The organism is Micromonospora sp. NPDC004551 (genome assembly GCF_040609975.1).
GTDB lineage: Bacteria > Actinomycetota > Actinomycetes > Mycobacteriales > Micromonosporaceae > Micromonospora.
Window position 1 is genome coordinate 113,802 of record NZ_JBEXLM010000016.1, and the last position, 54,852, is coordinate 168,653.

Sequence of the window (54,852 nt, forward strand, 5' to 3'; positions counted from 1 at the left end):
GGCCGGCCATGTCTGACCACCGGCTCGACACCACCTTCCGGGCGGCCTGTGCCCGCTTCGCCGATCGGCCGGCGCTGCGCCAGGGCGCCGCGGTGCTCCGCTACCGGGAGGTGGCCGACGAGGCGTCCCGGCTGGCCGGGGTCCTCGACGCCGCCCTCGCCCGGCGCACCGGCCCGAACCCCGACCGCGTCGCCGTGTACGCCCACAACAGCATCGACTACCTGCTGTCCTACCTCGCCGTGGTCTTCAGCGGCCGGGTGCCGGTGCTGATCGACCGGGCGTTCGGCGAGCGTGAACTGACCGCGATCCGGTCCGGCTGCGGGGTGACCGCCTACCTGGTGGACGCCGAGTCGGCGGCGCAGTTCCCGCTGGTGCCCGGGTCGGTGGTGCCGCTCGCCGGCAGCACGCACGCCCTGGTCACCGTCCCCGCCGACGGCGACGTGCCGGACCTGCTCGGCGACACCGCCGTGTGCCGGTTCACCTCGGGCACCACCGGCGTGCCCAAGTGCCTGGAGTTCTCCGGGTTCGCGGTGCACAGCGCCGCCCGAAACTGGGTCGCCGGCACCGGACTCGGCGCGGCGGACCGGACCCTGTGCCTCGCCGCGTTCACCAACGGGCTGGCGTTCAACACGTCGCTGCTGTCCACGTTCCTGGTCGGCGCCGAGCTGTCCGTCCACCCGGGACTGCCCACCTCGGCGAAGATCGTCCGGGCGCTGGCCGACTCCCGCGCCACCCGGCTGGTCGCCTTCCCGTTCGTCTACCGGATGCTGGCGGACGCCGACCTCGCCGCGGCCCGGTTCGCCGGCCTCGACCTGGCCGTCTCGGCCGGCGCGGAACTCCCGGCCGACGTCCGCGCCCGCTTCGAGAAGCGGTACGGGGTGCGGATCGCCGACTACTACGGCGTCGCGGAGGCGGGTCCCTGCACCTTCGAGCGGGATCCCGCGTACCGGCGGGGTCTGGGCACCCCGCTGCCCGGGGTGGTGCTGCGCACCCGGTCCCGCTCCGCGGGTCGGCCGGAGGTGCAGCTGCGCACCAGCTCGATGGCCAGCCGCTACCTCAACGCTCCCGGGCTGCTGGAGAGCCGCCTCGACGCGGACGGCTTCTACGCCACCGGCGATCTCGGCCACGTCGAGGACGGGCGGCTCTTCATCACCGGGCGGTTGTCCGGACCGATCAACCTGGCCGGCCGCAAGGTGGACCCCCGCGAGATCGAAGCGGTGGTCAAGGAGCTCGACGGGGTGCGGGACGCGGTGGTCTTCGCCGACACCGGCGCGGACGACCAGGTGCTGCTGCACCTGGCGGTGGTGGGCCGCCCGCCGCTGGGCCGCGCCGGGCTGGTCACCGGGTGCCGGGACCGGCTGGCTGCGTACAAGGTGCCGCAGCGGATCAGTTTCGTGACCGAGATCCCGCGCTCGTCGACGGGGAAGGTGCGCCTCACCGACCTGCGTGCCGTCGTCGCCGAGTCGGCGGACCGGCCGGAGGGCGGGATCCGGTCGTGAGCGTGGAGGAGGACAGGATGACCGGGGTGGACGTGCGGACCGGCGAGACCGGCCTGCGGGAACGGGTGGAGTCGCTGATCGTCCTGGCCACGGGTCGGGCGGTGTCGGTGGACGACCTGCGCGACTGTGCCGGATCGCTGGACGCGGCCGGGGTCAACTCGATCGCGTACATCAACCTCATCGAGGCCCTGGACCGGCAGTTCCACGTGGTGGTCGACCCGGAGCGCGACGCCGAGGCGCTGTCCAGCGTGGACGGCATCGTCGCGCTGATCCGGTCGGCCGGCTCCGGGGAGGACCGGGCATGAGCGCGCCCACCCTCACCGGCACGCCCCGGGGCGCCACCGTCCGCCGCCTGCTCGCCGAGCTGGCCCCGGCCGGTGCACCCGCCACGGCGGTGTCCGAGGCGTTGCTCGCCGCCGGCCCGGACATCGGCCTGCCGGACGCCGCCGCCGTGCTCGAACACGCCTGCGGGGTACGTCCGCTGCTGGACCTGCTCAGCGAGGCCACACACCCGACCGTGACCGCGGTCCGCGCCGGCGACCTGCCCTGCGCGCTCGCCCTGTTCACCCCGGACGCCACGCTGGCCCTGCCCGCGCCGGGGGTCCGGGCCCGGCACGACGCGGACGGCATCGTCCTGGACGGCCGGTACCGCTACGGCAACCCGGCCGCGGCCGCCGCGCTGGTCCTGGTCGAGGCGGCCGACGGTCCACGGCTGTGCCTGGTCCGGCACGACGAGCCGGGCGTGCGGACGGCCGGCCCCGACGGGTGGGGCTGGGCCGATGTGGCCGGGGTGAGCGTCGATCCGGCGCTGCTGTCCCGGCCGGTCTCCTGGGACCCCGGCGGGCCCCTGCTGACCGCCGTCGACGCCTACGCCTGGGCGTACGTCCCGGTCGCCGCGGCGCACGCCGCGGAGGCGGTGGCGCAGCTGCGGCGGGAACTGGCCGACCCGGCCGTCGGGGTGCTCGCCGCCTCGCAGTACCTCGCCCACGAGCTGACCCGGCTGGACATCGAGCTGGCGCTGCTGACCTCCGCCGCCCGCTTCGGCCCCCGGCTGCGCGGCGAGGAGCCCGGCGGCACCGCCGCCGCGGCCGTGCTCACCGCCTGCGCCACCCTGACCCACCGCACCGCGCAGGTCGCCGCCGACTTCGCCACCGAGCTGGGCGTGCCCGGCAGCCCCGCCGCCGACCCGGGCTGGCGGACGGCGGTGCAGGCCCCGTTCGGCGGGCGGCGGATGGCCGAGGGCGAGCTGGCCCGCCGGATGGGCCTGCTGGCGGAGCGGAGCTGAGATGGCCCTGCCCACCGTCGTGTGCGGACGGACCGGCCGGATGGCCACGCTGCTCGCCCAGGCCGTCCGGGACACCACCGACCTGGCCCTGGCCGGCCGGCTCAGCCTCCGGGAACCGGCGGCGCCGCCGGCCACCGGCGTGTTCACCGCGCTCACCGATCTGCCCGCCGCGCCGGCCGTGGTGGTCGACTTCACCCACCGGGCCGCCACCGTCCGGCTGCTGCGGGCCGCCGAGGACACCCCGTGCGCGCTCGTCGTGGGCACGAGCGGCCTCACCGAGACCGACCAGGCGCTGCTGCGCCGGGTGGCGCGACGGCGTCCCGTCGTGCACGCGGCGAACTTCAGCCCGGTCATGGCCCTGCTACGCCGCTTCGTCGGCGAACTCGCCGAGGTGCTGGACGACAGTTGGGACGCCGCCGTCGTGGACGTGCACCACGCCCGCAAGGTCGACGCCCCCAGCGCGACCGCGTCGGCCCTGTCCCGGGCCTGGGGCGCCACCCGGACCGCCCCGCCGATCTCCTCGCTGCGCTTCGGCGACGCCGTCAGCGAGCACCGGCTGCTCGCCGGGGGCGCGGGCGAACAGGTGGAACTCGCCCACCGGGTCAACGAGCGGTCCGCCTTCGTCCCCGGCGTGCTCGCGGCAGTCCGATTCGCCGGCCGGGCCACCCCCGGCCTCTACAGTCTGGAGGACGCGCTGTGCGGCTGACCCCATCGCAGCACCTGCGGGAACTGGTCGTGACCCTGGCGCGGGAGCAGCCGGACGGGGTGGCCCTGTGCGCCCCCGGCCAGCCCGACCTGTCCTTCGCCGCCCTCGCCGACCAGGTGCTGGCCACCGGCGAACGGCTGCGCGAGCTGGGCGTCGGCCCGTCGGACGCGGTCGCGCTGGCCCTGCCCTCGGGGCCCGCCCTGGCCACCACCTTCCTCGCCGTGGCCGGGCACGCCCGCTGCGTGCCGCTCAACCCGGCGCACGCGGCGGAGGAGTTCACCGACTACCTCCGCCGGTCCGCGGCCCGCGCGCTGGTGGTGCCGGCCGGCGCCGCCGGGACCGCCGCCACCGCCGCGGCGCGCGAGCTCGGGGTCCGGACGCTGGAGCTGGTGACCCGCCCCGCCGACCCGGCGGGTGTCGGCGTGCTCGTCGGTCAGGCCGTCGACCGGCCGGCGGCCGACCGGCCCGGCCACCCGGGCGACATCGCCCTGCTGCTGTTCACCTCCGGCACGATCGCCCGGCCCCGGATGGTGCCGCTCACCCACACCAACCTGCTCACGGCGGCCCGCAACACCGGCGCGGCGCTGCGGCTCGCACCGGACGACCGCTGCCTGAACGTGATGCCGCTGTTCCACGCGCACGGCCTGACCAGCACCCTGCTCGCCAGCCTGGTCCGGGGCGCGTCCGTGATCTGTCCACCCGGCTTCGACGCCGGCGCCTTTCTCGACCAGCTCGACGAGTTCTCACCCACCTGGTACACGGCCGTCCCCGCCATGCACCGGGCGGTGCTGGACGCCGCCGCGAGCACCGGCCGCCGGCCGGAACCCCGGCTGCGCTTCATCCGCTCGGCCTCGGCGCCGCTGCCGGACACCGTGCTGGACCGGCTGGAACAGCTGTTCGCCGCGCCGGTCGTCGAGGGGTACGGGATGACCGAGGCCGCCTCCCTGGTGACCTGCAACCCGCTGCCCCCGGGTGAGCGCCGGCGCGGGTCGGTCGGCCTGCCGGTGGGCGATCCGGTCCGGGTGCTCGACCCGGCGGGCCGCCCGGTGCCGGCCGGCATCGCCGGGGAGATCGCGATCCACGGCGCCAACGTCACCGCCGGGTACGCCGACGACCCGGAGGCCAACGCCGCGGCCTTCGTGGACGGCTGGCTGCGCACCGGTGACCACGGCTACCTCGACGAGGACGGCTACCTGTTCGTGGTCGGCCGGGTCAAGGAGATCATCAACCGGGGCGGCTCGAAGGTGTCGCCCGCCGAGGTGGACCAGGCCCTCGCCGGCCATCCCGACCTCGCCGAGGCTGCCGCCTTCGCCCTGCCCCATCCGACCCTGGGTGAGGACGTGGCGGTGGCGGTGGTGCCCCGCGCCGGGGTGACCGTGCGCGAGCAGGAGGTGCGGGAGTTCGCCGCCCGGCGGCTCATCGCGCACAAGGTGCCCGGCCGCGTCTTCGTGGTCACCTCCCTGCCCCGCAACGCCACCGGCAAGGTGCAGCGGCTGCGGCTCACCGAGCGGCACACCCCGGCCGGGCGCGGGCCGGCGGTGGCCACCGGCACCGACCTGGAACGCCGGATCGCCGCGGTCTGGGCCGCGGTGCTGGGCACCGACCGGCCCGGCGCCACCGAGAACTTCTTCGACCTCGGCGGCGACTCGCTGCGGCTCGCCCAGGTCGCCGAGCGGCTCCGGGCCGAGCTGGGCCGGGAGGTGCCGGTGCCGGTGCTGCTCATGCACCCGACCGTGCGCGGGCTGGCCGAGCACCTGAGCCGGGACGGCGCGGCCGACCCGCCGCCGGCCGCCGAGCAGCGCCGGCGCCACGACGGCCGTGACCGGCTGCTGCGGCAGCGGCGGGCCCGGGACGCGGCCGCACCGGCGGGGGAGGCCGGCTGATGGCGACCGGCCTGGAGATCGCGATCGTCGGGATGGCGTGCCGCTTCCCGGGCGCCGGCGACCCGGAGCAGTTCTGGCGCAACCTCCGCGACGGCGTCGAGTCGATCAGCCACTTCGACGCGGCGGAGCTGGCCGCCGCCGGGGTGCCCGAGCAGGCGCTCGCCGACCCCGGGTACGTCCGGGCGCAGGCGGTGCTGCCGGACAGCGACCGGTTCGACGCCCAGTTCTTCGGCATCAACCCGAAGGAGGCCGACCTCATGGACCCGCAGCAGCGGGTCCTGCTGGAGTGCGCCTGGACGGCGCTGGAGGACGCCGGCTACGACCCGGACCGGGTCGACGGGCCGGTGGGCGTCTACGCCGGCACCTACTACAACTCCTACCTGCCGCTGCTGCCGCCGACGGACGACGTGGCCGAGCAGTTCGCCCGCAACATCGCCAACGAGAAGGACTACGTGGCGACCCGGCTGGCGTACAAGCTGAACCTGACCGGGCCGGCCGTGACCGTCCAGACGGCGTGTTCGACCTCGCTGGTGGCGGTGCACCAGGCCGCCCAGGCGCTGCTCGCCGGCGCCTGCGACCTGGCCCTCGCCGGCGGGGCGACGGTCCGCGCCGAGCAGGTGGTGGGCTACCCGTACCAGCCGGGCGGGATCTTCTCCTCCGACGGGCACTGCCGGGCCTTCGACGACGACGCCGAGGGCACCGTGCCCGGCAACGGTGTGGGCGTCGTGGTGCTCAAGCGGTTGGAGGACGCGCTCGCCGACGGTGACACCGTGTACGCGGTGATCCGCGGCTCGGCCGTCGGCAACGACGGCGGTGAACGGGCCGGCTTCACGGCTCCCGGCGTGGCCGGGCAGGCGCGGGTGATCGCTGCGGCGTACGCGGTGGCCGAGGTGGACCCGGCGACGGTCGGCTACGTCGAGGCGCACGGCAGCGCCACCCGCCTGGGCGACCCCATCGAGGTCGAGGCGCTGACCCGGGTGTTCGGTCCGGCGGGGGCGGAGGGCTGCGCGATCGGCTCGGTCAAGACCAACATCGGGCACACCCATGCGGCGGCCGGCGTCGCCGGGCTGATCAAGGCGGTGCAGGCGCTCCGGCACGGGCAGATCCCGCCCAGCCTGCACCACGACCGGCCGAACCGGGCCATCGACTTCGGGTCCACCCCGTTCGTGGTGAGCACCGGGCTGACTCCCTTCCCCCGGCGTGACCATCCCCGCCGGGCCGGTGTCAGCTCGTTCGGCATGGGCGGCACCGGCGCCCACGTGGTGCTGGAGGAGGCCCCGCCGCCGGCCGCGGCGCCGTCGCCGGCCGCGGCGGGTCCCTGGCTGCTGGCGCTCTCCGCCCGCAGCGAACCGGCGCTGGAGGAGCGGACCGACGCGCTCGCCGCGCACCTGGCCGCCGGCCCCGAGGCGGACCTCGCGGCGGTCACGCACACCCTCTGGCAGGGGCGGCGTCCCTTCGAGCACCGGCGCGTGGTGGTCGCCGCCGACCCGGCCGAGGCCGCCGCCGCACTGACCGCCCGCGACCCGCGCCGGGTGCTCACCGGCGCGCCGGGGGACGCCCGGCCGGACGTCGCGTTCCTGGTGCCCGGGGTGGGCGACCAGCGGCGGGGCCTCGGGTACGAGCTGTACCGCACCCAGCCGGCCTACCGGTCCGCCGTCGACGAGTGCGCCGAACTGCTCGCGCCGCTGCTCGACCGGGACATCCGGACCCTGCTGCACCCCGGCCCGGACGCCCCGGCGGCCGGCCCGGCCGACCTGCGGCGGCTGCTCGGGCGCGGCCGTGCCGACGCGGCGGAGGAGCCGGACCTGCTGCACCGCACCCGCTACGCCCAGCCGGCCGCTTTCGTCACCGGCTACGCGCTGGCCCGCCTGTGGGCCGCCCATGGGGTCCGGCCCGCCGCGCTGATCGGCTACAGCCTCGGCGAGTACGTGGCCGCCTGCCTGGCGGGCGTGTTCACCCTGCCCGACGCGCTGGGCCTGGTGGTGCGCCGGGCGCAGCTCATCGACCGGCTGCCGGCCGGCGGGATGCTGGCCGTACCGGCCGCCGAGACCGAACTCGCCGCCGACCTGGTGCCGGGGGTGCACGTGGCCGCGGTCAACGGTCCGACCCTGTGCGTGCTGGCCGGCACGCCGGAGTCGGTCGCCGAGGTCGAGCGACGCCTGCTCGCCGGTGGCCGGGCCGTGCGGCGGCTGCCCACCAGCCACGCCTTCCACACCCCGCTCATGGATCCGGTCGCCGAGGAGTTCGCCGACCTGGTCGCCTCGGTGGCGCGACGCCCACCGGCCGTGCCGTACGTGTCCAACGTGACCGGCACCTGGGTCACCGGCGACGAGGCCACCGACCCGGCGTTCTGGGTGGCGCACCTGCGCCGGCCGGTCCGGTTCGCCGACGGGATCGCCGAGCTGTGCGGGGATCCCGACCGGGTGCTCGTCGAGCTGGGTCCGGGGCAGGCCCTGGGCAGCCTCGCCACGCAGGCGCGCACCCCGGCCGCTCCGGCGCCCGCGGCACCGGTGTCGAGCCTGCCCGGCGTCTTCGACCGGGACCCCGAGCCGGTGCACTTCCTGCGGGCCGCCGGCCGGCTCTGGCTGTCCGGGGTGGCGGTGACCCCGCCCGTCCCCGCGGGCCGGCCGCCGCGCCGGGTGCCGCTGCCCACGTACCCCTTCCAGCGCCGGCGGCACTGGGCGGTGGCCCCGGCCGGGTCGCGGCCGCACCGGGCGGCGCCCGCGCTGACCCGCCGGCACGACGTGGCGGACTTCTTCCAGGTCCCCGCCTGGGAGACGCTGCCGCCGCGCCCGCGGCGCGACGCGGCGGCGAGCACCGGGCACTGGCTGGTCCTCGCCGACGACCGGGGTCTCGGCGCCGCCCTCGCCGCCGAGGTGGCGCCCGGTGCCGACTCGGTGACCGTGGTGCAGCGCGCCGACCCCGACGCCCCCGGCCTGCGCCGGCTGGCCGACGGCCGGTACGCGATGCCGGCGGCGGACGGGGACTACCCGGAACTCTTCGCCGAGCTGGCGCGGACCGGCCGGCGGCCGGACCGGATCGTGCACCTGTGGACGGTCGGCATCGGCCCGGGCACCGGCGAACGGGAGGCCACCGAGCGGGGCTTCGGCAGCCTGCTCCCGCTCGCCCGGGCGCTCGCCGGCCGCCCCGGCGACGAGCCGGTCGACCTCGCCGTGGTCACCGCCGACCTGCGCCGGGTGACCGGCGTGGAGGCCGGGTCGCCGCTGGCCGCGACGGCGCTCGGGGTGTGCCTCGTGCTCCCCCTGGAACACCCGCACGTGCGCTGCCGCGCGCTCGACGTCACCCTGTCCGGCGGCGGGCCCGCGGAGGTCGCGGCCGCGCTGCGCGAGGAGCTGTGCGATCCGGCCGGGCCGGCCACCGTCGTCCTGCGCGGGCGGCACCGCTTCGGGCCGACCTACCAGAGCGTGCCGCTGCCCCCGGCCGACGGCCCCGCCTCTGGTGGCACCTACCTGCTGACCGGCGGGCTGGGCGGGGTCGGCCTGTCCCTCGCCCGCGAACTCGCCCGGACCGAGAACGCCGGCCTGGCCCTGCTGTCCCGCACCGCGCTGCCGCCGCGGCAGCGGTGGGACGACTGGCTGGCGAGCAGCCCCACCGACGCGACGGCGGACCGGATCCGGGCCGTTCGCGAGCTGGAACGGCTCGGCGCCCGGGTGGCGGTGCTGACCGCCGACGTCACCGATCCCGGCCAGCTCCACGAGGCAGCGCGGCACGCGGTCGCCGCGCTCGGCCCGGTGCACACGGTGGTGCACGCCGCCGGTGTCGCCGGTGGCGGCCTGATCCAGCTCAAGGATCCGGCGGCCGCGGCCCGGGTGCTGGCCCCCAAGGTGCGCGGCGGGCTCGCCGTCGTGGACCTGGCCCGGCGCATCGGCGCCCGGACGGTGGTGCTGTGCTCGTCCACCCTGTCGCTGAGCGGCGGGATCGGTCAGGTCGACTACGTGGCCGCGAACGCCTTCCTCGACGCGCTCGCCCAGCACGCCGCCGGCGCGCCCGGACCCGAGGTCGTGTCGGTCAACTGGGACGCCTGGCAGGAGGTCGGGATGGCCCAGCGGCACCTCGCCGGCGCCGATCCGGCCGCCGCGCCCGCGCACCCGGTGGACCACCCGCTGCTGCGTAGCCGCCCCGAGGTCACCGACGGGCACGCCGTGTACGAGGCGACCGTGGACGCCACCGACTCCTGGCTGGTGGACGAGCACCGGATGCTCGGCGACGCCGTGGTGCCCGGGACCGGCCACCTGGAGCTGGCCCGGGCGGCGTACGCGGACCTCACCGGCGCGGGCCCGGCCGTCCTCTCGGACGTGCGGTTCCACACCCCCGCCGTGCTGGGCCGGGCGGGCCGGCGGGAGCTGCGGGTGGTCCTCGACCGGGCGGCCGAACCGGTCCGGTTCACCGTGGTCAGCCCGCACCCGAAGGCAGGGGGCGCGGACGGGCCGGCCTGGCAGGTACACGCCACCGGCCAGGTGGCGGCGCTGGCCGGCGACCCGCCACCGGACCGGCCCGTCGAGCGGATCGTCGTCGACGGCCGGATGCGGGATCTCGGCCGCCCCGAACCGGTGGCGCTGATGGGCTTCGGCGGGCGCTCGCGCTGCCTGCGCCGGGTGTGGCAGGGCGAGCGGGAGGCACTGGCCGAGCTGGCCCTGCCCGACCGGTACGCCACCGACCTCGACCGGCTGCACCTGCACCCGTCCCTGATGGACCTGGCCGCCGGCTTCGTGGGCACCCACCTGGCCGAGACGTTCCGCATCCCGATCTCCTACGGGCGGCTGCGATGCTGGCGACCCCTGCCCGGCCGGGTGTTCAGCCACCACGTGTACCGGGAGGACGACCGGCCGGACCGGGAGACGATCACCGCCCAGATCACCCTCTACGACGCCGACGGGCGGGTGCTCGTCCAGATCGAGGACTTCGTCCTGAAGCGCGTCGCCGACCTGCGGCGGACGCTGGACGCGGCGCGCACCGGCAGCGGCCCGGAGATCGGCGGCTTCCGGCTCCCGGGTGGGCCGGCGGCCGGCAGCGGTGCCGGGCTGCTCGGCACGCACCTGGCCACCGGCCTGCGACCGGCCGAGGGCGCCGACGCCTTCCGCCGGCTGCTCGCCGCCGGCATCGGCCCGCAGGTGGCCGTGGTGGCCAAGGACCTAGACGCGGTGCTCGCCGACATCGCCGGTCGCCGGGTGTCCGACGCGGCGGCCGAGCGGCCACCGGCGCACCCCCGGCCGACGCTGGGCACGCCGTACCGGGCGCCGGGCGACGCCGTGGAGGCGCGGCTCGTCGACATCTGGCAGGACCTGCTCGGCGTGGACGGGGTCGGGGTCGACGACGGCTTCTTCGAGCTGGGCGGGCACTCCCTGCTCGGGCTGGAGATGGTCAACCGGATCGGCCGCGAGCTGGGGCTGAGCGTGCCGCTGAGCCTGCTGTTCGAGGCGCGCACCGTCGCCGAGCTGGCCGACGTGCTTCGCCGGGAGCCGGCGCCGGCCGGCCCGGCCGTACTGACCGAGAGCCGAGGAGGATGACCGATGGGGGACATCGAGACGGTCGGCGTGGTGGGCGCCGGCGTGATGGGAACCGGGGTGTCGCAGGCGCTGGCGGAGGCCGGGCTGCGGGTGGTCCTGGTCGACCGGAGCACCGAGATCCTGGACCGGGCCCGGCGCGCGGTCGGTGACGGCGTACGCCTGCGGCGGCTGCTCGCGGGCAGCGGCGGGGACCGGGCGGCGGTGCTGGGCCGGATCGCCTGGCACACCGACCTGGACGCCCTCGCCGAGGTCGACTTCGTCATCGAGAACGTCACCGAGGACTGGGCGGTCAAGCAGCCGGTGTACGAGCGGCTCGACGAGGTGTGCCGGCCGGACACCGTGCTGGCCGCGAACACCTCGGTCATCCCGATCACCGCTCTCGGCGGGCTGACCCGCCGGCCGCAGGCCGTGCTGGGCATGCACTTCATGAACCCGGTGCCGCTGCGGCCGATGGTCGAGGTGATCCGGGGCCACCACACCAGCGACGAGACCGTGGAGCGCAGCCGGTCCCTGCTGGCGCGGCTGGGCAAGGAGGCCGTGGTGGTGGCCGACTCGCCGGGCTTCGTCAGCAACCGGGTGCTCATGCTGACCATCAACGAGGCGGCCTTCCTGCTCCAGGAGCGGGTCGCCGACGCCGCCGAGATCGACCGGCTCTTCCGCGGCTGCTTCGGGCACCGGATGGGCCCGCTGGAGACCGCCGACCTGATCGGCCTGGACACCATCGTCCAGTCCATCGAGGGGCTGCACGAGGCGTTCGCCGACAGCAAGTACCGCCCCTGCCCGCTGCTGCGCCGGATGGTGCAGGCGGGCCTGCACGGCCGCAAGAGCGGCGAGGGCTTCTACTCCTACGCCGGCGCCGGCGACCGGCCGGCGCCCGCGGAGAGGCGAGGATGATGGAGAACATTCGACACCAGGTCCGCGCGTTCCTCGCCCGGTACATCCGGGACCGGGAGATCGCCGACGACGAGGACATCTTCGCCGCCGGGCACGTCAACTCGCTGTTCGTCATGCAGCTCGTGCTGTTCGTCGAGGGCGAGCTGGACTGCCCGGTGGCCGACGAGGATCTGGAACTGGAGAACTTCAGCAGCGTCGACGCCATCGTGGCGATGGTCGAGCGCCGGACCGCGACGGTACACGGATGAGGGTCCAGCTCACCCCCGACCAGCAGCGGGTGGGGGAGCGGTTCGCGGCGTTCGCCGACGACCACCTCGTCCCGTACGCCGACGGCTGGGACCGCGCCCAGGAGCTGCCCCGCGCCGTCGTGCACGGCCTCGCGGAGGCGGGGCACCTCGGCGCGGTGATCCCCGCCGACCACGGCGGCGCCGGTCTCGACGCGATCAGCTTCGGGCTGCTGCACGAGGAGGTGGGCCGGGCCTGTTCCTCGGTGCGCAGCCTGCTCACCGTGCACAGCATGGTGTCGTACGCGCTGGTCCGGTGGGGCCGCCCCGAGCAGCGCGCCCGCTGGCTTCCGGAGCTGGCGCGTGGGGCGTGCCTGGGCGCGTTCGCGGTGACCGAGCCGGGCGCGGGCAGCGACCTGGCGGGGATGTGCGCCGAGGCCCGCCCGGTGGCCGGGGGCTACGCGCTGGACGGGCACAAGCACTGGATCACCTTCGGCCAGTACGCCGACCTGTTCCTGGTCTTCGCCCGGCTGGCCGGCCGGCCGGCGGCGTTCCTGGTGGAGCGGCAGCGTGCTGGGCTGACCGTGGTGCCGCAGACCGGCGCCCTGGGCACCCGCGCCTCCATGCTCGCCGAGCTGCGGCTGGCGGACTGCCGGATCCCGGCGGAGAACCTGGTGGGGCGGCCGGGGTTCGGGCTGTCCGCGGTGGCCGCGAGCGCCCTGGAGCTGGGGCGCTACAGCGTGGCGTGGGGCTGCGTCGGGCTGGCGGAGGCGTGCGTGCGGGCGTCCCTGGCGTACGCCGACACGCGGGAGCAGTTCGGCCGGCCGCTGCGCCGTCACCAGCTGGTGCAGCGGATGCTGGCCGACATGGTGACCGGGACCAGCGCCGCCCGGCTGCTCTGCCAGCAGGCCGGCTGGCTGCGTGAGAGCGGTGACCCGGCCTCGGTGCACGCCACCTGGCTGGCCAAGTACTTCGCCTCCACCGCCGCGGTCCGCGCTGCCGACGACGCCGTGCAGATCCACGGCTCGCGCGGCATCGGCGACGCGTACCCGGTGCAGCGGTACCTGCGCGACGCGAAGGTCATGGAGATCATCGAGGGCAGCACGCAGCTTCAGCAGATCACCATCGCGGAGTCGGCGTACGAGCTGCGGCCCCGACCGGCGGGTGGTGTGGAGCCCCGCCGCCAGGACGCGGAAGGACTGATCCGATGAGCTCCGAGGTCGAACGGCCGCGCAGCGGGGCGCCGGCCGGCAAGATGATCAAGTGTGTGGTCTGGGACCTCGACCACACGGTCTGGGACGGGGTGCTGCTGGAGGACGGCGAGGTGCGGTTGCGGCCGGGTATCGCCGACGTGCTGCGCGTGCTCGACGAACGCGGCATCCTGCACTCGGTGGCCAGCCGCAACGACCCGGACGCCGCGCTGGCCGCGCTGCGCCGGCTGGGCGTGGCCGAGTACTTCCTGCACCCGCAGATCGGCTGGGGCGCCAAGTCGACCTCCGTGCGGGCCGTCGCCGACGCCCTCAACATCGGGCTGGACTCGCTCGCCTTCGTCGACGACGACGACTTCGAGCGGGCCGAGGTCGGCCACGCCCTGCCGGAGGTGCGCTGCATCGACGCGGCGGAGGCGGCCACGCTCGCCGAGCGCCCCGAGCTGACGCCCGCGGTGGTCACCGCCGACGCCCGGCAGCGCCGCGACCTGTACCGGGCCGACCTGGTCCGCCAGCAGGTGGAGAGCCGCTTCGACGGGCCGACCGAGGAGTTCCTGGCCACCCTGCGGATGCACCTGACGATCGCCGAGGCCGGGCCGGATGACCTGCTCCGGGCCGAGGAGCTGACCGTGCGCACGCACCAGCTCAACACCACCGGCTACACCTACTCGATGGCGCAGCTCGACGCGTTCCGCACCTCACCCCGGCACCGGCTCTACGTGGCGCGGCTGTCCGACCGGTACGGCCCGTACGGCACCATCGGGCTCACCCTGATCGAGCAGGACAGCCGGGTGTGGACGATCAAGCTGCTGCTGATGTCCTGCCGGGTGATGTCCCGGGGCGTGGGCGGCGTGGTCATCACGTTCCTGCGCCGGCTGGCCCGCGACGCGGGCGTGCGGCTGGTCGCCGAGTTCGTGCCGAACGGGCGCAACCGGATGATGCACGTGACCTACCGGATGAACCGGTTCCGGGAGATCGGCCGCGACGGCGACCGGGTGCGCCTGGAGTGCGACCTCACCGACGTGCCGCCGCTCCCCGGCCACCTGCGCGTGGAGACGCCATGACGGCCGACGCCGTCGCGGGCCCCGTGGGGGAGGTCGGGCTGGTCCGCCCCCGGCCGCTCCCCGGGGCCGCGCTGCGGCTCATCTGCTTCCCGTACGCCGGCGGCGGCGCCTCGGTCTTCGCCTCCTGGCCGGCGGGAACCGGCCCGGACATCGAGGTCTGCGCGGTCCAGTTGCCCGGCCGGGAGGCGCGGCTCGGGCAGCGGCCCTTCCAGGACGTGCGGACCCTCGTCTCCGCCGTCGAGGCGGGCATCGGCGGCCTGCTGGACGAGCCGTTCGCGCTCTTCGGGCACAGCATGGGCGCCCTCGTGGCCTACGAGTTCGCCCGCCGGCTGGCCGCGCGGGGCCGGCCGGCGCCGGTGCACCTGTTCGTCTCCGCCCGGCCGGCACCGCACCTGCCCCGGCCGTGGCCCGGCCCGCACCTGCTCCCCGACGACCAGTTCATCGACCGGATCCGGGAGATGGGCGGCACGCCGGCGCAGGTGCTCGCCGACGCGCGGCTGATGCGGCTGGTCCTGCCGGTCCTGCGGGCCGACTTCGCCGTCAACGACGGGTACGTGCACCGCCCCGGCCCGCTGCTGCACTGCCCGGTCACCGCGCTGGGCGGCCGGGACGACCCCCAGGCGCCGCCGCGGGCGCTGACCGCCTGGCGGCGGCACACCAGCGGCCCGTTCCGGCTGCGCCTCTTCGGCGGCGGCCACTTCTACCTGCGGGAGCACCGGGACGACCTGCTGCGGGCGGTCCGGGAGTCGCTGACCGGCCGCTGAGCCCGCCGCGCCGGCTCACCCGTTGAGGAGCTCCGCCACCAGGTACGCCAGGTCGAGCGCCCGGTCCCGCCCGAGCCCCCGGCCGCCGCCGGCCGGCATGCCCGGCCGGTCACCGTCGAGCGCCACGCGGAGCCCACCGGGGTGCGTGCCCAGCGCGCGGTGCACCGCGAAGTACCTGCGTACGCCGTCGAGGATCCGGGCGAACGGCGTTGCGGGGTCGGCCGCCATCGGGTCGCACTGCCACAGCACCCGGTGCCCGGCCGCGGTCACCTTCTCCACGATCGGGGGGAGCGTCTCCTCGACCCGTCCGGGGCCGAGCCGGCAGGTGAGGGTGAGCCGGCCGGCGACGTTGTCCGGGTTGAGCCGTTCGCAGAGTTCCACGGTGGACTCGGGCGGGGTGTCCGGCGCCACGGTCACGGTCACCGGGTTCGCGATCCGGGCGAGGAGGTCCACGTGGGCGCCGTCGAGCCGGCCGACCTGCTCGCTGAGGCCGAGCAGGTGCCCGGAGAGGCCGTACCGCCCGCCCCGGGCGGCCCGGACCAGCGGCCGTTCGTACTCCAGCACGAGGGCGTCATGGGAGCTGTAGAGGCGGGCGTGCGGGCGCGCCGCGGCGTCCGGGACCCCGCAGGCCCGCAGGAAGGCCATGCCGCGCCCGATCTCCCGGGCCGCGTCGAGGTGCGGTGTGTCCGGGTCGGCGCCGTCCAGCAGGCCCTGCTGCCAGCGGTGCACCGACTGGATGTCGGCCAGGTCCCCGGCGAGGTGGGCACGCAGCACGTTCATGGCGCCCGCCGCGTTGGCGTACGCCAGGATCAGCCGCTGCGGGTCGGGGACGCGGGCCGCCGCCGCGGGCGCGCGGTCGTTGACCAGGTCGCCCCACCAGCTCGGCAGTCCGGTGTGGTCGGTCGGCGTGGTCGCCGGGCGGGCGTAGGCGCCGGCGGCCCGGGCGACGCTGACCACCGGCATCGAGCCGCCGTACGCCAGGACCAGCGCCATCTGGGCGAGGGTCGCGGCGTTGGCGACGAGGCGCGCCTCGGTGTTGCCGGCGAAGGACTCCACGGGATCGCCGGCCTGGAGCAGGAACGCGCGGCCCTCGGCCGCGGCGGCCAGCCGGTCGCGCAGCTCGTCGACCTCGGCGGGCGTGACGAGCGGCGGCAGGGTTCCGAGCAGCCGCATCACGTCGGCCAGCTTCGCCTCGTCGGGCCAGGGTGGTCGCTGCGCCCGGGGCAGGCCCCGCCACCCGTCGAGTCCGGTGGCGTCGCGATCGACGCTCCGGCTGACCTCCGGCATCGGCCAGGCGGTCGGCGGCCAGCGTCGCAGCAGGCCCGGCGGTCTCATACCGTCTCCCTCCGACGACCCTGCCACTCGTCCGCCCGTCCAGGATGGCCGCCCGCCGGACACCCGCGGATCTCCGAGAATGCGCAGCCCGGTCCGGTGCCGGGTGACCAGCCGTCGGGCCGTGAACGGGCGCAATCCGGAAGGTGCGCGGCCGGCTCGGCGGGTGCGACGGTCGGGTGGTCAGCGGGCGGTCCGGCGTGCTGCCGTACCACCGCCCGGCCGGCAGGAGACGCCGAGGAGGCAGTTGTGGCGGTGAACCCGGGATCGCGGGCGGTCGTGCTGGGCGGGAGCATGGCGGGCCTGCTCGCCGCCCGGGTCCTCGCGGACGCGTACGACGAGGTGACGATCGTCGACCGGGACGAGCTGACCGGGACCGGCGCACGCCGCGGCGTGCCGCAGGGCCGGCATGTGCACGGCCTGCTCGCCCGGGGCCAGCAGATCCTGGAGGAGCTGTTCCCCGGCTTCACCGGGCGGGCGGTGGCCGCCGGCGTGCCCACCGGTGACCTGGGCGAGCTGCGCTGGTTCTTCAACGGCCGGCCGCTGCGCCGGGCGAGTACCGGGCTGATCTGCGTCTCGGCGTCCCGGCCGCTGCTGGAGGCGCAGGTGCGGGACGCGGTCGCCGCGCTGCCCGGGGTGCGGCTGCGCGACGGCTGCGACATCGTCGGCCCGGTCACCACGGAGGACCGGAGCCGGGTCACCGGCGTGCGGGTGCACCCGCGCGGCGGCACCGGCGAGGAGGTCATCGCCGCCGACCTGGTGGTGGACGCGACCGGGCGCGGTTCGCGCACGCCGGTGTGGCTTGCGGAGCTGGGCTACCAGCGGCCGGCGGAGACCCGGGTGCCGATCGACCTGGCGTACACCACCCGGCACTACCGGCTGCGCGACGAGAGCATCCTGCACGGGGACCTGTCGATCAACCCGGTCTCCACCCCCTCGCATCCCCGCGGGGCCTTCTTCTCCCGGATCCAGGACGGCCGGAGCGTGCTGTCGCTGACCGGTGTGCTGGGCGACCACCCGCCGGCGGACGAGCGGGGCTTCCTGGACTTCATCCGGTCGCTGCCGGTGCCGGACATCTTCGACGTCATCCACGACGCCGAACCGCTGGACGACCCGGTGTCCTTCCGCTACCCGGCGAGCGTGCGCCGGCACTACGAGCGCCTCGACCGCCTCCCGGCCGGGTTCCTGGTCCTCGGCGACGCCCTGTGCAGCTTCAACCCCGTGTACGGCCAGGGCATGACGGTGGCCGCCCTGGAGGCGCTGACCCTGCGCGAGCACCTGCGGACGGGCCTGGCGCCCCGGCCGGGGGACTTCTTCCGGGACGCCGCCCGGGTGGTCGACGTGCCCTGGGACATCTCCGCCGGCGGCGACCTGAGTTTTCCCGGGGTGGTCGGGCCGCGCCCGCCGAAGGTCCGGATGGCCAACGCGTACATGGCCCGCCTCCAGGCCGCCGCGGTGCGCGACGGCGCGGTGACCCGGACCTTCATGCGGGTGGCCGGCCTGGTCGACCCGCCGACGGACCTGATGCGCCCGCGCATGGTGTGGCGGGTCCTCACCCGGTCGCGGGGCGTGGCGCCGGCGCCGGCCCGGCCGGCCGAGCGGGCCACCGTCGGCGACTGAGATCCCGCAATTCCCGTCCGTGGGCAGGACGGCAATCTGGAAGATGCACGGCCGCCCACGGACGAGAACCATAGGCACAGATGATCTTCGCCCTGGTCCGGTCCGTCATGGGACGGGTCGGGGGACCGTTTGACCCTCCTCGGATGGCAGGTGCTCCCATGGTCATGTCACGTCGGCAGCTCCTCGGCTCGACTGCCGCGATATCCGGCGCCACCGTCGGCCTCACCGGGCTGGGCGCCACGCCCGCCCAGGCCGGCGGCGCCCCTGCGACCGCGGTCGACCCGCTGGTCGCCATCCACCCCGACGACCCGCGGTACGCGCAGCTCATGCTGCGCTCGTTCAACCCCCGGTTCATCTCGTCCCCGGAGACGGTCCACCTGACCTACACCGCCGAGCAGGTCCGCGCGGCGGTCGAGCAGGCGGTCGGCCGGGGCCAGCGCATCACCGTCCGCAGCGGCGGCCATTGCCTCGACAACCTGGTCGGTGACCCGGCGTTCCGGGTGCTGGTCGACGTGTCGGCCATGAACCAGACCTGGTACGACTCGCGGTACCGGGCGTTCGTCGTGGAGTCCGGCGCCACGCTCGGCCAGATGTACGAGCAGCTCTACCTCGGCTGGAAGGTCACCGTGCCGGCCGGCGTCTGCCCGCCGGTGGGCGTCGGCGGACACATCGCCGGCGGCGGGTACGGGCCGCTGTCGCGCAAGTTCGGCCTGTCCGTCGACCACCTCTACGGTGTGGAGATCGTCGTCGTCGACCGGTCCGGCCAGGCGCGGACCATCGTGGCCACCGCCCGCCCGGACGACCCGCACCGCGACCTGTGGTGGGCGCACACCGGCGGCGGCGGGGGCAACTTCGGGTTCGTCACCAAGTACCTGTTCCGCACCCCCGGCGCCACCGGCGACGACCCCGGCAAGCTGCTGCCCACCCCGCCGCCGACCCTTTTCATGACCTGGGTCTCCTACCCGTGGGACGGGCTGACCCAGGAGGGCTTCGTCCGGCTGGTGAAGAACCACAACGCGTGGCACGCCGCGCACAGCGCCCCCGGCGACCCGTACGAGGGCCTGCACAGCGCGCTGCACCTGAACACCGAGAAGGAACAGTTCATCTACCTGGAGATCCGCACCGACGCGACGATGCCCGACGCGCGGAAGATGCTCGACGACTACATCGCCGCCGTGTCGGCCGGGGTCGGCGTCACCCCGCAGATCAGCACCACGGACGACCTGTGGCTCGCCAACGCGACGCTGGAGTTCCCGCAGACCATCCCGCCGCGGACCAAGTCCAAGGGCAGCTACCTGCGCAAGCCCCTCGCCGACCGGCAGATCGTGGAGCTGTACCGGGGCCTGCGGGACCCGGCCTACAAGGGACAGTGCCTGGTCTACTTCGCCGGCTACGGCGGCCAGGTCAACGCGGTCGGGCCGAACGCCACCGCGGTCCCGCAGCGCGACTCCATCCTGAAGCTCTGGTTCTCGGCCTCCTGGCCGAGCGCCGCCGACGACGAGGAGTCGGTGGACTGGGTGCGCCGCTTCTACCAGCGGGTCTTCGCCGACACCGGCGGCATGCCGGTCTCGGGCGACCGCTACGACGGCTGCTACATCAACTACCCGGACATCGACAGCAAGGACCCGGCCTGGAACCGGTCCGGCGTGCCGTGGAGCACCCTCTACTACAAGCAGAGCTACCCCCGCCTGCAGCGCATCAAGGCCAAGTACGACCCGAACAACATCTTCCGGCACGCCCTGTCCATCGAGCCGGCGGCCGGCTGAGCCGCCGGGCGGGTACGCCGAACGGGCCGGTCGCGACGCGACCGGCCCGTTCCGTGTGCCCCACCCCGCTCTCAGGCGGGCGGCGCCTCGTCCGGCGCCTCGGCGGCCAGCCGCCGCCGGATGTCCTCGCGCAGCGCCTTCTTGTCGACCTTCCCGACGTTGGTGCGGGGGAGGGCGGACACCTCGACCAGCCGCTCCGGCAGCTTGAACCGGGCCACCCCGGCACGCTCCATCACCGCGCGCACGTCGGACAGCCGCACCGACGCGCCGGCCCGGATGACCGCGTAGAGGCAGACCCGCTCGCCGAACTCCGGATCGGGCATCGCCACGGCGGCGGCCAGGTCCACACCCGGGACCTGGTAGGCGAAGTTCTCCACCTCCTCCGCCGAGATCTTCTCGCCGGCCCGGTTGATCATGTCCTTGTCGCGCCCCTCGACCACCAGGTTGCCGTCGGGGCGGCGGCGCACCACGTCACCGGTCCGGTACCAGCCGTCGGCGGTGAACGCGATCCGGTTCTGACCCTCGGCCCGGTAGTAGCCGCGGGGGGTGTACGGGCCCCGGGTCAACAGCAGCCCGGGGGTGCCGTCCGGCACCGGCCGGCCCTCCTCGTCGACCACCAGGATCTCGTCGTCCGGGCAGATCGGGCGGCCCTGGGTCTGGCACACCACCTCGTCGGGGTCGTCCAGCCGGGTGTAGTTGAGCAGCCCCTCCGCCATGCCGAAGACCTGCTGGAGGCGGCAGCCGAGCGTGGGCTGGACCCGCCAGGCCACCTCGTCGGCCAGCCGGGCGCCGCCCACCTGGAGCAGCCGCAGCGTGCTGAGGTCGTAGCCGGGTCCGGACTCCTGGAACGCGAGCCAGCTCTGGGCGATGGTCGGCACCGCCGCGGTTACCGTGACCCGCTCCCGCTCGATCAGGTCGAAGACCTTCTTCGGCGCCGGCGACGGGGCGATGACGACGCGGCCGCCCACCAGCAGGGTGCCGAGGATGCCGGGACAGGCCAGCGGGAAGTTGTGGGCCAGCGGCAGCGCCGCCAGGTACACGGTGGACGGGCCGAAGCCGGAGACCTCTCCGCTGCGCCGGGCGTTGTACGCGTAGTCGTCGTGGGTCCGGGCGATCAGCTTCGGCAGGCCGGTGGTGCCACCGGAGAGCAGGAAGATCGCGACGTCCGAGCTGTCCGGGGCGGCGGCGTCCAGCTGCCGGCGCGCCGCGGTGGGGTCCTCCGCGGGCCGGCACAGCGCCCGCAGGTCCACCGAGCCGGGCGCGGGCCGGGCGCCTGCCGCGAGCACGTGGGTGAGGCCCGGCTGGGCCGCGGCGATGCGCCGGGCCATGTCCTGGTGGTCGAAGCGGTCGGTCTCGGCGGGCACGGCCACCGCCCGGGCCTCGGCCTGCCGCACGAGGTGGGACATCTCGTGGTGGCGGTGTGCCGGCAGCGCCATGACCGGTAGCACGCCCAGCCGCAGGCAGGCGAGCGTCAGCACGACGAACTCCCAGCGGTTGTCGAGCTGCATGACGATCCGGTCGTCGCGGCGCAGGCCCAGCGCGTGCAGGCGCAGCGCCGCGCCGTCGGCCCGCTCCACCAGCTCGCGGTAGGTCAGCCGGACGTCGCCGCCGACGAGCGCCTCGGCGTCGGGCAGGGCATCGGCCACGGCCAGGATGCGCGCGCCCAGGGGCCGGCCTTCCCAGTATCCCGCGGCGACGTACCGGGCCACGGCCTCCGGTGGCCAGGGCACCAGGCCCGTCCGGCTCGGCTCGGGTCCGCCCGTTCCACCTGTCACTGTGGCCTCCTCCCGCCGGCTGGCCGTCCCACCGCCGCGCCCGGGTCCGGGCGGGGGTGCGTGGCGGCGGGTGGCCCGGAGCCAGGAGGCTGGGCGTCGGGGCCGCAGGCTGGTGGGACTCCTTTCGATCATCCCGTCGGCGGGGCCGGGGACGCACCTCTGAGCGTGCGGAGGAAGGCGCGGGACAGCACGATCGCGGCGGGCGCCCTGCGAGGGCGCCCGCCGCGGTCGAGGAGGGTCAGTTCGGTTGCTCGGGCAGCTCCGAGTAGTGCTTCACGAGGTCGTCGAAGGACAGCGGCCCGCCGTGCGGCGCCGGCCGGCCGGCCTCACGGTCGAGCAGCTCGCCCATCTTGTCCAGGGCCAGGTGGAAGCCGGCGGCGCTCTGCGGCAGGTGCCCCGGGTCGCCGACCACGTTCTCCAGCACCAGCCGGCAGCCGTCCCCGTGCGGGCTCAGCAGCCAGCGGTAGGCGTCGCCGTCGCCGGCGTACACGAACCGGCGCGGCTCGTCGACCTCGACGACCCGGGCCCGCTCCACCATCTCCGGGGAGAACGTCACGGTGACGTTCCCGCCCTCGACCGGCTCCACGACGACCGGGAAGCCGAACCAGGAGGAGTGCTCCTCGCTGTCGGTGATCGCCCGCCAGACGCGCTCGGGCGGGTCCGGGTAGTCGTGCGTGAAGCGCAGCAGCGGTTTCCCGCCGGGGCCGGGGTGCCGGGTGGTCCGCGTGCGGAAGGTTTCGGGATCCATCAGATCCGGTCTCCTCTGGGTCGCTGACCCGGCCCACGGGACGTGGGCCGGTCGTTGCAGACTGTCAATAATGGACGGAACGGGTCAAGCGCACACGCCCGACGGCCACGCCGGTCGATCCGGCGTGGCCGTGGGCGGGTGCGGCGGTCAGCCGTGGCAGGAGCCCGCCGTGGCGTCGCCGTAGCGGTCGTGATGGCGGATCCACCCCATGGTGTCCGCCATGCCCTCCTCCTGCCGGCCCAGCGGGGTCAGGTCGAGGTAGTTGTAGGTGTTGTTCAGGATGTCGCTGCCGCGCCCGTGCGTGGAGTACGCGTAGAGCACCCGGCCGTCGTCGTCGCGCAGGAACGCGCTGACTCCGGGCAGCTCGGGTTCGTCCGTGCCGACGTCCAGCATGAAGTCCTGGTAGAAGTCGTCGCCCCGGGTGGTGTACCAGGGGATGTCCCAGCCCATCCGGCGCTTGAACGGGACGATGTCCGACTGCGGCGCGGCGCAGACGATGGCCAGCGAGGTGTCCCGGGCGTGCAGGTGCGCCAGGTGACCGATGTTGTCGATGAACAGTGAGCAGACCGGGCACCAGTCGTGCCCCTCCAGCGGCCACATGAAGTGGTAGGTGAGCAGTTGCCGCCGGCCCTCGAACAGCTCCGGCAGTGTCCGCTCGCCGTCCGGGCCCTCGAAGACGTACTCCTTGTCCACCACCATCATCGGCAGCTCGCGCCGCTCCGCGTTGAGCGCGTCCCGGGCCCGGGTCACCTCCTTCTCCCGCTCCAGGAAGGCCCGCCGCGCCGCGTACCAGTCCGCCCGGTCGACGATCTTGGCGTCCGTCATCACTTCCTCCTCCCGTCGCGGCCCCGGCCGGTCACCGCAGGCCCTCGCCGCGGTCGGGCAGGGCGTCGACGAACTCGCCCCGGGCCAGTGCGGCCGCGATCGTCTCGATGTCGTCGCTCATGTAGCGGTCCCGGTCCAGGGTGGGCACCAGGGACCGGATCCGGTCGTAGGTGGCCCGCCCGGCCGGCCCGAGCCGGTCCACCACGCCCCGCAGGTCCACCGCCTGGGCGGCGGACAGGTACTCCACGGCCAGGATGAGGTCGTTGTTGCGCAGCACCCGGCGGGCGTTGCGGGCGGCGATCAGGCCCATGCTCACCACGTCCTGGTTGTCGCTGTTGGACGGGATGCTCTGGGTGCTCGCCGGGCCGATGGTCCGGTTCTCCGCGACCAGCGCCGTCGCCGGGTACTGGGCGCCGGTGAAGCCGCTGTTCAGGCCCGGCTCGCCGGCCACCAGGTATTCCGGCAGGCCGCCGTTGAGGTGCCGGTTGAGCAACCGGTTGGTGCGCCGCTCGGAGGTCACGCCGAGCTGGGTCAGGGCGATGGTGAGGAAGTCCATGGCGAAGGCCACCGGCTGGCCGTGGAAGTTGGCGCCGTGGAAGACCTCCCGTCCCTCGAAGAAGAGGGGGTTGTCGTTGGAGGAGTTCAGCTCGGTCGTGACGATGCCGGTGGCGTGGTAGACGGTGTCCCGCACCGCGCCGACGACCTGCGGGATGGCCCGCAGCGTGTACGGCTTCTGCAGGTAGATCTCGCCGCGCTGGACGGTGACCCCCTCCTGCTTCTGCTCCTCGACCTGGCGGCGGATCTCCCGGTGCTCCAGCGCCAGGCCGCTGCCGGCCAGCAGGGCGCGCATGTTGGCGGCGTTGTCGACCTGGCCGCGGTGCGGCCGGGCCAGCTCGTGCCCCTCGGCCATGAAGGCGCCGGTCGAGCCCTGCAGCGCCTCCAGGGCCAGGGCCGTCACGATCTCGGCCTGGCGGACCTGGGTGAGCGCCCGGCCGGTCAGCAGGGCGCCGAGGCCGGTCATCGCGGAGGTGCCGTTGATCAGCGACAGCCCCTCCTTGAACCGCAGCTGCAGCGGCTCCACACCGAGCTGGCGCAGGACCGGGCCGGTGGGGGTGGGCCGGCCGTCGCGCAGTACGTACCCCTCGCCGATGATCACGGCGGCGATGTGCGACAGCGGGGCGAGGTCGCCGCTGGCGCCCAGTGAGCCGATCTCCGGGATGGCCGGGATGACGCCCTGGTTGAGCAGCAGGGCCAGCCGCTCCAGCAGCTCCGGCCGGACCGCCGAGTAGCCGCGGGCGAGGGCGTTGAGCCGGGCCGCGACCATGGCCCGCGCCTCGTCCTCGGCGAAGATCGGCCCGACCCCGGCGCAGTGGCTGCGCACCAGGTTGAGCTGGAGCTCGATCTCCACGGCGTTGTCCACCATCATGTACGCCAGGTCGCCGTACCCGGTGGTGATGCCGTACACCGGGATGCCCTGCTCGACGATGTCCTGGAACATCGCCCTGCTCGCCGCGGCCTTCTCCAGTGCCGTCGGGGCGATGACGCACGGCGCCTGCTCCTCGGCGATCCGCCGGATGCCGGCGATGTCCACGTTCTGGCCGTCGAGTTCGACGGGCGTTGTCTCCACCAGGGTCACGTCTGTCCACCTCACATGTCGTCGGGCTGGGCAATTCGGGATTCGCAGCGGTCGGCCCCGCGCGGGGCGGTCAGGCGGTGCCGCTCACCTCCTCCGGCGTCCGGGCGCCGCCGTCGGCCCGCGTCGCCGCGTCCACCAGGGCGGCGAGCCCGGCCAGCGTCGGGTCGGCGAGGAAGCGGCGGGCCGGCACGGTGACGCCGGTCCGCTCCCGGACGTGGTGCAGCAGCGGCGGGATCAGCAGCGAATGCCCGCCGAGGGCGAACAGGGAGTCCTCCGGCGCGACCTCGTCGGTGCCGAGCACCTCCGCCCAGACGCCGGCCAGGATCCGCTCGGTCGGGGTGGCGGGCTGCCGGTCGCCGGGCGCGCGCAGCGACGTCGGCGCCGGAAGCCGCCGCCGATCGACCTTCCCGCCCACGTTGCGTGGCAGCGTCGGCAGGGTGCGGAAGCTCACCGGCGGCATCAGGCTGCCGAAGCGCTGGCGCAGCCGGGCCCGCCACGCGGCGGTCAGGTCGGTGCCTCCCGCGCCGTCGGCCGGTTCCCGGGCCACCACGTACGCCATCAGCCGCACGACCAGGCCGCTGTGGTCGCGGACCGGCACCACGGCGCACTCGGCGACCGAGTCCGCGGTGGCCAGTGCCGTCTCGACGTCGGTCAGTTCCAGCCGGGTGCCGAAGAACTTGATCTGGAAGTCCTGCCGGCCGCGGAACTCCAGCAGCCCGTCGAGCCGCCGGCGGCCGAGGTCCCCGGTGCGGTACCAGCCGCGGTCCGGCAACCCGAACTCCTCGTGCCCGCGCAGCGGCGTGAAGGCGTCGCCGGGCGTCTCCGTGCCCACGTAGCCGGGCGTGACGTAGGGGCTGCGGACGACCAGCTCACCGGTCACCCCCGCGGGGCAGGGCCGGTCCTGGTCGTCGACCACGAGCACCTGCCGTCCGGGGATCGGCTCACCGACGGGCACCGTCCCGCGCACCGGCCCGCTCACCTCGTGCCAGGTCGCCAGCACGATCTCGGTGGGGCCGTACAGGTTGGTCAGCCGGGCCGCGGGCAGCGCCCGGCGCAGTTCCCCGGCCAGCTCGCCGGGAAGCGGCTCGCCGGCGAGCAGCAGGTGCCGCAGCGCGGGCAGCGCGTCGCCGCGGCCCCGGGACACCAGGGCCCGCAGGACCTCCCGGGCGAAGCTCGGCACGGTCTGGAAGTGGGTGATCCGCTCGTCGGCCAGCCAGCGCACCAGCCGGCGCGGGTCCACCCGCACCCGGTCGGGCACCGGGTGCAGGGTCGCGCCGGCACCGAGCGCCGCGAAGATCTCGCACAGCGCGGCGTCGTAGCCGGGCGCCGCCCACTGGGCCACCCGGCTGCCCGGGCCCATCTCGAAGTGCGTGGCCATCCACTCGCAGAACTGCGCGAAACCGGCGTGGGTGTGCGGGATCCCCTTCGGCCGGCCGGTCGACCCCGAGGTGTACGCGACGTACGCCAGGCCGGACCCGTCCGGGCCGGCCGGGACCGGCGTGCCGTCCTCCGCGGCGGCGCGGTGCAGCGCGCCCACCGCGACGGCCCGCCCGTCGAGTTCGGTGCGGTACCAGCGGGCCAGCTCGTCGTCGTCCGGGTCGCCCTCCACGAGGAGGTAGGCCGGGCGGAGGTCGCTCAGGATCAGCCGGCCCCGTTCGCCCGCCTCCCCGGCCCCGATGCTCACCAGGTGCGCGCCGGCGTCGAGGACGCCCAGCAGCACGGCCACCTGGCGCGGCCCGGCCGGCATCCGCACCGCCACCGGCGCGCCCGCCGCCAGGCCGAGGCGTTGCAGCCCCCGGGCGGTGGAGCTGGCCAGGGTGGCGAGTTCGCCGTAGGAGACGCCTTCGGACTGCCAGGCCACGGCGGTGTCGCCGGGGTGCAGCTCGGCCCGGCCGTGTACGGCCGCGGCGACGGTGGGCCAGCCGGCGTCGACCGGCTCGACCCGGTCGGCGGCCCGGGCCGCCGCGCGCAGCTGCTCCGGCGTCTCCAGGGGCAGCGCGGCCACCGGCTGGCCCGGGTCCTTCAGCGCGGCGTCGAGCAGGGTGCGGAGCTGGCCGAGCAGCGCCCGCGCCGAGTCCGCCTCGAACAGCTCCGTCCGGTACGCCAGCGTGCCCGTCACCGCCGGCTCCACGGTGTCGACCTCCAGCGACAGGCCCACCGGGACCGCCCCGGCGCGCACCGGGAGCCGGCGCACGGTCGCGCCGGCGAGCACGGGGTCCGGCTCGGGCGACTCCGGGCAGCTGAACGCCGCGTCGAGCAGCGGCAGCCGCTGCGGGTCCCGGTCCACCTCCACCTCGGCGACCACGTCGGCGAAGGGCAGCTCCCCGTGGTCGAGCGCGGCCCGGCGGGCCTGGGCGACCCGGGCCAGCAGGTGCCGGAAGGTGGGGGAGTCGGCGAAGTCGGCGCACACCACCAGCGGGTTCTGGAACGGCCCCACGGTGCCGGCGAACTCCGGGCGGGGCCGCACCACCACCGGGTGCCCCACCGCGACCCGCTGCTCGCCGGTGTGCCGGAACAGCAGCGCGTGGAACGCCGCGGACAGCACCACGGCCGGGACGGTGCCCTCGGCCGCGCACACCTCGCGCAGCCGGCCGGCGGTGTCCTCACCCCAGTCGAAGTCCACCGCCCCGCCCGCGTACCCCGAGTCGGGCGCGGGCGGCCGGTCCGCGGGCAGCGACAGCGCCGGCGGCGGCGGGGTCAGCGCGGCCCGCCACCACTGCGCCAGCCGCCGGTACGTCGGGCCGGTCGCCTGCTCCCGCTGCCAGCGGGCGAAGTCGCGGTACTGCAACGGCAGGAACGGCAGGGCGGGCTCGCGGCCCTGCACCGCCGCCGAGTAGCACTCGCCCAGCTCGGTCACCAGGATGCGGGCCGAGCTGTCGTCGGCGACCAGCCGGTGCAGCACCAGCAGCACCTCGTGCTCCTCGGGGCCGAGCCGGACCAGGGCGAGCCGGCAGAGCGGGCCGTCGGCGTGGTCGACCACGGCACCGGCCAGGCCGGTGCGCAGCCGCTGCGCGGCCGCTGTCCGCTCCGGCTCGGCGACGGTGGTGAGGTCGACCAGCGCCGGCGCGTCGGAGCCGGCGTCGATCGCCTGCCACGGGACGCCGTCGCGCTCGACGATGCGCGTCCGCAGCGCCTCGTGCCGGTCGACCAGCGTCCGCCACGCGGCGCACAGGGCGTCCTCGTCGAGCGGGCCGTGCACCTGGTAGGCGCGGCACACCGTGTGCGCCGGCGTCTGCGCCGCCAACCTCTCCAGGAACCACAGGCCCTGCTGGGCCGGAGAGGTGACCGCCCGGATGCCGCTGCCCCGTCTGTCGTTCATCGCTACCCGCTCCTCGTGCTGTCGACGGCTCGCCGGCGCCACGTCCCGGCGCGCCGGCGGGTGCCGGGCGCCGGGGCGCGGCCGGGGGGATCAGTAGAAGTAGCTGATGTAGGGGGCCCGTTCGGGCGTGGCCATGGTGTCCCAGAGCTGGGCGCAGCGCGGGTCTCGCGCGACGATGCGGCCACCCCGGGCCAGGTCGGTGGCGGCGGTGCCGCCGAGCAGGATCGCGCCGACGGCCGCTACCTGCATCTCCAGGTCCGGTTCGGCGGTGCTGCGCCGGCAGGTGGCCTGCCCGGCGTCGACCTCGAGGCGGAACGTGCCGTCGGTGTGGCCCTCCGGGTCGTGCACGCGCAGCGTCAGCGCCCCGTCGCCGGCCCAGCCGCGCGCCTCCAGCAGCGTCGGCACGTCCAGCGGGCGCAGCCACACGCCGTCGTGGCGCTGCGCCCGCAGCTTGCGCGCGTCGGTCACCCACCACGCCAGCGGGTTGTCCACCGGCGCGTACCACATCTGGATGGTGGCCACCATGTCGACGGAGAGCAGGTAGCGCCAGAGCGTGGCGGCGGCCTCGGCGTCGACGGCGAGGAAGTCGATGACCTGGAGCATGTTGCGGGGCGTGGTCTCCGGCGCCCAGTCCGAGGTGATGCGGTACGACACGAAGCCCCGGTCGGCCACGGCCACGCAGGCCCGGGGCGCCCCGCCGGCGCCGATGGCGAGCATCTGCTCCAGGCGGGGGTTCGTCGGGTCCATGGCCAGCCGGTCCCAGTAGCAGGACGGGGGGATCACCTCGCCCGGGGTGCGGGCCGCCTGCCGCTCGTAGACCGACTGGGCCAGGTCCCGGGCCTCCTTGCCGGAGACCCGCCGCACGGGCAGGTCGCCGTCGGGCGCGTCGGCGCGCCAGCCCACCCCCTGCACGTCGATGTTGAGGCTGTTGTACCAGGTGGCCGGGCCGTAGCCGAAGCGCCAGTAGATGGGCCACTCGGACACGCCGCCGGCGGCGATGGGCTTGCCCTCCTCGACGGCCCGCTCGTGCAGCCGGTGCAGGGTGGCCTTCATGAGCCCCTTGCGCCGCAGGGTGGGGTGGCAGGAGCCGCCGGTGCAGGCGGCGAGCGGCACCGTCCGGCCGCCCGGCAGGACCAGGTCCCGGTGCAGCGAGGCGTTCGTCGCCACGTAGCCGGCGTCGTCGGTGATGGCGATGGCCCGGTGCGGCGGGTGCGTACGCCGGTAGAACTCCACCACCTCCGGGTCGTCACCGGGCGGCGAGGCGAACGCGCCGAGCCAGTTGTCGAGCCATTCGCCGTACCGTTCCTCGGTCACCTCGACCAGGCGCATGCCGGCGGGAAGGTCAGCGGTCATCAGAGGGGTCCCTTCGGTCGGGTCGGTCAGTTGCCGGAGGCGGCGGGCACGGCCGGAGCGGCCAGGTCCGCCAGCGGCAGCTCGGGGTCGGCGATCCCGGCGCGCAGCACGTGGGTGAAGTCGGCCAGCATGGCGTCCATCGAGGACTGCGTGAACCGGTCGACGCTGCTGTTCACGGCGAAGATCAGCTCGTTGGTCGGGCTCAGCTCGGCGGTCCACAGGATGGCGTCGTCCGGGATGTCCGGCCCGACCGGCTGGGAGACGCGCCGCTGGGCGGCCGTGCAGCCGACCCCGCCGGTGCCCTGCTCCCGCAGCACGAACGGGTTCGGTGACATCTGGAAGCCGGGGCGGGCCCGCTCGGCGATCCGGTCGCCCTCCTCCAGCGCGGCGACCTCGTCGGCGACCTCGGTGGCCAGCCGGACGAAGGGCACCTCGTGCGCGAACGCCGACATGCAGCTCTCCCGGACCCGCTCGACCACCTCGCGGAAGGTGCGGCAGCCGGTCAGGTCGGTGCGCAGCGGGAACAGGTTCACGAAGTAGCCGACGGTGTCGGCCATCCACCGGCGCCGCCGTCCCGGCCCGGAGGTGAGCGTCCAGATCACGCCGTCGGTGATCCCGGTGCGGGCCAGCAGGTGCACCCGGTAGGCGGCGAACAGCACCATGAACGGCGAGCACCGCAGGGACCGGGCGAATTCGAGCGTCGCGGTGCCCAGGTCGGGGCCGAGGGCGAACCGGTCGCAGCGGGTGCCCGCCGGGGCGCCCGTGGCCGGCGGCCGGTCGGTCGGCAGGGTCACCGGCCGGGCGTCGCGCAGGCGCTCTCGCCAGTAGCGGAAGGAGGCGGCGGCGGACACCTCGTCGGAGCCGGCCTGCTGCCGGGAGACGTACTCCCGGAACTGGTGCGCCTCGCGCAGGTCGGGCTGCCGGCCCTCGCGCCGCGCCGCGTAGAGCTCCACGATGTCGCGCATCACCAGGCCGAGCGACCACACGTCCACCACCGGCAGGTGGGCCACCAGCACGACGATCCAGTCGTCCTCGGCCAGCCGGCCCACGTGGACCCAGAAGGCCGGGACCTGGTTCATGTCGAAGGTCTGCCCCTCGATCTCGTTGAGGAAGTCCTCGGCCCGGTCCTGCCGCGGCCGCCCGTTGTCGGGCAGGTCGCGGACCACCAGCGTCGGCGAGCCGGGGGGCTGGACCTGCTGCCGCCAGCCGTCCTCGTCGTGCAGCAGCACCGTGCGCAGCGCCTCGTGCCGGACGACCACGTCGTCGAGGGCGGCGGTGAACGCGGCCAGGTCGAGGTCCCCGGTCAGCCGCCAGCCGCCGCTGGAGATGGGACGCGGGCCGAAGGCGCCGGAGGAGCCGTCGTTCAGGTGTTGCAGGCGCAGGAACTCCTGCTCCAGCGAGAGCGGGAACGGGGTGTCGGGCATCATCGGTGTCTTCCTCTCCGGGTGCGGCACACCCTGTGCTCAGGCGGCGGGTTCGAGGGTCACGACGACCTGACGGATGAACGTGTCGAGGTCCGGGTCGTCGAAGAGCTGGTCGACCCCGACGGAGGTGATGCCGAGCTCGTCCTCGAGCCAGGCGATGATCAGCAGTGCGGTGATCGACTGCCCGCCCAGCTCGAAGAAGGTGGCGTGCTCCGCGCCCGGGGGCACGTCGAGCGCCTCCCGCCAGATGGCGGTGATCTGTTCTTCCACCGAGGGAATGTCGGTGCCGGACGCGGAAGCGCCGTCCGGCGCGGGGTGCGTGCCCATGGGCTCACCTTTCTGCTGGAGCGGGCGTCCGCGCCGCCACGGCGCCGGACCCGCCCGCCGGCAGGTCCACAGCCCGATCGTGGCACCGCCCGTCCGGGCGCTTCACCTCCTGAATTGCCCCGAGCGTCCCGTCGTTGCGCACCTTCGGAGAAGCCCCCGCCGGTGCGACGCCGATATGGTCGGATCGCCTGCTGGCTGCCGCGATTCCCTTGCCAGTCAACGGATTCCCGCGCGGCCGGCGGACGGATCGGGCCGCCGCGCCGCCGTGCGCACCGGCGTTGGTGCCCGGTCCCGTCACCCCGGGCCGATCCCCGACTCACACCGGCACTGCGCCCGTCGCATCGGTGCCGCGTCGCCCGCGCCGCCAGGCCGGACCTTCCTGGAGGAGTAGATGGCTGGTTCTCGCAAGTACCACGAACGGACGATCGCGCCGGTCGGCGATCCGCTGGCCGCGGCGGGGCAGCTCGTCGCGGCCCGGCAGGGCCACGACCACGTGTGCTACGAGGGGCCCGAAGGGTACGCGGTCGCCGTGGACCCGGTCGCCGAGGTGATCGCCGACCGGCGCCGGCTGGTCGTGCGCACCGACGAGGGCCGGCGGACCCTGCCCTTCTCCGCCGCCGCGCTGCGCGGGCTGCCCGCCCTGCTCGACGAGGTGCCGGTGGAGGCCTGGCGCTGCTACGGCTGGGCCGGGTTCGAGCTCGCCGCGGCCCGCGACGGGCTGGCGGAGCTGCTCGACGACGAGCCGTTGCTGCACCTGATGATTCCCCGCGTCGAGGTGCGCTTCCACGCCACCGGCACGCTGCTGCGGGCGCTCGACGTGGCCGACCTGGACGTGCTCCAGGCCGAACTGGAGAGCGCGCCGCCGGTCCGCCTGCCCGCCGGGCCGACCCCGGTGGACGACTGGGACGCCGAGGCGTACCTGCACGCGGTGGACCGGGCGATCGGCACGATCCGCTCCGGCCGGTTGCAGAAGGTCATCCTGTCCCGCACCGTGCCGGTCGCCTTCCCGGTCGATCTGGCGGCGACGTACCAGCTGGGCCGCCGGGCGAACACCCCGGCCCGCTCGTACCTGCTGCGCCTCGGCGGCCTGGCGGCCACCGGCTTCAGCCCCGAGACGGTGGTCGAGGTGGCCAAGGGCTGGGTGACCACGCAGCCGGTCGCCGGCACCCGTGCGCGCACCGGGCGCGGGGAGCTGGACGAGTCGCTGCGCCGGGAGCTGCTCACCGACCCGAAGGAGGTCTACGAGCACGCGATCTCGGTGAAGGTGGCGGTCGACGAGCTGGCCGAGCTGTGTCCCGGCGCGCCGGTGGAGGTCCCCGAGTTCATGTCCGTCCGCGAACGCGGGTCGGTGCAGCACCTCGCCTCGACGGTCCGCAGCCCGCTGGCGGCGGCCGGCCACGCCTGGGACGCGTTCAGCGCGCTGTTCCCCGCGGTGACCACCTCCGGCGTGCCGAAGCGGGCCGCGTACGAGGTCATCCACGAGCTGGAGCCGTCGGCCCGCGGCCTGTACGGGGGCGCGGTGCTCACCTACGACGCGGACGGCGCGATGGACGCGGCGGTGGCGTTGCGGACCGTCTACCAGCGCGACGGCCGGAGCTGGTTGCAAGCGGGCGCCGGCATCGTCGGCACGTCGCTGCCCGAGCGGGAGCTGACCGAGACGCGGGAGAAGTTGGCCACCATCGCCCGCTACCTGGTGGCCCGGGAACCTGATCGCGCCGTCGGCGAGCGCCGGGGGCACCCTTCGACCGCGACCCAGGAGATGGGGGAGCCATGCAGCCGTTCCGCGTAGCCGTTCCCGAGGCGGACCTCGACGACCTGCGCCGTCGCCTCGCCGCCACCCGCTGGCCCGACGAGCTGCCCGACGTGGGCTGGGAGCGGGGCGTCCCGCTCGGCTACCTGCAGGAGCTGGCCGAGTACTGGCGCACCGAGTACGACTGGCGGGCCGCGGAGGCCCGGCTCAACCACTACCCGCAGTTCCGCACCGACCTCGACGGCGCGCCCGTGCACTTCCTGCACGTACGGTCGCCGGAGCCCGACGCGATGCCGCTGCTGATCACGCACGGGTGGCCGGGGTCGGTGGCGGAGTTCCTGGACGTGATCGGGCCGCTGTCCGACCCGGCGGCGCACGGCGGCGACCGGCGCGACGCGTTCCACCTGGTGATCCCCGCCCTGCCCGGCTACGGCTTCTCGCGGCCGCTGCCCGGACCGGGCTGGGACGTGCCACGCATCGCGCGCGCCTGGGGCGAACTGATGTCCCGGCTCGGCTACGAGCGGTTCGCCGCCCAGGGCGGCGACGCCGGCTCGGTGATCTCCCTGGCGCTCGGCGCCCTCTACCCGGAGCGCCTCATCGGGGCGCACGTGAACATGCTGATGACGTTCCCCGGCGACCCGGCCGAGCTGGGCGACCTGGACGAGGCCGACCGGCGCCGGCTGGAGCTGCTGAGCCGCTTCGACGCCGAGCTCTCCGGCTACATGCGTATCCAGCAGACCCGGCCGCAGACCCTGGCGTACGGGCTCACCGACTCGCCCGTCGGGCAGCTGGCGTGGATCGTGGAGAAGTTCCGCGAGTGGACGGACTCGGGGAAGGCGCCCGAGGACGCCGTGGACCGGGACCACATGCTGACCGTGGCCTCGATCTACTGGCTGACGGCCACGGCCGGCTCGTCGGCCCAGTTCTACTACGAGGGCGCCGCGGCGGTGCGCGCGGCGGCCGCAGGCGCGCCCCCGCCGCCCGTGCGGGCGCCGGTCGGGGTGGCGGTCTTCCCGCACGACATCTTCCAGCCGGTGCGCCGGTTCGCCGAGCGGGACTACCCGACGATCACGCACTGGACCGAGTTCGACCGGGGCGGCCACTTCGCCGCCATGGAACAGCCCGACCTGCTGGTCGGCGACATCCGGGCCTTCTTCCGGCCGCTGCGCTGAACCGGGCGCCGGCAGCACCGGCCGTCCGGGCCGTGACCATGCCGGAGCGGCGTGGGCCTCCGCCGCTCCGGCCCGTCGACCGAGGTCCATAGAGGACACCATGGAGGAACGGATGGAAGAGCGCTGCCCGTTCAGGCTGGACACCACCGGCAGCCGGATCCACGCGGAGGCGGACACCCTGCGGGCGCAGGGGCCGGCGACCCGCGTGGAGCTGCCGGGCGGGGTGCCGGCCTGGTCGCTGAACAGCTACGCGACGATCAAGAAGGTGCTGACCGATCCGCGGGTCACCAAGAGCGCCCGCAACCACTGGCCGGCGTTCATCAACGGTGAGATCCCGCCGGACTGGGAGATGATCAGCTGGATCGCCATGGACAACATGGTCACCGCGTACGGGCGGGACCACGTCCGGCTGCGCCGGCTGGTCGGCAAGGCCTTCACCCCGCGGCGCACCGAGCTGATCCGCCCGCGGGTGGTCGAGCTGACCGGTGAGCTGATCGACCGGATGGCAGCCCGCGCACCGGGTGAGGTGGTCGACCTGCGGGCCGAGTTCGCGTACCCGCTGCCGGCCCGGCTGGTCGCCGACCTCATCGGCATGTCCGAGGAGGCCCGGGTGGAGACGGCCAAGGCGATCGACATGATGGTGGACACCACCGTGTCGCCGCAGCAGGCCCAGCAGATCCTGCAGGACTGGCGCGCCGCCATGGCGGAGCTGATCGCCGAGAAGCGCCGCAACCCCGGCGAGGACATCACCAGCGACCTGATCGCGGCCCGGGACGTCGACGGCACCCGGCTCACCGAGGCGGAGCTGACCGACACCATCTTCGCCATCCTGGGCGCCGGCTCGGAGACCACCATCAACTTCTTCGACAACGCCATCACCGCCCTGCTGACCCACCCGGACCAGCTGCACCTGGTCCGTACCGGCGCGGTGAGCTGGGACGACGTCATCGACGAGACGCTGCGGGTGGAGTCGCCGCTGGCGCACCTGCCGCTGCGGTACGCCGTGGAGGACATCGACCTGGACGGCGTGACCATCCCCGCGGGCGACCCGATCCTGGTCAACTACGCGGCGGTCGGCCGGGACCCGGCCCTGCACGCCGGTGCCCCGGGCGAGTTCGACGTGACCCGCGCCGACAAGGAGCACCTGTCCTTCGGGCACGGGCCGCACTACTGCCTGGGCGCCGGCGTGGCGCGGCTGGTGGCCACCGTGGGCCTGTCCAGCCTCTTCGACCGGTTCCCGGAGATGGCCCTGGCGGTCGATCCCGGCGAGCTGACCCCGCTGCCCACGTTCATCATGAACGGGCACCGCAGCCTGCCGGTGCGGCTGACCGCGCCGGTGCCGTCGCTGTCCTGACGATCCGTCCGACGCCGCGCCACCCCGCCCGAACCGGGCAGGGTGGCGCGGCGCCGTCGCGGGTGGGGCGCCGGGCGGTGTGGTGCGGCGTCGTGACGGTGGGGTGCCGGGGGTGGCGGTGGGGACGGGACGCGAACCGGGGGCGTCGCGATCGCGACGCCCCCGGCCGATGGTGGTCGGTGCCGGTCAGCCCGGCTGGGCCGGGCTGTTCTGGTAGGCGGCCAGCAGCCAGCGCCCGTCCTGGCGGTTGAGCAGCCAGGAGGCCCGGATGGCCCGCTCCGGCGCGACGGCGGACTCACCCTCGGCCAGGACGCCGCCCTCGGTGAGCAGCAGCGCCGTGTCGGGGGAGAGGAAGCGAACCTCGAAGGGCTGTCCGGTCACCCGGGTGCCGCGGTAGGGCCCGGCGAAGGCGGTGGCCATGAAGTCCCGGATCTCGGTCCGCCCCTTGCGGTAGAGGCCCGGGAGGATCATCGTGCCGTCCTCGGCGAACTGCGCGGCGAAGGCGTCGGCGTCGTGCTTCGCCCAGGCCTCGACGATGCGCTGGGGCACGGCGGCGACGGCGGCCTGCTCGGCGTCCGACGGCGCGGCCGTCACGGATTCGGTGGAGGTCATCTGGTTGTTTCCTTCCTCACGGTCGGTGGTGGCGGGCGCGTGCGTCGCCGTCACAGGTAGAGCGTGTTCGGTTCGAGGCCGCACAGCACCCGGCCGTACAGCTCGGCGTTGGTGTCCGGGTTCATCAGGGCGTGCAGGTTGACCGACTGCACGTCGCGCAGGACCCGCTGCATCGGCACCGAGTCGTAGACGGAGGAGCCGCCGCTGGCGTCGGCCAGGATGCGGACCGCCTCCCGCGCCCGCCGGCAGGCCGCGCCGAGCGCGGCGCGGGCGCGGGCCCGCTCCTCCAGGCTCCACTCGCCGGCGTCGTTCGCCTTGCCGTCCACGAGGTCCGTGAGCCGGTGGGCGTGGTGCCGGGCCTCCTCGATGCGCTGCACCGCGTCGGCGACCTGCAGGTGCGTGACCGGCGCCTCCGCCTGCGCCTCGTACCCGGTGTAGGTGATCTTCCGGCCGGGCAGCCGCTCGGTGAAGATGTCCCAGGCGGCCTGGGCCAGGCCGACCACGGAACCGACCGACGACGCGGACGCCACCGGCAGCAGCGGCGGGCGGTAGATGGCCGCGTCGGCGTTGCGGAGGCTCGCGGACTGCTGCTGGAGCACCGCGCCCAGCGGCAGGACCCGGGCGGCCGGCACGAACAGGTTGTCGGCGACCGTGCTCACGCTCCCGGTGCCCCGCAGGCCCGCGGTGTGCCAGTCGTCGACGATCGTCAGGTCCGACATGGGCACGAGGGCCATCACCGGCATCGGGCCGCCCTCGGCGTCCACCTGGACGGCGATGATCTCCTGCCACTGGCTGTGCAGGGCGCCGCTGACGAAGCCCCACCGGCCGTTGACCACGATGCCGCCGTCCGCCCGGGTCGCCGTGGCGGAGGGACTGAGCGTGCCGCAGATGCGCACGTCGGGCGTGGCGAAGACCTCGTCCTGCACCTCGTCCGGGAACAGGCAGGTCATCCAGGTGGGGATCCAGTACACCGACGCCACCCAGGCCGTCGCGCCGTCGCCGCGCGCCAGTTCGGCGGCGACGTCGACCAGCGTACGGGTGTCCGCCTCGTAGCCGCCGTAGCGGACCGGGACCCGCAGTTTGAAGACACCGGCCTCGGCCAGCGCCTCGATCGTCTCCTCCGGCAGCCGCCGGTTCTGCTCGGTCCACTCCGCCCGTTCACGGAGCGCCGGCGCCGCGGCGGCGGCCCGCCGGACGAGTTCCTCCCTGGTGGGGACACCGGTCGCCAACACCATTGCCTCCTCGATGTGCTCGATAGCTGTGACAGGGTCGGGCCGGCCGGGTCGTCCCGGCCGGCTCATGCGGCCGGGACGGCGAACTGCCCCGGGGTGCGACCGGTGCCCGCCGGCCCTCGGTAGGCCTGGGCGAGGTCGAGCCAGCGGTCGGCCTCCGGCCCGGTCGCCCGCAGCCCGAGGTCGTCGCGGTGACGACGGCGGGTGACCAGCAGGCACAGGTCCTCGGCCGGACCCCAGACGGAGTTCGGAGCGTCCGGCGGCCCGAACTGCCAGCGGGCGCCCGACGGCGCCACGATGTCGAAGTGGAAGGTCGTGTCCGGCGGGGTCAGCTTCCGCGCGTGGTACCCGAAGTCCCAGGTCCGCACGGCGAACTCCACCAGGAAGCGCAGCCGGTCGGTGCGGGTGCGCCGCACCCCGAGGGTGTCCGCGATGTCCTGGCCGTGGCCGAACAGCTCCATCATGCCGGCGGCGGCCAGCACCGGCGCCGGCAGCGGACGGACCAGCCACGGCACCACCTGCCCGGCGGGCACCGCCGCGAGCGCACGCTCGGTCTGGGCCCGCTGGCGGCGCCATTTCACCAGCAGCTCGGCCGGGGTGTCGTGCAGGTGCGGCTTCATCGCGGCGACGACGTTGGCGTTGAAGTCCGGGCCCAGGCCGCCGGCCATCTTGGTGAACCCGTCGGGGTCGGCCGCGGCGAACCCGGCCAGGTGGAAGGTGGCGGTCAGGTGCGCCATCTGGTGCGTGATCGTCCACCCGGGCGCCGGCGTGGGCAACTGCCACTGCTCCTCGGAGAGGTCCGCCACCAGTTGGTCGATCTCGTCGCCGTCGGCCGCCAGGGCCGCGATCACATCCTGCTGCTCAGCCACCTGTTCGTTCCTCTCGGTCGGGGTCCGGCGCGCGACCGGCGGGCCAGCGCGTGCGGACCGTCGGGCCGGGCGCGGTCAGTCCCAGGATGGTGGGGTCGCGGCGGCCGTGTCTTCTCCCGGCGTGCTCAGCCCGCCGGCGGCCCGGCGCAGATCCTCGTGCAGCCGCCCGCCGACCTGCCGGGCCGCGGTGAGACTGGCCCACGCGCTCAGCGCGACCAGCGCCGCGTCGTCGTGGCCGGCCGCCCGGACCTCGTCGATCAGCCGGTCGGTGACCTGATAGGACGCGAGCGCGACGAGCAGCGCCAGCCGTCCCGCGGGCCGCTGCGCCGGGGCCAGCGGCGCGACGAGCGCCTCCAGTTCGGACCGGCCGATGGGCCGCGGTGTCCCGTCAATGGTGCGGGCCAGCCGGTCTCGCACCAGCCGGCGCACCGGCTCGGGCGCGGCGGTCGCGGCGCACCCGTCGACCGCCCGGACGGCGCGGGCCATGGCGTCGACGACGGCCGGGTCGCCCGCCGCCCAGGCCAGGTCGGGCGGGGCGGCGGCGGGCGGCAGCAGCGCCAGCGACCGGCCGGGCGGGCGGCCGGGGCGGGCCAGCGCCCCGAACAGCGTGGCGGCGACCCGCCGCGCGCCGCCCCGCGCCGCCGGGGGCAGGGCGGGCAGCGGCGAGTCGGTGAGGAAGACGTTCACCATGCGGTTCAGGTAGTGGAACGTGACCGCCACCCCGATCAGCCCGGCGGAGCGAGCGGCGGGGAACGGCGGCGGCGGGCGGCGGGCCGGGTCGGGTGACCCACTGGCCTCCGCCCACACCGCCAGGTCGCGCAGCCGTGGGTCGGCCAGCCCCGCGGCGCCCCGGGCGACGACCGCCGGCGCGCCCGCCCGGCTTACCAGCCCGGTCAGCGTCGCGCCGTGCACCTCGACGCAGTACGGGCAGCGGTTGCCGTGCGACACCGCCGCGGCCACCGCCTCCCGGGCCGCCCGCTCGCCCGGCCCGGCGGTCAGCAACGTCTCCCGCAGCATCAGCCAGCTGGCGGCCAGCGCCGGTGGGGCGGGCGAGTGCAGGGCGATCGGCGGGGCGAGCATGCCGAAGTCGTCGACGACCTGCCGGTAGACCTCGGCCACCGTTTCGCGGGCCTCGTCCGGCGTGACCGGCCGGACGTGCCGGACCTGGGCGAGGCTGGTCTTGCGCATGGCCCGGGCGAGCAGTCTTCCCATCGCTTCTCCTCCTGCGCCGGCCGGCCGACGGACCGCCCGGCCGTCGGCCGTCGCCGGTCAGCCGCGCAGCGCCGGGGGGCGGGCGGACACGGTGGAGCCCTCGGGCAGCCCGCCGTGGTAGGTCACCGGAACGCCGCGCTCCCGGGCGGCCTGGACGATGCCCGGAATGGCGCGCTCGGCGAGGGCGGCGATGGTCAGCGCCGGGTTCACGGTCAGCGCGCCGGGCACCGCGGAGCCGTCGGTGACGAAGACTCCCGGGTGCTGCCGCAGCTCGTGCCGGTCGTCCAGAGCCGAGGTCTCCGGGTCGTCACCGATGCGGCAGGACGCCAGCGGGTGCACCGTGTACGCCCCGACGACGTCGTTCGTCCACGGCATGACCCGGGCCAGCCCGTCGCGCTCCAGGATGTCGCGCACGTCGGCGTCGGCGGCCGCCCAGCCGCGCCGGGTGTTGGCGGTCGGCACGTAGCGCAGCGAGCCGCGGCCCAGCATCTGCTGGGAGATCCGCTCGGCGTTGCCGGTGGCCGGCGGCGGCCCGAAGACACCCTCGTTGTCGTCCTCGGACATGGTGAAGATGGTCAGCCAGGACTGCCAGCGGCGCATCAGCTCCTTCTTCTCCGCCCCGAACCAGGTCGGGCCGGTGGCGTCCGGGACCTGGGCCAGGATGGTGCCCAGGCCGGGCGGGAAGTAGAGCTGCTCCAGCGAGTACCGCTCGAACTCCGGCAGGTCCGGGTCGAGGCGGTCCCAGCTCGCCACGGTCGGGCCGCGCCCGATCTGGTTGGCGGCGTACGCCTGCCCGCCCGGCCGGCTCAGGCCCAGCACCGTCCGGACGCGGTCCTCGTCGAAGACCGCCGTGTTGAGCCGCTCGCCGTTGCCGGAGAAGTAGCGGCCGACGGCCGGCGGCATGGGGCCCAGCTCCGGTTCCGAGCGGCGGAGGATGACCGGGGTGGCGCCGGCGCCCGCGGCCACGATGACGATCTTCGCCTCGATGACGCCCTCGTCGTGCAGGACCCGGTAGTCCTCGTCGTCGACGATCCGGTAGTGCACCCGGTAGCCGCCGTCGTCGGTGCGCGAGAGGTGCTGCACCTCGTGCAGCGGGCGGATCTCCGCGCCGTGCGCCAGCGCCGCCGGCAGGTAGTTGAGCAGCAGCGAGCGCTTCGCGTCGAAGCGGCAACCGGCCATCATCCAGTTGCAGTTGGTGCAGCGGTCGAGGTCCACCGCGGACGGCACCGGGTTGGCCGTGCGGCCGGCGTGCGCGCAGGCGGCCGCGAAGACTCCGCCGGCGTAGGGGACCTGGTCCCAGTCGTACCGGGTCACCGGCAGCGCCTCGGTGACCCGGTCGTACCAGGGGTCGAGGGTGTCGCGGTTGATCGACGCCGGCCACATCCGGCGCCCGATGCCGCCGCGGCGCTCGAAGACGAACCGCGGGGCCCGCGGCATGGTCGCGAAGTAGACCACGCTGCCGCCGCCGACGCAGTTACCGCCGAGGACGCTCATCCCGTCCCCGACGACGAAGTCGAAGACCCGGGTGTACGACGAGCCCAGCTCGAAGTCGTGGTCGAACTCGTCGCCGCTGAGCCAGGGGCCCCGTTCCAGCACCACCACCCGGGCGCCGCCGGCGGCGAGGTGGTACGCGGGGATCGCGCCGCCGAAGCCGCTGCCGATCACGAGGACGTCGGTGCTCTCGGTGCTGTTCATGCCGGGCTCCCGGTGGAGGTCGTGTGCGGATGCAGCGGCGCCAGCGGCCGCCCGTAGGAGTACTCGGGGAACCGCCACAGGCCGTCGGCGTCGGGCCGGTGGTACCCGATGGTGAGCAGGCCGGGGTGGCCGGCGGCCAGCGCGGCGTGCGTGTTCGTGTGTGCGGCGCTGTCGAAGGCCATGTTGCTGAACAGGGCCAGCCCGACCCACATCTCCTTCTCGGGGTGGTCCACGGCCAGCAGCCGCTGGAGCAGGCGGGTGCGGTCGGCGTGGTCGAGCGCCACGAACGGCGGCACGGCGGGGTCCAGCGTGCGGCCGTGCTCCTCGGCGTACCCGCTGGCGTGGGCGTTCAGTGCCGCCGCGAGCGGCTCCAGCACCGCGGCGTACCCGCTGGCCGGATGTTCCAGCAGCTCCAGTGCGCCGGCCGCGACGGCCCCGCCACCGGTGGCCGCGCCGGAGACCGCCCGGTCGTCCGGCCATCGTTTCTCGCCCGGCACGATCGTGTCGGCGAACGCTTCGATCGTCATGACCCGCACCTGGTCGGCATCGCTGGTGTCGGCGTGCACAGCTGCCCTCTTCCTGTCGGCGGTCGGGGCGGCGTACCCCGGTTCGATGTGCGGGCCGGCGCGCGCCGCAACGGAAAGGGACGCGGGTCGACGTCGCGGCGGCTCTGCCGACCGCGGCGACCTGCGTGAATGTGCGATTCATCGTGCCGACGGGCTGGATCGCGCCGCACCTTCGACGTTGCGGAGATATCCACTCACGACGGTCTTCTTGCCACGTGCGCAATCGGCCGCACGGCGTTTGCGGCCCGGGTCCGCCGCCGAATACTGACAGTGGCGCTGCCGCGACGCGGCTACGTCCGCGCCGGTCCTGGGCCGGCGCCAGGTGACGCGGGAGGCGACATGATCGTGGGGCGGGTGGCGTCGTCGGTGGTCCGGCGACACGTGAAGTACGTGACGCCGGTGCCGACGGCCGCGGCGAGCGGGTTGGTGGCGGAGACGTACGCGCAGATCGCGGACGAGATGCGGCTGGTGGTGACGCCGGCCCTGCCGCACTCGATCGTCCCGGAGCTGCTCGCCGCGTACTGGATGCTCAGCCGCGAGCCGCTGCTGCCCACCAGCGCGGTGGACCGTTCGGTGAAGGAGGCGGTGGCCGCCGCGGTGTCGGTGGCCAACATCTGCCCGTACTGCGTCGACATGCACAGCGTCGGCCTCTACGACCTGGCCGGGGAGCCGGACGCCGAGGCGGTGGTGGCCGACCGGGTCGAGGAGATGGCCGACGACCGGCTGCGCCGGGCCGCGCGCTGGGCGCGCGCGGCGCACACCGACGACGCGCCGCCGTTCCCGTTCGACGAGTCCGCGCGGCCCGAGCTGGTCGGGGTGGTGGTGGGCTTCCACTACGTCAGCCGCATGGTCAACGTCTTCCTGGCCAACTTCCTCCTGCCGCCCGGCCTCAGCCCGCGGGCGCGGCGCCGGCTGAAGCGCGGCATCAGCCGGGTGCTGCACCCGGCGCTGCACGACCCCCGTGAGCCCGGCCGGTCGCTGCCGCTGCTGCCGGCGGCCCCGCTCCCCGCCACCGCCGCCTGGGCCGCCGGCAACCCGCACGTGGCCGCGGCGACCGCCCGGGCCTACGCGGCGTTCGAGGCCGCCGGCGAGCGGGCGCTCAGCCCGGCGGTGCGGGACCTGGTCGCGGAGCGGCTCGCCGGCTGGCGCGGGGAGGACACCGGCCTGAGCCGCCGCTGGTGCGAGCTGCTGATCGAGGGGCTGCCCGAGGCCGACCGCGCGGCCGGCCGGCTCGCCCTGCTCACCGCGTTCGCCTCCTACCAGGTGGACGAGGAGGTGATCGGCGAGTTCCGCCGGCACCGCCCGGACGACCGCAGCCTCGTCGAGGCGGTGGCGTGGGCCAGCTTCGCGGTGGCCCGGGAGGTGGGCGCCCGGCACGTCGCCGCCGGCGCGTCCCGTACCTGAGCACGGAGGAAGACGCACGGGCGCCGCGCCGGACGGCAGTCTGGGAGAGCGCTCGCGCCGGTCGCGCGGGTGCCGGCAGCGATCCCCTAGGAGGCAACGTGACCAGCTACGGAGTGGCCCTCGCGGACACCGGCGGTCGTCCCGGGCGCCTCAACGGAGCCCACCACCGATTCGCCCTGAACGCGTTCATGGTCGTGGTCATCGGCCACTGGGCCGAGCACCTGGCCCAGGCGTACCAGATCTGGGCGCTGGGCTGGCCGGTGCCGAAGGCCCGCGGCGTGCTCGGGCTGGCCTACCCCTGGCTGGTCACCTCGGAGTGGCTGCACTACGGCTACGCCCTGGTCATGCTGATCGGCCTGTGGATGTTGCGTCCGGGCTTCACCGGCCGCAGCCGAAGCTGGTGGACGGCCGCCCTGGTCATCCAGTTCTGGCACCACATCGAGCACCTGCTGCTGCTCCTGCAGGCCCAGACCGGCCACTTCCTGTTCGGCCGCCCGGTGCCGACCAGCATCCTGCAACTGGTGCTGCCCCGGGTCGAGCTGCACCTGTTCTACAACACCGTGGTCTTCCTGCCGATGGTCGTCGCCATGTACCTGCACCTGCGGCCGAGCCCGGCGGAAGAGCGGCTGATGGCCTGCTCCTGCCGCCCGGCGGCGGCGCAGGCATGACCCCGGCGACGCCGGTCACCGACAGGGCGCCGTCCCCGGCCCGGGCCCGGGTGCTCGCCGCCGTCGTGCTCACCGTCGTGGTCGGGATCGCCCTTCTGCTGGCCACCAGCCGGGAGCCGGACCTGCGGCTGGTCGGCGCGGAGCCGGGCGGGGACGCCCCGCTGCGCGCCGCGCCCACCAGCGTGTCGCTCACCTTCAGCGAGGACCTGTCGGCGGCGACGGCGCACCTGACCGTCGCCGGCCCGGACGGCCGCCCGGTCAACCGGGGCGCACCGACGGTCGACGGGCACCGGCTCACCGTGGCCACCGTCGACGGCGGCCAGGGCCGCTACCGGCTGGCGTACCACCTGAGCCTGACCGACGGCAGCGAGGTGTCCGGCAGCGACGACTTCGTCGTCGGCACGGCCGCCCCCGCCCCGGCGCCCGCGCCCGAGGACTCCGGCGGGCACCAGCACCTGCGGCGGGACGGCTGGAACCTGGCCCTGGCCCTGGCCGACCTGGTGCTCGTGCTGGGCGCGCTGGTCGCGTTGCTGCCGGCCCGGCGCCGGCCGGCGCGCGATGGCGGCCGGACCGCCGGCCGCTGACCGTCCCGCCCCGGCACCACCGAACCGGCGCCCGCCCGTGCGGAGTGCGGACGCCATCGCAGACAGGGGGAGAGCAATGCCCACCACACTCGGTTCCCTCCGGCGGCTGGTGCTGGCGCCGTCGCTGGCGGAGGTGACCTTCGCCCGGCGTGGCTTCCCGGTACAGCCGTCCCCGGTGACCCGGCGACTCGAGGCCATCCCGCAATCGGTGATCTGCGGCTTCGAGTGGGGCATCGACACCCGCGACGAGTGGGAGCTGGAACGGCGGCTCAGCTTCGTCGACGAGGAACTGCGCGGCTTCGCCTACGAGGGCGCCACGATGGCCTGCACCGTGCTCGACGCGATGGGCCCCCGCAGGGGCGACCGCACCCGCAGCCTGCTGCTCGGCCCGGGCGCGCCGCACCTGTTCCTCGCCTACATCGGCATCGGGTTCGCGATGGCCCGGCTGCCGCGGCTGCGCTGGCGCGCCGTGCTGCCCGACCTCACCGGCTCGCCGTACCACCCGACGATGAGCTGGCTGGCCGTCGACGGGTACGGCTTCGACCGGGCCTACTTCGAGACCGACCGCTACGTGCGCCGGCAGGAACGCCTGGCGCCGTACCCCTGGCTGGGCCGGGCCGACTACTTCCCGCACGCCGTCGACCAGGGTATCGGGCGGTCGTTGTGGTTCATCCACGCGGCCCGGCCCGACGACGTGGCGGCGGCCGTGGGCCGCTTCGCCCCGGAGCGCCACGCCGACCTGTGGAGCGGGGTCGGGCTGGCCGCCACGTTCGCCGGCGGCGCCGACGCGGACGCGCTCGCCGGCCTGCGCCGGCACGCCGGCCGGTACGCCCCGGACCTCGCCCAGGGCGCCGCGTTCGCCGCGAAGGCCCGCACCCACGCCGGTCACGTGCCGGAGCACTCCCGCACGGCCATGACCGCGCTGGGCGACTGCTCCGTCGAGGCCGCCGCCACCCTCGCCGACGACGTGGCGGCCGACCTGGACCGGGGAGGCGACGTCGAGCCGTACGAGGTGTGGCGGCGGGCGGTGCGGTCCCGGTTCGCCCCGGCAGCGCTGTCCACCGGGGACTGATCCCTGAGCCCCTCCGACGACCCGGCCGTCCCTTGTGGCGGCCGGGTCGTCGGCCGGTCTGCGGGCCGGCCGGCCGGGCCGTCAGTCCGCACCTTTGAAGAAGACCTCGCGTTCGTTTTCTTGCCACCATCGGAATTGACGTTTCCGCGTCCTCGCCGCACCCACCGGCCTGGGGGAAAACATGCGCCTTCTCCGCTCTCTGCGCCGCCGCATCCTGACGCCGAACACGCGTGAGACCAGGATGGACGTGCGCGGCTTCGCCGTGAAGAACGACGCCGCGAAAAGCTTGCTGGAAACCGTCGGTTCGTCGTTCCTCACCGGTTACGCATACGCCGCGGAGGCACCCGGCGCCGCGGCGGCCGAACCACGGCTGGAAACCATTCCCACGCAATTTCGCGGATTCGCGTACGAGGGCGCGGCCATGGCGCTCGCGATGCGCGACGGGCTGCGCGTCGGCCGCCCGCGGCACGTCGCCGAGCTGCTGGCCGGGCGGGGCGACGCGCACGCCTACATGGCCTACGTGGGCGTCGGCTGGGCGATGGCCCGCCTGCCCCGGTTCCGGTGGCACCGGCTGCACGCACCCGACCCGCTGCTGCGCTGGCTGGTCCTCGACGGCTACGGCTTCCACCAGGCGTACTTCCGCACCGCCCGCTACGCCTACGCGGCGTACCGGCCGGCCAGCTTCCCGTGGCCCGGCGACGACCGCACCGGCTACGCCGTCCGCGCCATCGACCAGGGCGTCGGACGGGCCCTGTGGTTCGTCGGCGGCACGGACGTGGACCGGGTCGGCGAGCTGATCCGCCGGTTCGCCCCCGAGCGGCGCGCCGACCTCTACGCCGGCGCCGGCCTCGCGGCCACCTACGCCGGCGGGGCGAGCGAGGCCGAACTGGTCCGCTTCCGTGAGGCCGCCGGCGAGCACCGGGACCAGGTGGCCCAGGGCAGCGCGTTCGCCGCCGGCGCGCGGGTGCGCGCCGGCCTGGTCGTCCCGCACAACGAGGTGGCCACCGCGGTCCTCTGCGGCACGACGCCCGCCGAGGCGGCCAAGGTGACCGACGCCGCGCTGGCGCAGGCCCAGCCGACCGCCACCCGACCCGCCTACGAATCGTGGCGGCTGGCCATCGCCGAGGAGTTCCGGCACCGGTGCTGACGGCACCGCCTCGCCGCCCCGTCCGGGCCCGCGCCCGGACAGCCGCCGAATCACCGGTCCGTCCGCCCGCCCGGGCTCGCCGCGCGGGCCGGATCGACACCGGCGCGTACCGAAGGAGAAATCTGTGAGCAGGATCGCTGTCGTCGGGATGGCGTGCCGGTACCCGGACGCCACCTCACCCCGAGAGTTGTGGGAGAACGCCCTGGCGGGCCGCCGGGCGTTCCGCCGGTTGCCGGACGTCCGGATGCGCCTGGAGGACTACTGGGACCCGGACCCGCGTACCCCGGACCGCTTCTACGCCCGCAACGCGGCCGTCATCGAGGGCTACGAGTTCGACCGGATCGCCTACAAGGTCGCCGGCAGCACCTACCGCTCCACGGATCTGACCCACTGGCTGGCCCTGGACGTCGCCGCGATGGCGCTCGCCGACGCCGGCTTCCCGATGGCCGAGGGGCTGCCCCGCGAACGCACCGGCGTGGTCGTCGGCAACACCCTCACCGGCGAGTTCTCCCGGGCCAACCAGCTGCGGCTGCGCTGGCCCTACGTGCGGCGCATGGTGGCGGCCGCGCTCAAGGAGCAGGACTGGGACGACGACCAGCTCAGCTCCTTCCTGGACGGCTTCGAGGCGACGTTCAAGAACCCGTTCCCCGAGGTCGACGAGGACACCCTGGCCGGCGGGCTGTCCAACACCATCGCCGGGCGCATCTGCAACCACTTCGACTTCAAGGGCGGCGGCTACACCGTCGACGGCGCCTGCTCCTCCTCGCTGCTGTCGGTGGCCACCGCCTGCAAGACCCTGGTGGACGGTGAGGTGGACGTCGCGGTCGCCGGCGGCGTCGACCTGTCGATCGACCCGTTCGAGATCATCGGCTTCGCCCGCACCGGCGCGCTCGCCACCGGCGAGATGCGCGTGTACGACCGCGGCTCCAACGGCTTCTGGCCGGGCGAGGGGTGCGGGATGGTGGTGCTGATGCGCGAGTCCGACGCGCTGCGGGCCGGCCACCGCATCTACGCCACCGTCGCCGGGTGGGGCATCTCCTCCGACGGCAAGGGCGGCATCACCCGGCCCGAGGTCGCCGGCTACCAGCTGGCCCTGCGCCGCGCGTACGAGCGGGCCGGCTTCGGCATCGAGTCCGTGCCGCTGTTCGAGGGGCACGGCACCGGCACCGCGGTCGGCGACGCCACCGAGCTCAAGGCGCTGTCGCTGGCCCGGCGGACCGCCGACCCGGCAGCGCCACGGGCGGCCATCAGCTCGATCAAGGGCATGATCGGCCACACCAAGGCCGCGGCCGGGGTGGCCGGCCTGATCAAGGCGGCCATGGCCGTACACCACCAGGTGCTGCCTCCCGCGATCGGCTGCGTCGACCCGCACGAGCTGCTGGCCGAGGACTCGGCGGCGCTGCGCGCGCTGCGCAAGGCGGAGCCCTGGCCGGTGGACCAGGCCGTCCGGGCCGGTGTCACCGCCATGGGCTTCGGGGGCATCAACACCCACATCGTGCTGGACGGCGCGCCCGCGGGCCGGCAGGAGCGGCTGGACAGCCGGGCCCGTCAGCTGGCCTCCTCGGCCCAGGACGTGGAGCTGCTGCTGATCGACGGCGCCAGCCCCCACGAGCTGCGGGAGCGGCTGGCCCGGCTGCTCGACTTCGTCCCCCAGGTGTCGTACGCCCAGCTGGCCGACCTGGCCGCCACCCTGCACGCGGAGCTGCGGCACCTGCCGCACCGCGCCGCCGTCGTGGCCAGCTCTCCGGAGGACGCGGAGCGGCAGCTGCGCCGCCTCTGCCAGGCCCTCGACGCCGACGAGACCGAACTGCTCACCGCCGACGGCCGGTGCTTCCTCGGCCACGCCGGCGGCCCCCGCCGCGTCGGCTTCCTCTTCCCCGGCCAGGGCTCCGGCCGTGGCACCTCGGGCGGCGCGCTGCGGCGCCGGTTCGCCGAGGTGGACGAGATCTACCAGCTCGCGGACCTGCCCAGCGGCGGGTCGGCCATCGCCACCGAGGTCGCCCAGCCGCGCATCGTCACCGGCTCGCTGGCGGGCCTGCGGGTGCTGTCCCTGCTCGGCATCAAGGCCAGCGTGGCCGTCGGCCACAGCCTGGGGGAGATCTCCGCCCTGCACTGGGCGGGCGTGCTGGACCGGTCCGCGCTCCTGCGCACCGCCGCGGTGCGCGGGAGCACGATGAGCCGGCTGAGCGCCTCCGGCACGATGGCCAACATCGGCGCCGCCCCGGAGCTGGTCGCCGACCTGATCGCCGGACTGGACGTGGTGATCGCCGGTTACAACGGTCCGGAGCACACCGTGATCGCGGGCACCGCCGCCGACATCCAGGAGGCCACCCGGCGAGCCACCGAGAAGGGCCTGTCGGTCAACCCGCTCGCGGTGTCGCACGCCTTCCACTCCCCGCTGGTGGCCCCGGCGGCGGACGCCTTCCGCGACGCCCTGTCCGGGCAGCCGTTCGGGCCGGTCGGCCAGCGGGTCATCTCGACGGTGACCGGCGAGGCGCTGGCCGAGGACACCGACGTCACCGCCCTGCTGCACCGGCAGATCACCGACCCGGTGCTGTTCGCCCAGGCGGTCACCCTGGCGGCCAAGGAGGTGGACCTGTTCATCGAGGTCGGGCCGGGCCGGGTGCTGTCCTCGCTGGCCGCCGCCAGCACCGACGTGCCGACCGTGGCCATGAACACCGACGACGAATCGCTGACCGGGCTGCTGCGGGTCGTCGCCGCGGCGTACGTGCTGGGCGCCGCCGGCGCCGGCGAGGCCCTGTTCCACGGCCGGCTGGTCCGGCCCATCAAGGTGGGTCAGGAGTTCAGCTTCTTCGCCAGCCCGTGCGAGGTGGCGCCCGTCGTGGACCTGCCCGCCGTGACGCGGCGGCCCGCCGCCGAACCGGCCGCGCCCGACGGGGCGGAGTCGACCGGAGAGTCCGGTGTGGACATGCTGCGGCGGCTCGCGGCCGAGCGGGCCGAGCTGCCGCTGGAGATGGTCCACGGGCAGAGCCGCCTCCTCGACGACCTGCACCTCAGCTCGATCACCGTCGGCCAGATCGTCAACCAGGCCGCGCAGTTGCTCGGTGTGCCGCCCGCGCAGACCCCGACCAACTTCGCCACCGCGACGGTGGAGCAGCTCGCCGAGTCGCTGCGGGAACTGGCGGGTACCGGCGGCGGTGCCGACGCCGAGCCGGCACCCACCGTCGAGGGGGTCGGTGACTGGGCCCGGGCCTGGCGGATCGACCTCGACGAGACGCCCCGCCCGGCCCACCCGGACCCGGAGGTGCACGGCCACTGGGACCTGCACGCAGATCCCGGCCACCCGCTGGCCGAGCCGCTGCGCGCGGCGCTGAGCCGCGGCGCCCTCGGCGGCGGCGTGCTGGTCTGCCTGCCCGACCGGTGCGAGGAGCGGCACGTGCGGCTGGCGCTGCACGCGGCGCGAACCGCCGCGACCGCCGCCCCGGGCACCCGGTTCGTCCTGGTGCAGCACGGACGCGGCGCGGCGGGCCTGGCCCGGACGCTACGGCTGGAGGCGCCGCACCTGCGCACCACGATCGTGCACACGCCCGCCGTGCCGGAGGCCGTGGACCGGGTGGTCGCCGACGTGGCCGCCACGGCCGAGCACAGCGAGGTCTACTACGACGACGACGGGCGGCGGCGGGTCCCGACGCTGCGCGTCATGCCGGTCCGGCCCGCGGCGCCCACCGCACCGCTGGACGAGACCGACGTCCTGCTGGTGACCGGCGGCGGCAAGGGGATCACCGCGGAGTGCGCCCTGGCCCTGGCCGCCGACAGCGGGGCCCGGCTGGCCGTGCTCGGCCGCAGCGACCCGGCCGGCGACGAGGAGCTGGCAGCGAACCTGCGCCGGATGACCGACGCCGGCCTGCAGGTCTCCTACCAGCGGGCCGACGTCGGCGACGCCGCCCAGGTGCGGGCCGCGGTGGACCGGATCCGCGCCGACCTCGGCGAGGTGACCGCCGTGCTGCACGGCGCCGGGCGCAACGAGCCGATGGCCCTCACCCAGGTGGACGACGACGCGCTGCGGCGCACCTTCGCCCCGAAGGTGGACGGCCTGACGGCGGTCCTCGCGGCGGTGCGGCCCGAGCGGCTGCGGCTGCTGGTCACCTTCGGCAGCATCATCGGCCGGGCCGGCCTGCGCGGCGAGGCGCACTACGCGGTCGCCAACGAGTGGCTCGCCGACCTGACCGAGGAGTTCGGCCGGGAGCACCCCGACTGCCGGGTGCTCTGCCTGGAGTGGTCGGTCTGGTCCGGCGTCGGCATGGGCGAGAAGCTGTCCGTGGTGGAGTCGCTCAGCCGGGAGGGGATCAGCCCGGTCAGCGTCGACCAGGGGCTCACGCTGCTGCGCCGGCTGCTCGCCGACCCGCAGGCGCCGCCGACCGTGGTGGTCGCCGGCCGGGCCGAGGGGGTCGACACCATCCGCCGGGACACCCCGGAGCTGCCGCTGCTGCGCTTCGTCGACCGGACCCCGGTGCGCTACCACGGCGTCGAGCTGGTCAGCGAGGTCGACCTGACCTCGGCCACCGACCTCTACCTGGCCGACCACCGGCTCGACGGGAACCTGCTGTTCCCGGCCGTGTTCGGCATGGAGGCGATGACCCAGGTCGCCACCGCGGTGACCGGCGGGGTCTCCCCGGTCATCGAGGACGCCCGCTTCGTCCGGCCCATCGTGGTGCCCCCGGACGGCAGCACCACGATCCGGATCGCCGCCCTCGTCGTCGACGACGACCGGGTCGACGTGGTGATCCGCAGCGCGGAGACCAACTTCGCCGCGATCCACTTCGCCGCCACGATCCGGTTCTCCGGTGAGCCGGCCCCCGCTGCCGGCGCCGACGAGCAGGCCGTCTCCGGCCTGCCGCCGGTGGTCCTGGAGCCCGCCGTCGACCTGTACGGCGACACCCTGTTCCAGGGCGACCGGTTCCAGCGGCTGCGCCGCTACCACCGGGCCGCCGCGCGGCACGTGGACGCGGAGGTGGCGACGGTGCCGTCCACCGGCTGGTTCGCCTCGTACCTGCCGGCCACCCTGCTGCTGGGCGACCCGGGCGTGCGGGACGCGCTGATGCACGGCAACCAGGTGTGCGTGCCGGACGGCACGCTGCTGCCGGCGGCGATCGAACGGCTCTGGCCGGCGGGCGAGCGGCTCGCCGAGGCGGGCACGCTGCGCTACCGGGCGAGCGAGCGCAGCCGCGACGGCGACACCTACGTCTACGACATCACGCTGCACGACGACGCGGGGACGGTCATCGAGCGGTGGTCCGGGCTGCGGCTGCGGGCCGTACGCAAGCGGGACGGCCGCGGCCCGTGGGTGGCCCCGCTGCTCGGCCCCTACCTGGAGCGCACACTGGGCGACCTGCTGGACGCGTCGGTCGCGGTGGCGGTCGAACCCGACCCGGTGCTCCCGGCGACGCCGGACGCGCCGCAGGGCGAGCACCTGCGCCGGCGCCGGGCGGCGACGGCGCTGGCCGCCGGCCGCGCCCTCGGGCACCCGGCCGAGATCGGCTACCGCCCCGACGGCCGTCCCGAGCTGCGCGACGGCACGCCGATCTCCGCGGCCCACGACGCCGGGCTCACGCTCTGCGTCATCGGCGCCCCCGGCTGCGACGTGGTCCGGGTGAACCCGCGCCCGGCGCACGTGTGGGCGTCGCTGCTGGGCCGGCACGCCGACCTGGCGACGGCGGTGGCCGAGACGGACGGCGAGTCGCCGGAGACCGCCGCCGCCCGCGTCTGGGCCGCGATGGAGTGCCTGCACAAGGCCGGGCACACCAGCCTCGCGCCGCTCGGGCTCGAACCCGCCGACCGGGCCGGGTGGACCGTCTTCTCCTCGGGCGACCTGCGCATCGCCACCCTCGCCACGACGCTCCGCGACCTGCCGGAGCCGGTGGTCTTCGCGATCCTCACGGAAGGACGTGACTGAACATGGACAAGTACTTCGAATACCTGCACACGGTGGGTTTCGAGGAGACCAACCTGGTCGGCAACGTGTACTACGTCAACTACCTGCGCTGGCAGGGCCGTTGCCGGGAGATGTTCCTGAAGGAACGGGCGCCCGAGGTGCTGGCCGACGTGCGCGACGACCTCAAGCTGTTCACGCTGCGGGTCGACTGCGAGTTCTTCGCCGAGATCACGGCGTTCGACGAGCTGTCCATCCGGATGCGCCTGGTGGAACTCGCCCAGACGCAGGTCGAGTTCAGCTTCGACTACGTGCGGCTGGACCAGGGCGGTGGCGAGACGCTGGTGGCTCGTGGCCGGCAGCGGGTGGCGTGCATGCGCGGGCCGAACACCCGGACCGCGCCGGCCCGGGTGCCCGAGGCCCTCGCGCGTGCCCTCGCGCCGTATGCCCGGTCGGCCCGGGCCTGAGGTCGGGAGGCGGGCGTGGACAGCGCGCGGACGGCCCCGGCCGGGGTCATCGATCCGGACACCCTGCGCCGTACCTTCGGCGCCTTCGCCACCGGCGTCACCGTGGTCACCGTCGGCGGCAAGGCCCCGCACGGCATGACGGCGAACTCCTTCACCACCGTGTCGCTCGACCCGGCGCTGGTGCTGGTCTGCGTCGACCGCCGGGCGGTCATGCACACCTGCCTCGTCGAGGCCGACGGTTTCGGTGTCTCGGTGCTGGCGGCCGACCAGGAGGACGTGGCCCGGTACTTCGCCGACCGGCGCCGGCCGATGGGCGGCGCGCAGTTCGACGCGGTGCCGTGGCTGCCCGGCCGGCACACGGGGGTGCCACTGATCGCCGGCGCGGTGGCGCATTTCGAGTGCCGGTTGTGGCGCAGCTACGACGGCGGCGACCACAGCATCTTCCTGGGCAGCCTGGTCTCCCTGGAGCGCAGCGCCGACACCGACGCGCTGCTGTTCCTGTCCGGGCGCTTCCGACAGCTTGAGCGGGAACGGAGCGGTGCGGCATGACCGACGTACGCGAGCGTGGCCGGCGCCGGCCGCCCGGGCCCTCGGCCCTGGCCGGTCCGGGACTCCTGCTGGCTATGGGCCGGGACCGGCTGGGCATGATGACCTCGGCCGCGGCGCGCTACGGCGACGCCGCGCGGCTCCCGGTCGGCCCGAAGCAGCTGTACTTCTTCAACCATCCCGACCAGGCCAAGCACGTGCTGGCCGACAACAGCGCCAACTACGAGAAGGGCATCGGCCTGGTGCACGCCCGGCGCGCGCTGGGCGACGGGCTGCTCACCAGCGAGGGTGAGCTGTGGCGCAAGCAGCGCCGGGTGATCCAGCCGGCCTTCCAGAACCGGCGGCTGGCCGACTACGCCGGTGTGGTCGGCGAGGAGGCGGCCGGGCTGGTCCGGCGGCTGTCGGGGCGGATCGGCGGCGCGCCGGTCGACGTGCTCGACGAGATGACCGCGCTGACGCTCGGGGTGCTCGGCCGCACCCTGCTCGATTCGGATCTCAGCGGCTTCGCCGGCGTCGGCGACTCGTTCGCCGCCGTGCAGGACCAGGCCATGTTCGAGCTGAGCACCCTCAGCGCCGTGCCCACCTGGGTGCCGCTGCCCCGGCAGCTGCGGTTCCGGCGCGCCCGCCGGCACCTGCAACGGGTCGTCGACCGGCTGGTCGAGACCCGGGGCGCGGAGGCGGACGACCGGGACGACGTGCTGTCCCGGCTGATCGTCTCGACCCGCGCCGAGGCCGACCCGCGCATCGGGCGCCAGCGGCTGCGCGACGAGCTGGTCACGCTGCTGCTCGCCGGCCACGAGACCACCGCGAGCACGCTGGGCTGGAGCCTGTACCTGATCGACCGGCACCCCGAGGTGGCGCGGCGGCTGCGGGACGAGGCCCGGGAGGTGCTCGGTGACCGGACGCCGGTCTACGACGACCTGCACCGGCTCACCTACACGGCGATGGTCGTGCAGGAGGCGATCCGGCTGTACCCGCCGGTGTGGATCCTCACCCGCAAGGCGCGTGAGGACGACGAGGTGGGCGGCTTCCACGTGCCGGCCGGCGCGGACATCCTGGTGTGCCCGTACACGCTGCACCGGCATCCGCGCTTCTGGCCGGAGCCGGAGCGGTTCGACCCCGACCGGTTCGGGCCGGACGGCGGCGCCGAGCGACCGCGGTACGCCTACATCCCGTTCGGCGCCGGACCCCGGTTCTGTGTGGGCAGCAACCTGGGCATGATGGAGGCGGTCTTCGTGCTCGCCATGGTGATGCGGGAGCTGCGGCTGGTCGTCCCGCCCGGGCGGCGGGTGCGGCCGGAGCCGATGCTCTCGCTGCGCATCCGCGGCGGGCTGCCGGTGGCGGTGCGCCGGCCGGAGTGAGCCGCGACGCCGGCGTCGTCGGGCCGGGGGGGGGGGGCCCCGGGGGCGCCCCCCCCCCCCCGGGGGGGGGG

The 54,852-nt window shown here is 75.1% G+C and carries 41 protein-coding genes (1 of these 41 cut by a window edge); 26 read left to right on the top strand and 15 right to left on the bottom strand.

What is annotated here, in order from left to right:
• The 12 genes in view from ABZW14_RS20050 to ABZW14_RS20105 are tightly spaced (at most 17 nt apart) and all read left to right on the top strand, a layout consistent with a single transcriptional unit that may run on beyond the window.
• A protein-coding gene (locus ABZW14_RS20050; RefSeq protein ID WP_355348364.1) for an acyl-CoA dehydrogenase crosses the window boundary here: on the top strand, positions 1–16 show its final stretch. It extends 1,184 nt beyond the left edge of the window; the window shows 16 of its 1,200 coding nt (coding positions 1,185–1,200); its start codon lies off the left edge, out of view; its stop codon occupies positions 14–16.
• Positions 9–1,499, top strand: coding sequence for a class I adenylate-forming enzyme family protein (locus ABZW14_RS20055; RefSeq protein ID WP_355348366.1), 1,491 nt, complete (start codon positions 9–11; stop codon positions 1,497–1,499). The genes ABZW14_RS20050 and ABZW14_RS20055 overlap by 8 nt, the downstream gene beginning before the upstream one ends.
• Before the next feature lie 17 nt (positions 1,500–1,516).
• Positions 1,517–1,804 (top strand): phosphopantetheine-binding protein, encoded by a 288-nt coding sequence (locus tag ABZW14_RS20060; protein WP_355348369.1) that lies wholly within the window; start codon positions 1,517–1,519, stop codon positions 1,802–1,804.
• Entirely contained in the window at positions 1,801–2,784 is a 984-nt protein-coding gene (locus ABZW14_RS20065; protein ID WP_355348372.1) for a hypothetical protein, read from the top strand. Before ABZW14_RS20060 ends, ABZW14_RS20065 begins: the two co-directional genes overlap by 4 nt.
• Before the next feature lies 1 nt (position 2,785).
• On the top strand, positions 2,786–3,490 hold the full coding sequence (locus ABZW14_RS20070; RefSeq protein ID WP_355348375.1) for a dihydrodipicolinate reductase C-terminal domain-containing protein: 705 nt from the start codon (positions 2,786–2,788) through the stop codon (positions 3,488–3,490).
• A complete protein-coding gene (locus ABZW14_RS20075) occupies positions 3,481–5,373 on the top strand; it encodes a non-ribosomal peptide synthetase (protein WP_355348378.1) in 1,893 nt (630 codons plus the stop codon). Before ABZW14_RS20070 ends, ABZW14_RS20075 begins: the two co-directional genes overlap by 10 nt.
• Positions 5,373–10,901 carry an SDR family NAD(P)-dependent oxidoreductase gene (locus tag ABZW14_RS20080; protein WP_355348381.1) on the top strand — a complete coding sequence of 1,843 codons (5,529 nt, stop codon included), beginning with the start codon at positions 5,373–5,375 and terminating at the stop codon, positions 10,899–10,901. Before ABZW14_RS20075 ends, ABZW14_RS20080 begins: the two co-directional genes overlap by 1 nt.
• A 3-nt stretch (positions 10,902–10,904) precedes the next feature.
• Positions 10,905–11,795, top strand: a complete 891-nt coding sequence (locus ABZW14_RS20085; protein ID WP_355348384.1) for a 3-hydroxyacyl-CoA dehydrogenase family protein — start codon at positions 10,905–10,907, stop codon at positions 11,793–11,795.
• The gene (locus tag ABZW14_RS20090) at positions 11,795–12,043 is read left to right on the top strand and encodes a phosphopantetheine-binding protein (protein WP_355348387.1); all 249 of its coding nucleotides are present in this window, start codon (positions 11,795–11,797) and stop codon (positions 12,041–12,043) included. The genes ABZW14_RS20085 and ABZW14_RS20090 overlap by 1 nt, the downstream gene beginning before the upstream one ends.
• The gene (locus tag ABZW14_RS20095; RefSeq protein WP_355348390.1) at positions 12,040–13,230 is read left to right on the top strand and encodes an acyl-CoA dehydrogenase family protein; all 1,191 of its coding nucleotides are present in this window, start codon (positions 12,040–12,042) and stop codon (positions 13,228–13,230) included. The genes ABZW14_RS20090 and ABZW14_RS20095 overlap by 4 nt, the downstream gene beginning before the upstream one ends.
• Positions 13,227–14,291, top strand: a complete 1,065-nt coding sequence (locus ABZW14_RS20100) for an HAD-IIIC family phosphatase (RefSeq protein ID WP_355348393.1) — start codon at positions 13,227–13,229, stop codon at positions 14,289–14,291. Before ABZW14_RS20095 ends, ABZW14_RS20100 begins: the two co-directional genes overlap by 4 nt.
• A complete protein-coding gene (locus ABZW14_RS20105; protein ID WP_355348396.1) occupies positions 14,288–15,055 on the top strand; it encodes an alpha/beta fold hydrolase in 768 nt (255 codons plus the stop codon). The genes ABZW14_RS20100 and ABZW14_RS20105 overlap by 4 nt, the downstream gene beginning before the upstream one ends.
• Positions 15,056–15,070: 15 nt before the next feature.
• On the opposite strand, the gene ABZW14_RS20110 is transcribed toward ABZW14_RS20105, so the two are convergent.
• Positions 15,071–16,390 (bottom strand): 3-deoxy-7-phosphoheptulonate synthase, encoded by a 1,320-nt coding sequence (locus tag ABZW14_RS20110; RefSeq protein WP_355348399.1) that lies wholly within the window; start codon positions 16,388–16,390, stop codon positions 15,071–15,073.
• Positions 16,391–16,681: 291 nt separating this feature from the next.
• Between ABZW14_RS20110 and ABZW14_RS20115 the strand changes: the two genes are divergently transcribed.
• Positions 16,682–18,007, top strand: a complete 1,326-nt coding sequence (locus ABZW14_RS20115) for an FAD-binding monooxygenase (protein WP_355348480.1) — start codon at positions 16,682–16,684, stop codon at positions 18,005–18,007.
• A gap of 158 nt (positions 18,008–18,165) precedes the next feature.
• The gene (locus tag ABZW14_RS20120) at positions 18,166–19,773 is read left to right on the top strand and encodes an FAD-binding protein (protein ID WP_355348402.1); all 1,608 of its coding nucleotides are present in this window, start codon (positions 18,166–18,168) and stop codon (positions 19,771–19,773) included.
• A gap of 71 nt (positions 19,774–19,844) precedes the next feature.
• Here ABZW14_RS20120 and ABZW14_RS20125 read toward each other — a convergent pair whose 3' ends face one another.
• From ABZW14_RS20125 to ABZW14_RS20160, 8 genes are all read right to left on the bottom strand, one after another.
• Entirely contained in the window at positions 19,845–21,548 is a 1,704-nt protein-coding gene (locus tag ABZW14_RS20125; RefSeq protein WP_355348405.1) for an AMP-binding protein, read from the bottom strand.
• A 238-nt stretch (positions 21,549–21,786) separates the two neighbouring features.
• Positions 21,787–22,296: an SRPBCC domain-containing protein gene (locus ABZW14_RS20130; RefSeq protein WP_355348408.1), complete on the bottom strand. Its 510-nt coding sequence runs from the start codon at positions 22,294–22,296 to the stop codon at positions 21,787–21,789.
• Between the two features lie 147 nt (positions 22,297–22,443).
• Positions 22,444–23,121, bottom strand: coding sequence for a DUF899 domain-containing protein (locus ABZW14_RS20135; RefSeq protein WP_355348411.1), 678 nt, complete (start codon positions 23,119–23,121; stop codon positions 22,444–22,446).
• Between the two features lie 31 nt (positions 23,122–23,152).
• A complete protein-coding gene (cmdF, locus tag ABZW14_RS20140; protein ID WP_355348414.1) occupies positions 23,153–24,757 on the bottom strand; it encodes a tyrosine 2,3-aminomutase in 1,605 nt (534 codons plus the stop codon).
• 70 nt (positions 24,758–24,827) lie between these two features.
• Positions 24,828–28,076: an AMP-binding protein gene (locus tag ABZW14_RS20145; protein WP_355348417.1), complete on the bottom strand. Its 3,249-nt coding sequence runs from the start codon at positions 28,074–28,076 to the stop codon at positions 24,828–24,830.
• Positions 28,077–28,166: 90 nt separating this feature from the next.
• Positions 28,167–29,429: a GNAT family N-acetyltransferase gene (locus tag ABZW14_RS20150; protein WP_355348420.1), complete on the bottom strand. Its 1,263-nt coding sequence runs from the start codon at positions 29,427–29,429 to the stop codon at positions 28,167–28,169.
• A gap of 26 nt (positions 29,430–29,455) precedes the next feature.
• Positions 29,456–30,856 (bottom strand): condensation domain-containing protein, encoded by a 1,401-nt coding sequence (locus tag ABZW14_RS20155; protein WP_355348423.1) that lies wholly within the window; start codon positions 30,854–30,856, stop codon positions 29,456–29,458.
• 36 nt (positions 30,857–30,892) lie between these two features.
• Positions 30,893–31,180 carry a phosphopantetheine-binding protein gene (locus ABZW14_RS20160; protein ID WP_355348426.1) on the bottom strand — a complete coding sequence of 96 codons (288 nt, stop codon included), beginning with the start codon at positions 31,178–31,180 and terminating at the stop codon, positions 30,893–30,895.
• Positions 31,181–31,571: 391 nt separating this feature from the next.
• Between ABZW14_RS20160 and ABZW14_RS20165 the strand changes: the two genes are divergently transcribed.
• The 3 genes from ABZW14_RS20165 (at position 31,572) to ABZW14_RS20175 (ending at position 35,456) form a co-directional block, all read left to right on the top strand.
• A complete protein-coding gene (locus ABZW14_RS20165; RefSeq protein ID WP_355348429.1) occupies positions 31,572–32,969 on the top strand; it encodes a salicylate synthase in 1,398 nt (465 codons plus the stop codon).
• Positions 32,951–34,102 (top strand): epoxide hydrolase family protein, encoded by a 1,152-nt coding sequence (locus ABZW14_RS20170; RefSeq protein ID WP_355348432.1) that lies wholly within the window; start codon positions 32,951–32,953, stop codon positions 34,100–34,102. The genes ABZW14_RS20165 and ABZW14_RS20170 overlap by 19 nt, the downstream gene beginning before the upstream one ends.
• Before the next feature lie 112 nt (positions 34,103–34,214).
• Positions 34,215–35,456 carry a cytochrome P450 gene (locus tag ABZW14_RS20175; RefSeq protein ID WP_355348435.1) on the top strand — a complete coding sequence of 414 codons (1,242 nt, stop codon included), beginning with the start codon at positions 34,215–34,217 and terminating at the stop codon, positions 35,454–35,456.
• Between the two features lie 186 nt (positions 35,457–35,642).
• On the opposite strand, the gene ABZW14_RS20180 is transcribed toward ABZW14_RS20175, so the two are convergent.
• The 6 genes from ABZW14_RS20180 to ABZW14_RS20205 all read right to left on the bottom strand — a co-directional run bounded on the left by ABZW14_RS20180 (position 35,643) and on the right by ABZW14_RS20205 (position 41,603).
• Positions 35,643–36,068 (bottom strand): SgcJ/EcaC family oxidoreductase, encoded by a 426-nt coding sequence (locus ABZW14_RS20180; RefSeq protein ID WP_355348483.1) that lies wholly within the window; start codon positions 36,066–36,068, stop codon positions 35,643–35,645.
• Positions 36,069–36,118: 50 nt separating this feature from the next.
• Positions 36,119–37,303 carry an acyl-CoA dehydrogenase family protein gene (locus ABZW14_RS20185; RefSeq protein WP_355348438.1) on the bottom strand — a complete coding sequence of 395 codons (1,185 nt, stop codon included), beginning with the start codon at positions 37,301–37,303 and terminating at the stop codon, positions 36,119–36,121.
• Positions 37,304–37,365: 62 nt separating this feature from the next.
• Positions 37,366–38,169: a TIGR03084 family metal-binding protein gene (locus ABZW14_RS20190; RefSeq protein WP_355348441.1), complete on the bottom strand. Its 804-nt coding sequence runs from the start codon at positions 38,167–38,169 to the stop codon at positions 37,366–37,368.
• Positions 38,170–38,244: 75 nt separating this feature from the next.
• Complete coding sequence (locus tag ABZW14_RS20195) at positions 38,245–39,357, bottom strand: carboxymuconolactone decarboxylase family protein (protein WP_355348486.1); 1,113 nt, start codon at positions 39,355–39,357, stop codon at positions 38,245–38,247.
• Between the two features lie 81 nt (positions 39,358–39,438).
• On the bottom strand, positions 39,439–41,076 hold the full coding sequence (locus ABZW14_RS20200; protein ID WP_355348444.1) for a GMC family oxidoreductase: 1,638 nt from the start codon (positions 41,074–41,076) through the stop codon (positions 39,439–39,441).
• A complete protein-coding gene (locus ABZW14_RS20205; RefSeq protein ID WP_355348447.1) occupies positions 41,073–41,603 on the bottom strand; it encodes a DUF5987 family protein in 531 nt (176 codons plus the stop codon). Before ABZW14_RS20205 ends, ABZW14_RS20200 begins: the two co-directional genes overlap by 4 nt.
• A gap of 378 nt (positions 41,604–41,981) precedes the next feature.
• On the opposite strand from ABZW14_RS20205, the gene ABZW14_RS20210 reads away from it, so the two are divergent.
• The 9 genes from ABZW14_RS20210 (at position 41,982) to ABZW14_RS20250 (ending at position 54,781) form a co-directional block, all read left to right on the top strand.
• Complete coding sequence (locus tag ABZW14_RS20210) at positions 41,982–43,046, top strand: carboxymuconolactone decarboxylase family protein (protein ID WP_355348450.1); 1,065 nt, start codon at positions 41,982–41,984, stop codon at positions 43,044–43,046.
• Between the two features lie 188 nt (positions 43,047–43,234).
• Positions 43,235–43,714: a hypothetical protein gene (locus ABZW14_RS20215; protein WP_355348489.1), complete on the top strand. Its 480-nt coding sequence runs from the start codon at positions 43,235–43,237 to the stop codon at positions 43,712–43,714.
• Positions 43,711–44,298 (top strand): copper resistance CopC family protein, encoded by a 588-nt coding sequence (locus ABZW14_RS20220; RefSeq protein ID WP_355348453.1) that lies wholly within the window; start codon positions 43,711–43,713, stop codon positions 44,296–44,298. The genes ABZW14_RS20215 and ABZW14_RS20220 overlap by 4 nt, the downstream gene beginning before the upstream one ends.
• Before the next feature lie 76 nt (positions 44,299–44,374).
• A complete protein-coding gene (locus ABZW14_RS20225; protein WP_355348456.1) occupies positions 44,375–45,370 on the top strand; it encodes a DUF1702 family protein in 996 nt (331 codons plus the stop codon).
• A 181-nt stretch (positions 45,371–45,551) separates the two neighbouring features.
• Positions 45,552–46,517 (top strand): DUF1702 family protein, encoded by a 966-nt coding sequence (locus tag ABZW14_RS20230; protein WP_355348459.1) that lies wholly within the window; start codon positions 45,552–45,554, stop codon positions 46,515–46,517.
• 124 nt (positions 46,518–46,641) lie between these two features.
• On the top strand, positions 46,642–52,431 hold the full coding sequence (locus ABZW14_RS20235) for a type I polyketide synthase (RefSeq protein WP_355348462.1): 5,790 nt from the start codon (positions 46,642–46,644) through the stop codon (positions 52,429–52,431).
• Positions 52,432–52,433: 2 nt separating this feature from the next.
• Positions 52,434–52,874 (top strand): acyl-CoA thioesterase, encoded by a 441-nt coding sequence (locus ABZW14_RS20240; protein WP_355348465.1) that lies wholly within the window; start codon positions 52,434–52,436, stop codon positions 52,872–52,874.
• A gap of 15 nt (positions 52,875–52,889) precedes the next feature.
• Positions 52,890–53,423, top strand: coding sequence for a flavin reductase family protein (locus tag ABZW14_RS20245; RefSeq protein WP_355348468.1), 534 nt, complete (start codon positions 52,890–52,892; stop codon positions 53,421–53,423).
• The gene (locus tag ABZW14_RS20250; RefSeq protein ID WP_355348471.1) at positions 53,420–54,781 is read left to right on the top strand and encodes a cytochrome P450; all 1,362 of its coding nucleotides are present in this window, start codon (positions 53,420–53,422) and stop codon (positions 54,779–54,781) included. The genes ABZW14_RS20245 and ABZW14_RS20250 overlap by 4 nt, the downstream gene beginning before the upstream one ends.
• Positions 54,782–54,852: the final 71 nt, after the last annotated feature.

Excerpts from the sequence above, each read along its gene's own strand:
- ABZW14_RS20055 (WP_355348366.1), top strand. The coding sequence starts at position 9 with ATGTCTGACCACCGGCTCGACACCACCTTCCGGGCGGCCTGTGCCCGC.
- ABZW14_RS20060 (WP_355348369.1), top strand. The coding sequence starts at position 1,517 with ATGACCGGGGTGGACGTGCGGACCGGCGAGACCGGCCTGCGGGAACGG.
- ABZW14_RS20065 (WP_355348372.1), top strand. The coding sequence starts at position 1,801 with ATGAGCGCGCCCACCCTCACCGGCACGCCCCGGGGCGCCACCGTCCGC.
- ABZW14_RS20070 (WP_355348375.1), top strand. The coding sequence starts at position 2,786 with ATGGCCCTGCCCACCGTCGTGTGCGGACGGACCGGCCGGATGGCCACG.
- ABZW14_RS20080 (WP_355348381.1), top strand. The coding sequence starts at position 5,373 with ATGGCGACCGGCCTGGAGATCGCGATCGTCGGGATGGCGTGCCGCTTC.
- ABZW14_RS20085 (WP_355348384.1), top strand. The coding sequence starts at position 10,905 with ATGGGGGACATCGAGACGGTCGGCGTGGTGGGCGCCGGCGTGATGGGA.
- ABZW14_RS20090 (WP_355348387.1), top strand. The coding sequence starts at position 11,795 with ATGGAGAACATTCGACACCAGGTCCGCGCGTTCCTCGCCCGGTACATC.
- ABZW14_RS20095 (WP_355348390.1), top strand. The coding sequence starts at position 12,040 with ATGAGGGTCCAGCTCACCCCCGACCAGCAGCGGGTGGGGGAGCGGTTC.
- ABZW14_RS20100 (WP_355348393.1), top strand. The coding sequence starts at position 13,227 with ATGAGCTCCGAGGTCGAACGGCCGCGCAGCGGGGCGCCGGCCGGCAAG.
- ABZW14_RS20105 (WP_355348396.1), top strand. The coding sequence starts at position 14,288 with ATGACGGCCGACGCCGTCGCGGGCCCCGTGGGGGAGGTCGGGCTGGTC.
- ABZW14_RS20110 (WP_355348399.1), bottom strand. The coding sequence starts at position 16,390 with ATGAGACCGCCGGGCCTGCTGCGACGCTGGCCGCCGACCGCCTGGCCG.
- ABZW14_RS20115 (WP_355348480.1), top strand. The coding sequence starts at position 16,682 with ATGGCGGGCCTGCTCGCCGCCCGGGTCCTCGCGGACGCGTACGACGAG.
- ABZW14_RS20120 (WP_355348402.1), top strand. The coding sequence starts at position 18,166 with ATGGTCATGTCACGTCGGCAGCTCCTCGGCTCGACTGCCGCGATATCC.
- ABZW14_RS20130 (WP_355348408.1), bottom strand. The coding sequence starts at position 22,296 with ATGGATCCCGAAACCTTCCGCACGCGGACCACCCGGCACCCCGGCCCC.
- ABZW14_RS20135 (WP_355348411.1), bottom strand. The coding sequence starts at position 23,121 with ATGACGGACGCCAAGATCGTCGACCGGGCGGACTGGTACGCGGCGCGG.
- ABZW14_RS20145 (WP_355348417.1), bottom strand. The coding sequence starts at position 28,076 with ATGAACGACAGACGGGGCAGCGGCATCCGGGCGGTCACCTCTCCGGCC.
- ABZW14_RS20150 (WP_355348420.1), bottom strand. The coding sequence starts at position 29,429 with ATGACCGCTGACCTTCCCGCCGGCATGCGCCTGGTCGAGGTGACCGAG.
- ABZW14_RS20155 (WP_355348423.1), bottom strand. The coding sequence starts at position 30,856 with ATGATGCCCGACACCCCGTTCCCGCTCTCGCTGGAGCAGGAGTTCCTG.
- ABZW14_RS20160 (WP_355348426.1), bottom strand. The coding sequence starts at position 31,180 with ATGGGCACGCACCCCGCGCCGGACGGCGCTTCCGCGTCCGGCACCGAC.
- ABZW14_RS20165 (WP_355348429.1), top strand. The coding sequence starts at position 31,572 with ATGGCTGGTTCTCGCAAGTACCACGAACGGACGATCGCGCCGGTCGGC.
- ABZW14_RS20170 (WP_355348432.1), top strand. The coding sequence starts at position 32,951 with ATGCAGCCGTTCCGCGTAGCCGTTCCCGAGGCGGACCTCGACGACCTG.
- ABZW14_RS20175 (WP_355348435.1), top strand. The coding sequence starts at position 34,215 with ATGGAAGAGCGCTGCCCGTTCAGGCTGGACACCACCGGCAGCCGGATC.
- ABZW14_RS20180 (WP_355348483.1), bottom strand. The coding sequence starts at position 36,068 with ATGACCTCCACCGAATCCGTGACGGCCGCGCCGTCGGACGCCGAGCAG.
- ABZW14_RS20185 (WP_355348438.1), bottom strand. The coding sequence starts at position 37,303 with ATGGTGTTGGCGACCGGTGTCCCCACCAGGGAGGAACTCGTCCGGCGG.
- ABZW14_RS20195 (WP_355348486.1), bottom strand. The coding sequence starts at position 39,357 with ATGCGCAAGACCAGCCTCGCCCAGGTCCGGCACGTCCGGCCGGTCACG.
- ABZW14_RS20200 (WP_355348444.1), bottom strand. The coding sequence starts at position 41,076 with ATGAACAGCACCGAGAGCACCGACGTCCTCGTGATCGGCAGCGGCTTC.
- ABZW14_RS20205 (WP_355348447.1), bottom strand. The coding sequence starts at position 41,603 with ATGACGATCGAAGCGTTCGCCGACACGATCGTGCCGGGCGAGAAACGA.
- ABZW14_RS20210 (WP_355348450.1), top strand. The coding sequence starts at position 41,982 with ATGATCGTGGGGCGGGTGGCGTCGTCGGTGGTCCGGCGACACGTGAAG.
- ABZW14_RS20215 (WP_355348489.1), top strand. The coding sequence starts at position 43,235 with ATGGTCGTGGTCATCGGCCACTGGGCCGAGCACCTGGCCCAGGCGTAC.
- ABZW14_RS20220 (WP_355348453.1), top strand. The coding sequence starts at position 43,711 with ATGACCCCGGCGACGCCGGTCACCGACAGGGCGCCGTCCCCGGCCCGG.
- ABZW14_RS20225 (WP_355348456.1), top strand. The coding sequence starts at position 44,375 with ATGCCCACCACACTCGGTTCCCTCCGGCGGCTGGTGCTGGCGCCGTCG.
- ABZW14_RS20230 (WP_355348459.1), top strand. The coding sequence starts at position 45,552 with ATGCGCCTTCTCCGCTCTCTGCGCCGCCGCATCCTGACGCCGAACACG.
- ABZW14_RS20240 (WP_355348465.1), top strand. The coding sequence starts at position 52,434 with ATGGACAAGTACTTCGAATACCTGCACACGGTGGGTTTCGAGGAGACC.
- ABZW14_RS20250 (WP_355348471.1), top strand. The coding sequence starts at position 53,420 with ATGACCGACGTACGCGAGCGTGGCCGGCGCCGGCCGCCCGGGCCCTCG.